This window comes from Phytobacter sp. V91, from assembly GCF_965644225.1.
Lineage (GTDB): Bacteria > Pseudomonadota > Gammaproteobacteria > Enterobacterales > Enterobacteriaceae > CBFFRJ01.
The window spans coordinates 1-56,902 of sequence record NZ_CBFFRJ010000005.1; the positions used below are offsets into that span (position 1 = coordinate 1).

Annotated in this window: 56 protein-coding genes and 1 tRNA gene; 42 read left to right on the forward strand and 15 right to left on the reverse strand. The window is 53.6% G+C overall.

The annotated features are described in order from the left end of the window. Positions 1-132: 132 nt before the first annotated feature. Positions 133-1,461, forward strand: coding sequence for an aminotransferase family protein (locus ACSZO4_RS01700; RefSeq protein ID WP_437887104.1), 1,329 nt, complete (start codon positions 133-135; stop codon positions 1,459-1,461). Positions 1,462-1,760: 299 nt separating this feature from the next. Here ACSZO4_RS01700 and ACSZO4_RS01705 read toward each other — a convergent pair. Next, positions 1,761-1,835, reverse strand: a tRNA-Arg gene (locus ACSZO4_RS01705). Between the two features lie 68 nt (positions 1,836-1,903). Continuing rightward, the gene (locus tag ACSZO4_RS01710; protein WP_437887105.1) at positions 1,904-2,851 is read right to left on the reverse strand and encodes a formate/nitrite transporter family protein; all 948 of its coding nucleotides are present in this window, start codon (positions 2,849-2,851) and stop codon (positions 1,904-1,906) included. Positions 2,852-3,144: 293 nt separating this feature from the next. Here ACSZO4_RS01710 and mlaA point away from each other — a divergent pair, with 293 nt between their 5' ends. Beyond that, positions 3,145-3,897, forward strand: a complete 753-nt coding sequence (gene mlaA, locus ACSZO4_RS01715) for a phospholipid-binding lipoprotein MlaA (RefSeq protein WP_437887106.1) — start codon at positions 3,145-3,147, stop codon at positions 3,895-3,897. A 64-nt stretch (positions 3,898-3,961) separates the two neighbouring features. Here the strand turns inward: mlaA and fadL are convergent, their stop codons facing one another. Beyond that, positions 3,962-5,323 (reverse strand): long-chain fatty acid transporter FadL, encoded by a 1,362-nt coding sequence (gene fadL, locus ACSZO4_RS01720; protein ID WP_437887107.1) that lies wholly within the window; start codon positions 5,321-5,323, stop codon positions 3,962-3,964. A gap of 368 nt (positions 5,324-5,691) precedes the next feature. On the opposite strand from fadL, the gene ACSZO4_RS01725 reads away from it, so the two are divergent. The 4 genes from ACSZO4_RS01725 to sixA all read left to right on the forward strand — a co-directional run bounded on the left by ACSZO4_RS01725 (position 5,692) and on the right by sixA (position 10,291). Then, positions 5,692-5,976, forward strand: a complete 285-nt coding sequence (locus ACSZO4_RS01725; protein ID WP_437887108.1) for a YfcZ/YiiS family protein — start codon at positions 5,692-5,694, stop codon at positions 5,974-5,976. Positions 5,977-6,138: 162 nt separating this feature from the next. Continuing rightward, positions 6,139-7,449, forward strand: coding sequence for an acetyl-CoA C-acyltransferase FadI (gene fadI / locus ACSZO4_RS01730; RefSeq protein ID WP_437887109.1), 1,311 nt, complete (start codon positions 6,139-6,141; stop codon positions 7,447-7,449). Further along, complete coding sequence (gene fadJ / locus ACSZO4_RS01735; RefSeq protein ID WP_437887110.1) at positions 7,449-9,596, forward strand: fatty acid oxidation complex subunit alpha FadJ; 2,148 nt, start codon at positions 7,449-7,451, stop codon at positions 9,594-9,596. The genes fadI and fadJ overlap by 1 nt, the downstream gene beginning before the upstream one ends. A 209-nt stretch (positions 9,597-9,805) precedes the next feature. Next, positions 9,806-10,291: a phosphohistidine phosphatase SixA gene (sixA, locus tag ACSZO4_RS01740; protein ID WP_437887111.1), complete on the forward strand. Its 486-nt coding sequence runs from the start codon at positions 9,806-9,808 to the stop codon at positions 10,289-10,291. A 68-nt stretch (positions 10,292-10,359) separates the two neighbouring features. On the opposite strand, the gene smrB is transcribed toward sixA, so the two are convergent. Then, positions 10,360-10,911 carry an endonuclease SmrB gene (smrB, locus tag ACSZO4_RS01745; protein ID WP_437887112.1) on the reverse strand — a complete coding sequence of 184 codons (552 nt, stop codon included), beginning with the start codon at positions 10,909-10,911 and terminating at the stop codon, positions 10,360-10,362. Positions 10,912-11,083: 172 nt separating this feature from the next. On the opposite strand from smrB, the gene prmB reads away from it, so the two are divergent. From prmB to ACSZO4_RS01775, 6 genes are read left to right on the forward strand one after another with little or no spacing between them, the layout of a single operon-like run. Further along, positions 11,084-12,016: a 50S ribosomal protein L3 N(5)-glutamine methyltransferase gene (gene prmB / locus ACSZO4_RS01750; RefSeq protein WP_437887113.1), complete on the forward strand. Its 933-nt coding sequence runs from the start codon at positions 11,084-11,086 to the stop codon at positions 12,014-12,016. A 39-nt stretch (positions 12,017-12,055) separates the two neighbouring features. Beyond that, positions 12,056-13,141 carry a chorismate synthase gene (aroC, locus tag ACSZO4_RS01755; RefSeq protein WP_437887114.1) on the forward strand — a complete coding sequence of 362 codons (1,086 nt, stop codon included), beginning with the start codon at positions 12,056-12,058 and terminating at the stop codon, positions 13,139-13,141. A 3-nt stretch (positions 13,142-13,144) separates the two neighbouring features. Further along, positions 13,145-13,966 (forward strand): penicillin-insensitive murein endopeptidase, encoded by an 822-nt coding sequence (mepA, locus tag ACSZO4_RS01760; RefSeq protein WP_437887115.1) that lies wholly within the window; start codon positions 13,145-13,147, stop codon positions 13,964-13,966. Continuing rightward, a complete protein-coding gene (locus ACSZO4_RS01765) occupies positions 13,966-14,778 on the forward strand; it encodes a sulfite exporter TauE/SafE family protein (protein WP_437887116.1) in 813 nt (270 codons plus the stop codon). The genes mepA and ACSZO4_RS01765 overlap by 1 nt, the downstream gene beginning before the upstream one ends. Continuing rightward, the gene (locus ACSZO4_RS01770) at positions 14,775-15,323 is read left to right on the forward strand and encodes an elongation factor P hydroxylase (protein WP_437887117.1); all 549 of its coding nucleotides are present in this window, start codon (positions 14,775-14,777) and stop codon (positions 15,321-15,323) included. The genes ACSZO4_RS01765 and ACSZO4_RS01770 overlap by 4 nt, the downstream gene beginning before the upstream one ends. A 9-nt stretch (positions 15,324-15,332) precedes the next feature. After that, positions 15,333-15,611 carry a YfcL family protein gene (locus ACSZO4_RS01775; protein WP_437887118.1) on the forward strand — a complete coding sequence of 93 codons (279 nt, stop codon included), beginning with the start codon at positions 15,333-15,335 and terminating at the stop codon, positions 15,609-15,611. A gap of 97 nt (positions 15,612-15,708) precedes the next feature. Here ACSZO4_RS01775 and mnmC read toward each other — a convergent pair whose 3' ends face one another. Beyond that, positions 15,709-17,709, reverse strand: a complete 2,001-nt coding sequence (gene mnmC / locus ACSZO4_RS01780; protein WP_437887119.1) for a bifunctional tRNA (5-methylaminomethyl-2-thiouridine)(34)-methyltransferase MnmD/FAD-dependent 5-carboxymethylaminomethyl-2-thiouridine(34) oxidoreductase MnmC — start codon at positions 17,707-17,709, stop codon at positions 15,709-15,711. A 158-nt stretch (positions 17,710-17,867) separates the two neighbouring features. On the opposite strand from mnmC, the gene fabB reads away from it, so the two are divergent. From fabB to ACSZO4_RS01795, 3 genes are all read left to right on the forward strand, one after another. Then, positions 17,868-19,082: a beta-ketoacyl-ACP synthase I gene (fabB, locus tag ACSZO4_RS01785; RefSeq protein ID WP_437887121.1), complete on the forward strand. Its 1,215-nt coding sequence runs from the start codon at positions 17,868-17,870 to the stop codon at positions 19,080-19,082. Between the two features lie 216 nt (positions 19,083-19,298). Next, a complete protein-coding gene (locus tag ACSZO4_RS01790) occupies positions 19,299-20,471 on the forward strand; it encodes an MFS transporter (protein WP_437887123.1) in 1,173 nt (390 codons plus the stop codon). A gap of 250 nt (positions 20,472-20,721) precedes the next feature. Further along, positions 20,722-22,152 (forward strand): 6-phospho-beta-glucosidase, encoded by a 1,431-nt coding sequence (locus ACSZO4_RS01795; protein WP_437887124.1) that lies wholly within the window; start codon positions 20,722-20,724, stop codon positions 22,150-22,152. Between the two features lie 32 nt (positions 22,153-22,184). Here ACSZO4_RS01795 and flk read toward each other — a convergent pair whose 3' ends face one another. After that, positions 22,185-23,192: a flagella biosynthesis regulator Flk gene (gene flk, locus ACSZO4_RS01800; protein WP_437887178.1), complete on the reverse strand. Its 1,008-nt coding sequence runs from the start codon at positions 23,190-23,192 to the stop codon at positions 22,185-22,187. 93 nt (positions 23,193-23,285) lie between these two features. On the opposite strand from flk, the gene pdxB reads away from it, so the two are divergent. From pdxB to hisP, 15 genes are all read left to right on the forward strand, one after another. Beyond that, the gene (pdxB, locus tag ACSZO4_RS01805) at positions 23,286-24,422 is read left to right on the forward strand and encodes a 4-phosphoerythronate dehydrogenase PdxB (RefSeq protein WP_437887125.1); all 1,137 of its coding nucleotides are present in this window, start codon (positions 23,286-23,288) and stop codon (positions 24,420-24,422) included. 65 nt (positions 24,423-24,487) lie between these two features. After that, complete coding sequence (locus tag ACSZO4_RS01810) at positions 24,488-25,501, forward strand: aspartate-semialdehyde dehydrogenase (protein ID WP_437887126.1); 1,014 nt, start codon at positions 24,488-24,490, stop codon at positions 25,499-25,501. Next, the gene (gene truA, locus ACSZO4_RS01815; RefSeq protein ID WP_437887127.1) at positions 25,501-26,313 is read left to right on the forward strand and encodes a tRNA pseudouridine(38-40) synthase TruA; all 813 of its coding nucleotides are present in this window, start codon (positions 25,501-25,503) and stop codon (positions 26,311-26,313) included. The genes ACSZO4_RS01810 and truA overlap by 1 nt, the downstream gene beginning before the upstream one ends. A gap of 26 nt (positions 26,314-26,339) precedes the next feature. After that, positions 26,340-26,999, forward strand: a complete 660-nt coding sequence (locus ACSZO4_RS01820; protein ID WP_437887128.1) for a DedA family protein — start codon at positions 26,340-26,342, stop codon at positions 26,997-26,999. A 103-nt stretch (positions 27,000-27,102) separates the two neighbouring features. Beyond that, positions 27,103-28,017 carry an acetyl-CoA carboxylase, carboxyltransferase subunit beta gene (accD, locus tag ACSZO4_RS01825; protein WP_437887129.1) on the forward strand — a complete coding sequence of 305 codons (915 nt, stop codon included), beginning with the start codon at positions 27,103-27,105 and terminating at the stop codon, positions 28,015-28,017. 70 nt (positions 28,018-28,087) lie between these two features. Next, a complete protein-coding gene (gene folC / locus ACSZO4_RS01830) occupies positions 28,088-29,356 on the forward strand; it encodes a bifunctional tetrahydrofolate synthase/dihydrofolate synthase (RefSeq protein WP_437887130.1) in 1,269 nt (422 codons plus the stop codon). Beyond that, positions 29,346-30,026: a cell division protein DedD gene (gene dedD, locus ACSZO4_RS01835; RefSeq protein WP_437887131.1), complete on the forward strand. Its 681-nt coding sequence runs from the start codon at positions 29,346-29,348 to the stop codon at positions 30,024-30,026. Before folC ends, dedD begins: the two co-directional genes overlap by 11 nt. Positions 30,027-30,250: 224 nt before the next feature. Further along, on the forward strand, positions 30,251-30,739 hold the full coding sequence (gene cvpA, locus ACSZO4_RS01840) for a colicin V production protein (protein ID WP_437887132.1): 489 nt from the start codon (positions 30,251-30,253) through the stop codon (positions 30,737-30,739). 33 nt (positions 30,740-30,772) lie between these two features. Next, a complete protein-coding gene (gene purF / locus ACSZO4_RS01845; protein WP_437887133.1) occupies positions 30,773-32,290 on the forward strand; it encodes an amidophosphoribosyltransferase in 1,518 nt (505 codons plus the stop codon). A 102-nt stretch (positions 32,291-32,392) separates the two neighbouring features. After that, positions 32,393-32,974 (forward strand): UbiX family flavin prenyltransferase, encoded by a 582-nt coding sequence (locus tag ACSZO4_RS01850; RefSeq protein WP_437887134.1) that lies wholly within the window; start codon positions 32,393-32,395, stop codon positions 32,972-32,974. A gap of 271 nt (positions 32,975-33,245) precedes the next feature. Further along, on the forward strand, positions 33,246-34,028 hold the full coding sequence (gene argT / locus ACSZO4_RS01855; RefSeq protein ID WP_437887135.1) for a lysine/arginine/ornithine ABC transporter substrate-binding protein ArgT: 783 nt from the start codon (positions 33,246-33,248) through the stop codon (positions 34,026-34,028). 251 nt (positions 34,029-34,279) lie between these two features. Further along, positions 34,280-35,062: a histidine ABC transporter substrate-binding protein HisJ gene (gene hisJ / locus ACSZO4_RS01860; RefSeq protein WP_437887136.1), complete on the forward strand. Its 783-nt coding sequence runs from the start codon at positions 34,280-34,282 to the stop codon at positions 35,060-35,062. An 84-nt stretch (positions 35,063-35,146) separates the two neighbouring features. Continuing rightward, positions 35,147-35,833: a histidine ABC transporter permease HisQ gene (locus ACSZO4_RS01865; RefSeq protein ID WP_437887137.1), complete on the forward strand. Its 687-nt coding sequence runs from the start codon at positions 35,147-35,149 to the stop codon at positions 35,831-35,833. After that, positions 35,830-36,546 carry an ABC transporter permease gene (locus tag ACSZO4_RS01870; RefSeq protein WP_437887138.1) on the forward strand — a complete coding sequence of 239 codons (717 nt, stop codon included), beginning with the start codon at positions 35,830-35,832 and terminating at the stop codon, positions 36,544-36,546. Before ACSZO4_RS01865 ends, ACSZO4_RS01870 begins: the two co-directional genes overlap by 4 nt. A gap of 7 nt (positions 36,547-36,553) precedes the next feature. Next, positions 36,554-37,327, forward strand: coding sequence for a histidine ABC transporter ATP-binding protein HisP (hisP, locus tag ACSZO4_RS01875; protein WP_437887139.1), 774 nt, complete (start codon positions 36,554-36,556; stop codon positions 37,325-37,327). A gap of 78 nt (positions 37,328-37,405) precedes the next feature. Here hisP and ACSZO4_RS01880 read toward each other — a convergent pair whose 3' ends face one another. From ACSZO4_RS01880 to folX, 4 genes are all read right to left on the reverse strand, one after another. Beyond that, entirely contained in the window at positions 37,406-37,990 is a 585-nt protein-coding gene (locus tag ACSZO4_RS01880; RefSeq protein WP_437887140.1) for a hypothetical protein, read from the reverse strand. 3 nt (positions 37,991-37,993) lie between these two features. Further along, complete coding sequence (locus ACSZO4_RS01885; RefSeq protein WP_437887141.1) at positions 37,994-38,494, reverse strand: GNAT family N-acetyltransferase; 501 nt, start codon at positions 38,492-38,494, stop codon at positions 37,994-37,996. A 79-nt stretch (positions 38,495-38,573) separates the two neighbouring features. After that, complete coding sequence (locus ACSZO4_RS01890; RefSeq protein ID WP_437887142.1) at positions 38,574-39,467, reverse strand: TIGR01777 family oxidoreductase; 894 nt, start codon at positions 39,465-39,467, stop codon at positions 38,574-38,576. 18 nt (positions 39,468-39,485) lie between these two features. After that, positions 39,486-39,848, reverse strand: a complete 363-nt coding sequence (gene folX / locus ACSZO4_RS01895) for a dihydroneopterin triphosphate 2'-epimerase (protein ID WP_437887144.1) — start codon at positions 39,846-39,848, stop codon at positions 39,486-39,488. 186 nt (positions 39,849-40,034) lie between these two features. Here folX and yfcF point away from each other — a divergent pair, with 186 nt between their 5' ends. Genes yfcF through yfcD form a run of 3 tightly spaced genes read left to right on the forward strand, consistent with a single transcriptional unit; the run spans position 40,035 to position 41,850 of the window. Beyond that, complete coding sequence (yfcF, locus tag ACSZO4_RS01900) at positions 40,035-40,679, forward strand: glutathione transferase (RefSeq protein WP_437887145.1); 645 nt, start codon at positions 40,035-40,037, stop codon at positions 40,677-40,679. 11 nt (positions 40,680-40,690) lie between these two features. Beyond that, positions 40,691-41,242 (forward strand): phosphodiesterase, encoded by a 552-nt coding sequence (gene yfcE, locus ACSZO4_RS01905; protein ID WP_437887146.1) that lies wholly within the window; start codon positions 40,691-40,693, stop codon positions 41,240-41,242. A 53-nt stretch (positions 41,243-41,295) separates the two neighbouring features. Beyond that, the gene (yfcD, locus tag ACSZO4_RS01910) at positions 41,296-41,850 is read left to right on the forward strand and encodes an NUDIX hydrolase YfcD (RefSeq protein WP_437887147.1); all 555 of its coding nucleotides are present in this window, start codon (positions 41,296-41,298) and stop codon (positions 41,848-41,850) included. Between the two features lie 2 nt (positions 41,851-41,852). Here the strand turns inward: yfcD and ACSZO4_RS01915 are convergent, their stop codons facing one another. Continuing rightward, a complete protein-coding gene (locus ACSZO4_RS01915) occupies positions 41,853-42,872 on the reverse strand; it encodes a LacI family DNA-binding transcriptional regulator (protein ID WP_437887148.1) in 1,020 nt (339 codons plus the stop codon). Between the two features lie 245 nt (positions 42,873-43,117). Between ACSZO4_RS01915 and ACSZO4_RS01920 the strand changes: the two genes are divergently transcribed. From ACSZO4_RS01920 to ACSZO4_RS01940, 5 genes are all read left to right on the forward strand, one after another. Further along, positions 43,118-43,561 carry a PTS sugar transporter subunit IIA gene (locus ACSZO4_RS01920; protein ID WP_437887149.1) on the forward strand — a complete coding sequence of 148 codons (444 nt, stop codon included), beginning with the start codon at positions 43,118-43,120 and terminating at the stop codon, positions 43,559-43,561. Positions 43,562-43,640: 79 nt separating this feature from the next. Next, a complete protein-coding gene (locus ACSZO4_RS01925; RefSeq protein ID WP_437887150.1) occupies positions 43,641-43,913 on the forward strand; it encodes a PTS sugar transporter subunit IIB in 273 nt (90 codons plus the stop codon). Between the two features lie 22 nt (positions 43,914-43,935). Beyond that, positions 43,936-45,324 (forward strand): PTS ascorbate transporter subunit IIC, encoded by a 1,389-nt coding sequence (locus tag ACSZO4_RS01930; protein WP_437887151.1) that lies wholly within the window; start codon positions 43,936-43,938, stop codon positions 45,322-45,324. Continuing rightward, complete coding sequence (locus tag ACSZO4_RS01935; protein ID WP_437887152.1) at positions 45,324-46,157, forward strand: transketolase; 834 nt, start codon at positions 45,324-45,326, stop codon at positions 46,155-46,157. Before ACSZO4_RS01930 ends, ACSZO4_RS01935 begins: the two co-directional genes overlap by 1 nt. Further along, positions 46,150-47,103, forward strand: coding sequence for a transketolase family protein (locus ACSZO4_RS01940; protein WP_437887153.1), 954 nt, complete (start codon positions 46,150-46,152; stop codon positions 47,101-47,103). Before ACSZO4_RS01935 ends, ACSZO4_RS01940 begins: the two co-directional genes overlap by 8 nt. Positions 47,104-47,160: 57 nt before the next feature. On the opposite strand, the gene pta is transcribed toward ACSZO4_RS01940, so the two are convergent. Together pta and ackA are read right to left on the reverse strand one after the other, a co-directional pair. Further along, on the reverse strand, positions 47,161-49,302 hold the full coding sequence (gene pta / locus ACSZO4_RS01945) for a phosphate acetyltransferase (RefSeq protein ID WP_437887154.1): 2,142 nt from the start codon (positions 49,300-49,302) through the stop codon (positions 47,161-47,163). 75 nt (positions 49,303-49,377) lie between these two features. Further along, the gene (ackA, locus tag ACSZO4_RS01950) at positions 49,378-50,580 is read right to left on the reverse strand and encodes an acetate kinase (protein ID WP_437887155.1); all 1,203 of its coding nucleotides are present in this window, start codon (positions 50,578-50,580) and stop codon (positions 49,378-49,380) included. Positions 50,581-50,916: 336 nt separating this feature from the next. On the opposite strand from ackA, the gene yfbV reads away from it, so the two are divergent. The 4 genes from yfbV to ACSZO4_RS01970 all read left to right on the forward strand — a co-directional run bounded on the left by yfbV (position 50,917) and on the right by ACSZO4_RS01970 (position 54,537). Beyond that, positions 50,917-51,372, forward strand: a complete 456-nt coding sequence (yfbV, locus tag ACSZO4_RS01955) for a terminus macrodomain insulation protein YfbV (protein ID WP_437887156.1) — start codon at positions 50,917-50,919, stop codon at positions 51,370-51,372. Positions 51,373-51,464: 92 nt separating this feature from the next. Further along, complete coding sequence (locus ACSZO4_RS01960; RefSeq protein ID WP_437887157.1) at positions 51,465-51,959, forward strand: YfbU family protein; 495 nt, start codon at positions 51,465-51,467, stop codon at positions 51,957-51,959. Next, the gene (locus ACSZO4_RS01965) at positions 51,952-52,629 is read left to right on the forward strand and encodes a sugar phosphatase (RefSeq protein ID WP_437887158.1); all 678 of its coding nucleotides are present in this window, start codon (positions 51,952-51,954) and stop codon (positions 52,627-52,629) included. The genes ACSZO4_RS01960 and ACSZO4_RS01965 overlap by 8 nt, the downstream gene beginning before the upstream one ends. Positions 52,630-52,704: 75 nt before the next feature. Beyond that, positions 52,705-54,537: an SLC13 family permease gene (locus ACSZO4_RS01970; RefSeq protein ID WP_437887159.1), complete on the forward strand. Its 1,833-nt coding sequence runs from the start codon at positions 52,705-52,707 to the stop codon at positions 54,535-54,537. Between the two features lie 44 nt (positions 54,538-54,581). Here ACSZO4_RS01970 and yfbR read toward each other — a convergent pair whose 3' ends face one another. Further along, entirely contained in the window at positions 54,582-55,181 is a 600-nt protein-coding gene (yfbR, locus tag ACSZO4_RS01975; RefSeq protein ID WP_437887160.1) for a 5'-deoxynucleotidase, read from the reverse strand. A 79-nt stretch (positions 55,182-55,260) separates the two neighbouring features. Further along, positions 55,261-56,475 (reverse strand): alanine transaminase AlaA, encoded by a 1,215-nt coding sequence (alaA, locus tag ACSZO4_RS01980; RefSeq protein ID WP_437887161.1) that lies wholly within the window; start codon positions 56,473-56,475, stop codon positions 55,261-55,263. Positions 56,476-56,902 lie beyond the last annotated feature (427 nt).

Consider the following 56,902-nt stretch of genomic DNA (forward strand, 5'->3'; position numbering starts at 1 on the left):
TGGGCGGCTCATGGTTTGTCGGCGCCTTTGAGGCGCTCACCCTAAAGCCTCCGGCTCTGCCGGAGGATACTTACTGCCAGCATCCCGCGATTAAATTTTAACGGCATTGAATAAATATAAGGCTGGCAGAAAATGGCACCAAATAATAATTGGCTGGTACGTGATAGCCACGTTTTGCAACATCCAAGTCAGTACCGTAGCGGTGAAAAAATACTGCTGGTTAAAGGTTTGGGCGCACATCTTTGGGATGATACCGGAAAGCAATATATCGATGTCCACGCCGGAGCCTGGCTTGCACAAATAGGGCATGGCAGACAAGAGGTGGCGGATATTGCAGCCCGGCAGATGAGTACTCTGGCGCATTTTACGATTGCCTGGGATTTTTCTAACTTACCCACCATTGAGCTGGCCGAACGTCTGATAGCAAGAGCGCCTGACAATATCGGGAAAGTCAGGCTGATGAGTTCAGGATCCGAAGCTGACGATGAAGCATTACAGTTGGCACGTCTTTATCATTACCGTCGCGGTGAGCCTGGGCGACGTAAGATCCTGGTGCATAAAGGCGCCTTTCATGGCCGAACCTACGCGGGGGCGGAGCTTGCCGGAGGGCGGCAGGGTATTGGCGGTGGCGAGCCGGAAATAATCCAGCTTACTCCCGTTCGCCCTTATCATCCGGAGTTATACCATGGCCAGGCGCTGACGGATTTTTGCGTGCAGGAGCTGGAAGAGGCTATTCGTGAACACGGGGCAGAAAATATCGCCGCGATGTTTGCGGAATTAATTGTCGGGCCTGGGGGCGTTATTTCACCGCCCGATGATTACTGGCCGCGCATGAACACGGTGCTCAGGCGACACGGGATACTGCTGGTCGCCGACGAAGTGGTTACGGCTTTTGGTCGCGCGGGCGCGTGGTTCTCATCGCATGATTATAACCTCAGGCCGGATATCATTGTGCTGGGGAAAGGGATCGCCAGTGGATACATGCCACTTGCGGCTTTACTGTTAGACAAGGATCTTGCTGAGGTGGTGGCCGGAACGGACAGCGGCGGTTCATTTGCCGGGCATCTGGTTGCCGCTGCCGTGGCGTCCGCCAGTATTGATATTTTGACCCGTGAAGACCTCATTCCTCAGGGGCGCGCGCGCGGCCAGCAGTTTTATAACGAGCTGATTCCGCTGTTGGATATTCCTGTTATTGGCGAAATCCGCAGTCGCGGGGCTCTGGTGGCGCTGGAGTTAGTTACTGACAAAACAAGCCGCGCTTCGCTCTGCGCCCGTAATCCGGAATTACCGGCCATTATTCGCCGCTATGCCAGACAACAAGGGGTGATTCTTGGCGTGCATGGCGGGGCTATCACCCTGGCACCGCCTCTGGTGATTGAGGAAGAGGATGTCAGTAAAGTCAGCAAAGTCCTTGTTGATGTGGTTACGCATGTTAATGACATGAAGGGGCTTGTCAGATAAATAGCCTGTCAGTACGCAGGCTTCAGCCAGAGTTTAAGCCATTAAAAACATACTGGGCGCCAGACAACAGGGTTCTGTCGCCCGGTAAATTATTCCACTTTTTATTTATATCCCCTTTTCCTCCGCCGTCAGCGGCATTATGGGTGCCATTTATCCTTGAACAGGAAATGCCCCCAAACGTTTATTGATTTACGTTGAAATGGGTAGATGCCGGTTGACATCGCGTAGCCGGAATGGAGGGTTTATCGCTGATTATAAGGGGATTTATTGAATTCGGTAGACGTCAGGAGAGGTGTGTATGGTGTCCCCTGCAGGAATCGAACCTGCAACTAGCCCTTAGGAGGGGCTCGTTATATCCATTTAACTAAGGGGACGAAGCGGCAGGAGTATAACGTTATTTCGACGGCGCGTTAAGCATACCTGCGGCCAAGTGGTTAAAGAGTCACCGTTTTGTCCCTTTTTGTGCAAATTCTTCCGGGGGCCTTCTCTCTTTTGCCGCCGCTTTCGCCGCGGCCTTGCGGGCGTTAATCATGTCATTGCGGATCTGTGCATGGCTTAACAAGGCAAAAATAAAGGTTCCGCCGCATATATTTCCGGCAAGCGTGGGCAGGGCAAAGGGCCAGAAGAATTCACTCCAGTGAATGGTGCCGTTAAAAATCAGATAAAAGATTTCTACCGCGCCCACCACAATATGGGTGGTATCGGCAAGGGCAATAAGCCAGGTCATTAAAATAATGACCACGATTTTGGCCGCGCCGGCGGAGGGAAACATCCAGACCATAGTGGCAATGATCCAGCCGGAGATAATGGCGTTGGCAAACATTTCTGCCGGGCTGTTCTTCATCACATCCATGCCGATTTTGACGAAAGCATCACGGGTGGCCTGATCGAAAATGGGCAGATATTCAAACGCCCAGGCGGCAATGCCCGTGCCGATTAAATTGCCCAGCAGGACCACGCTCCACAAGCGCATCATCAGGCCGAAATTCATCCATGAAGGTGTTTGCATCACCGGCAGCACTGCCGTCACCGTATTTTCGGTAAACAGCTGCTGGCGGGCCATAATGACAATAATAAAGCCAAAGGTATAACCCAGGTTCTCAATAACAAATGCGCCCGGAATGCCATCGAGTTGAACATGGAAGATCCCTTTTGCCAGTAGCGAGGCGCTCATGGATAACCCGGCGGCAATGGCTGACCACAGTAGCGCCATAGCATCGCGTTCCAGCTCTTTTTCGCCATCCTGACGAATGTGTTCATGGATCGCCATGGCGCGCGAGGGGAGCCGGTCTTCATCCACTTCAATTTTCTCGCCGCGCTGCTTCTCGTCGCTCTGCACCTCAAGTTCGTCGGTGTGTTTATCGATTTTCTCTTCTGCAATATTGTTCATGATGTCTCCACTTAGCGCGGTCATATGGCTTAAGCGTAGTGACTCATGGCCGTGGCGTCCGAAAATCGGAGTAATGGCAGTTATGGTGATACGCAGCGCACAAACTTTAGGTAACATTATTGAAAACGAGGGCCAAACTGCGGCTATGCTGAATGTAAGTCTGCCTGTTTCGTAGACATCACAAGGTGTACTGATACAATGCGTTACATGTTTACGACGCAACTTGCTACGACCTGCATTTGCGTTCAGATGGATGGCGCTTCGCGAAAGCCATTTTCTTCAGGGAGACATTTATGAAATTTCGCCTGTCAGCGCTTGCGCTGGCGACAACCGTGCTGGCTGGCTGTGCCAGTTCCGGGGAGCAACAAGGGCGTTCTGACCCGCTGGAAGGGTTTAACCGCACCATGTACAGCTTCAACTTCAACGTACTGGATCCCTATGTTGTGCGGCCTGTTGCTGTTGCCTGGCGCGATTATGTGCCGCAACCGGCGAGAAATGGCCTCAGCAATTTCACCAGTAACCTTGAAGAGCCAGCCATCATGGCCAACTACTTCCTGCAAGGTAACCCTTATCAGGGGATGGTGCACTTTACCCGTTTCTTCCTGAACACCCTGCTGGGGATGGGCGGTTTTATCGATGTCGCCGGGCTGTCGAATCCGAAACTGCAACGGGTTGAGCCGCATCGTTTCGGCAGCACACTCGGTCACTATGGCGTGGGTTATGGCCCCTATATGCAACTGCCTTTCTACGGCAGCTTCACGCTGCGTGAGGATGGTGGGGATATGGCGGATACGCTCTATCCGGTGCTCTCCTGGCTGACCTGGCCGTTATCTATCGGTAAGTGGACGGTGGAAGGGGTCGAATCCCGTGCGCAACTGCTGGATTCCGATGGCCTGCTGCGCCAGTCTTCCGATCCGTACATTCTGGTGCGCGAAGCCTACTTCCAGCGCCACGACTTTATCGCCAACGGTGGTAAGCTCAAGCCAGATGAAAACCCGAATGCGAAAGCGATTGAAGGTGATTTGAAGGATATTGACTCGGAGTAAGTCCGGTCAGAGCAATAAAAAAGGTGAGCGCAAATGGCTCACCTTTTTTTACGCCTGCCAGTAATCAGAAGGCGTAGTTAAAGTTCACACCGTACAACCAGGCACGACCTTCAGATTTGAAGGTGTAAGGACCTTCGGTAAATTCCACTTTTTGACCGTGCATGTAGGAAACACCGACGTCAACTGACGCATCTTTGTTGAAGGCGTAGGTTGTACCTGCGCTCAGCCAGAAACGGTCCTGATCCGGAATGGAAATGGAACGTTTGTTAGCCGGAACCGGGCTGTCATCAAAGGCGATACCGGAACGGAAGGTCCAGTTGTCATCCATGTAATAGGTGGTGCCCAGCGCGATGCGGTAAGAATCTTTAAAGCCTTCTTCTTTCTGGAACAGGGTTTGACCGTTGCTGTTGGTCGCTTTCAGCTCCTGGAACTGACTCCAGCTGGTGTAGGCCAGACTGTAGTGGATAGCCCACTGCGGCGCCACGCGGTTATAACCTGAAATCTCCCACATTTCTGGCAGATTCAGGGTCAACGCGCCGCCAGTGGTTGCGCCGCCGGTACCGTAAGGTAAGCCCAGGCCCAGAGCTGCGTTGATTGGGTTCAGGCTGGCTGGCAGGCTGCTCTTATAATCGCCATCGAAGTCGACTTTAATTTCAGAGCGGTAGGTCAAACCGTAACGGTTGTCTTTGTCGATTTCATACAGGATACCGGCGTTCCAGCCGAAGCCCCACTCGTCACCTTTCAGGTAAGCAATCTGGGTATCACGGCTGATGCCGCCAGCCTGAGCGCCGATAGCGGCAGCCTGAGCTGGGGTGAGCCGCCCAGCCTGCACCAGCGCCGGAATATTGGCGCCAATGATTTGCGGTAAATCACCGGCATAACGTTCCAGTTTCGCGCGGGCATAGACCGCATCGAAGCCCAGGCCGAAGCTCCAGTGATTATTCAGGCGGTATGCGCCGCTCAGGTTAAGGTTCAGGGTTTCCAGGTCGGTTTTACCGCCCATCGAACCTGCCGCAAAATCATTATTAAACTCGGTAGCCAGACCATAGTTGGAGGTGACAGACGCCCCCCAGCCGAACTGGTCATTAATCGGGGCCACAAAGTGCAGGTTAGGTACCCAGGCCGTCGGCGCAATATTGTCCTGGCTGGCATCGTTACCAATGGCAGAACGGCCCGAAACATTGACATCGGGGTTCACGAAGATCGCACCGCCCGAAAAGGTTGGGCGATCGAACATCATAATCAGCGCAGGGTTGCGGCTCGCATTCGCGGCATCATCCGCAATCGCCCCTTCGCCGGAATAGGCGCGGCCAAGACCAGAAGACGAAAATTCGTTGAGTTGAAAGCCTGCGGACCAGGCTTGGGTAGAGACGATTGCCACTGCAATAGCGAGAGCTGACTTGGTAAACAGGGTTTTCTGGCTCATGACCAAAACCTCATCAATTATATTTATTTAAACTCAGTTACATGGTGTAACAGGGTGCGCAAGTGTAGGGTCTGCGGTACATCTTAGAAATCAGACCAGTGGCGAGAGTATAGGTCTGACCAGCGCAAATGTTGCAAGGTTGTATATAAAAATTAGCAAGTATGATCTTAGAAACGGGATCCGCGTGGCAAAATTGCGGCCAGAGTCGCTAAGCATATTGGTTGATTTTTGTTTTAGATCATTTTTAAGTGTGATTTCGCTCACTTGTCGCCGATCCTCAAATTATCAACTGGAGGGGCAACCCGCTGGGGGGTAAAATATGCGCAACCTTATCTGGCACCTTGGGTGCGAATTCAGAGGAAATCACAATGAGTAAATGCAGTGCTGATGAAACCCCGGTTTGCTGCTGTATGGATGTTGGCACCATTATGGACAACTCCGACTGCACCGCTTCGTATAGCCGGGTTTTTGCTAACCGCGCTGAAGCGGAAGAAACCCTGGCAGCCCTGACGGCGAAAGCCCGTGGTGTGGAGTCTGAACCTTGCCAAATCACTTCGACCTTCACTACAGAAGCACAGGGCGTGCGCCTGGATATCGATTTTGTCTTCCCCTGTGAAGCCGAAACCCTGATTTTCCAGCTGGGTCTGCGTTAATTCCCCTCTACGCTCCTGCACTCTGCGGGAGCGTTATTCTCAATAATCTCTGTGGCTTAGCTCCCAATTTTTCTCCCCTCTGATTGGCTAAATGTAAAAAAATAGTTAAGACTGTTATCAGGTCAGACCACTTTAGGGTCGCGCTGTTAACAGGGGAGTGTTATGAGTCAGGCATTACCGCTTGTCACCCGTACGGGGGACCGCATCGCCATCGTCAGTGGATTGCGCACGCCATTTGCCCGCCAGGCCACGGCATTTCATGGTGTTCCGGCCATTGAACTGGGAAAAATGGTGGTGAGTGAACTGCTGGCCCGCAGTGAAATTGTGCCGGACGTTATTGAGCAACTGGTGTTTGGGCAGGTGGTTCAGATGCCTGAGGCCCCGAACATTGCGCGTGAAATTGTGCTCGGTAGCGGAATGAGCGTTCACACCGATGCTTACAGCGTCAGCCGTGCCTGCGCCACCAGCTTTCAGGCGGTGGCCAACGTTGCTGAAAGCCTGATGGCTGGCACTATCCGGGCGGGCATTGCCGGTGGTGCGGACTCGTCATCGGTGCTGCCCATCGGGGTCAGTAAAAAGCTGGCCCGCACCCTGCTGGATGCCAGCAAGGCGCGCACGATGGGGCAAAAGCTCAAACTCTTCTCCCGTTTACGGATCCCTGATTTGTTTCCCGTTCCCCCTGCGGTTGCGGAATACTCCACCGGCTTGCGGATGGGGGATACCGCCGAGCAGATGGCGAAAAGTTACGCGATAAGCCGTGAAGAGCAGGATGCGCTGGCTCATCGCTCACACCAGTATGCCGCTAAGGCCTGGGCCGAGGGCAAACTGGATGCCGAAGTCATGACCGCTTACTCGCCGCCTTACCGCGAACCCTTTAACCAGGATAACAACGTTCGCCAGAACTCCAGCCTTGCCGATTACGCGAAACTGCGTCCGGCATTTGATCGCAAACATGGCACGGTGACGGCGGCGAACAGCACCCCGCTTACCGACGGGGCGGCGGCGGTGATCCTGATGACCGAATCCAGGGCCCGCGAACTGGGCCTGCAACCCTTGGGTTACCTGCGAAGCTATGCCTTTACGGCGACGGGCGTTCAGCAGGATATGCTGCTGGGGCCAGCCTGGGCCACGCCTCTGGCTCTCGACAGAGCAGGGCTGTCGCTTGCGGACTTAACCCTTTTCGATATGCACGAGGCATTTGCCGCTCAGACCCTGAGTAACCTGAAACTGATGGCAAGCGAGCGCTTTGCCCGCGATGTGCTGGGCCGTTCGCAGGCTACCGGCGAGGTGGATGACAGCAAATTTAACGTACTGGGCGGCTCCATTGCATACGGCCATCCATTTGCGGCGACCGGAGCGCGCATGGTAACTCAAACTCTGCACGAACTTCGCCGTCGCGGCGGCGGATTCGGCCTGGTGACCGCCTGTGCGGCGGGCGGACTGGGTGCGGCAATGGTACTGGAGGCTGAATAATGGAAATGACATCGGCATTTAGCCTGACCGTTCGCCCTGACTTCGTTGCGGTTGTCACCGTTGATGTACCCGGCGAGAAAATGAATACCCTGAAGGCCGAGTTCGCCACCCAGGTACGCGCCATCCTCAGGCAAATTCGCGAGAACAAAGCTATTCGGGGCGTGGTGTTTATCTCCGCAAAGCCCGACAACTTTATTGCCGGGGCAGACATCAATATGATTGATGCCTGCCAGAGTGCGCAGGAAGCCGAAGATCTTGCCCGTCAGGGGCAACAGCTGATGGCGGAGATCCATGCGCTTTCGGTGCCGGTTATTGCCGCGATCCACTGCCCCTGCCTGGGGGGCGGGCTCGAGCTGGCGCTGGCCTGCCATCGTCGTATCTGTACTGATGATGCGAAAACGGTGCTGGGGCTGCCGGAAGTGCAGTTGGGGTTGTTGCCGGGTTCCGGTGGCACCCAGCGACTGCCGCGGCTGGTAGGGATCAGCACCGCGCTGGAGATGATCCTCACCGGTAAAGCTTTGCGTCCCCGCCAGGCGCTGAAGGTGGGTCTGGTGGATGACGTTGTCCCGGTTTCGATTCTGCTTGAAGCCGCTGTCGCTCTCGCGGCGCAGGAGCGTCCTGCCAGCCGTCATTTACCGGCGAAAGAACGCCTGCTGGCAAGCCCATTGGGCCGCACTTTACTGTTTCGGATGGTAGGCAAAAAGACCGAACAAAAAACACAAGGTAACTATCCGGCGACGGCGAAAATTCTGCATGTGATCGAAATGGGTCTTGCTCAGGGGCGCAGCAGCGGCTATGAGGCGGAAGCGCGCGCCTTTGGTCAACTGGCGATGACGCCGCAATCGCAGGCGCTGCGGCATATTTTCTTTGCCAGCACTGAGCTGAAAAAAGATCCCGCCAGTCCGGTGCAGGCAGGAGCCCTGCGCTCGGTGGGCATTCTTGGCGGCGGCTTAATGGGCGGAGGGATAGCCTACGTTACGGCGGGGAAGGGTAATCTGCCCGTTCGCATCAAAGATATTAATCCCAAAGGGATCAACCACGCCCTGCAATACAGCTGGCAGGAGCTTGATAAAAAAGTTCGTCGCCGCCATCTCAAACCCGCCGAACGCGATGCGCAGATGGCACGTATTTCAGGCACTACCGACTACAGTGGATTTTCCCGGCGGGACGTGGTGATTGAAGCGGTCTTTGAAGATTTGGCCCTGAAGCAGCAAATGGTTGCAGAGGTTGAAGCGCATTGCGCCCCTGAGACCATTTTTGCCTCTAATACCTCATCGCTGCCGATAGGTTCTATTGCCGCGAAGGCGACAAGGCCAGAGCAGGTTATCGGATTACATTTTTTTAGCCCTGTCGAGAAAATGCCGCTGGTGGAAGTGATCCCCCATGCGGGAACCTCTGAACAGGCCATTGCTACGGTCGTAAAGCTGGCGAAGGCGCAGGGAAAAACCCCGATAGTGGTCGCCGACAAAGCCGGCTTCTATGTCAACCGCATCCTCGCCCCTTATATAAATGAAGCCATACGCCTGCTCAGCGAAGGCGAACGCATTGAAACTATTGATAACGCGCTGGTGAAGTATGGCTTCCCGGTTGGCCCCATCCAACTTTTGGATGAAGTGGGAATTGATACGGGAACTAAAATTATCCCGGTGCTTGAAGCGGCCTATGGCGATCGTTTTAGCGCACCTGCAAATGTCGTTTCAGCGATTTTGAATGACGATCGCAAAGGCAGAAAAAATGGTCGTGGTTTCTATCTTTACGCCACGAAAGGGCGTAAAAGCAACAAGCAAGCTGACTCAACGATTTACCCGCTTATTGGCGCTTCAGGCGCGGGGAAATTGTCCGCTGAAAGTATCGCGGAACGCTGCGTCATGATGATGCTTAACGAAGCCGCGCGCTGCTCTGCAGAGCAGGTTGTGCGTAGCCCACGGGATGGCGATATTGGCGCTGTTTTTGGTATTGGTTTCCCACCTTTCCTGGGTGGCCCGTTCCACTATATGGATTCCCTTGGCGCGGGTGAAGTTGTCGCTACCCTTCAACGTCTGACGGCGCTTTATGGGCCGCGTTTCACTCCTTGTCAGACTTTGTTACAGATGGCTGAACAGGGCGAAACTTTTTGGCGCAAAAAGGAAACTGATTTTGTAAGTTAAGGTCAAAAAAGGGTAAATCCTGCACGAAATGAAATTGTCGTGGTTAATTTGTAAACAGTGATTGACTATACTTGCGGCATTAGGGTAAAAGACAACGTTTCATTCAGTGAATGGATAAGGCACAATGCCCGGCCATTAATCATTTCCGGCGTAATGGAACTGTTTCACGCGGAAATATTAATGCTTCTGGTTAACAAAAGCGGTGCAATATGCAAGTTTTTATCATGCGTCATGGCGATGCTGCCCTCGATGCAGCCAGCGACGCTGTTCGTCCCTTAACCCCTTGCGGGTGTGATGAATCGCGCCAAATGGCAACCTGGTTGAAAGGCCAAAAAGTGGATATCGACCGTGTTCTGGTCAGCCCGTTTCTGCGTGCTGAGCAAACACTGAAAGAGGTGGGTGGTTGTATGAACCTGCCTGACAGCGTGGATGTCCTGCCGGAACTGACTCCGTGTGGTGATATTGGTCAGGTAAGCGCTTATTTACAGGTTCTTGCCGGTGAAGGTGTCGCTACGGTACTGGTGATTTCTCACCTGCCGCTGGTCGGCTACCTGGTGTCCGAGCTTTGTCCCGGAGAAGCGCCGCCAATGTTCACGACTTCCGCCATTGCCAGCGTGACGCTGGATGAAGGCGGTAGCGGTGTCTTTAACTGGCAAATGAGTCCCTGCAACCTGAAGATGGCAAAAGCTATCTGATTCGTCGGACCGTGAAAAAAAGCCGCGCTTTATACAGTGCGGCTTTTTACTTTCTAAAACCCAACTACTCAGGGAAGCTCAGGCGGCTGCCACTCTTCCACTTCAATCAGGACCAACACCGCTGCATCGCCGCCATACTCTTTCGGCGCCTGATGAAACGCCATCACATGCGGATGCTGCGCCAGCCACAATGGCGTCTGTTGTTTAAGAATATGTTTGCCGTGTCCGTGCATCACGCAGGCGCAAAATACGTGTTCACGACGACAGGCGGCAATCAGCGCGCCCAGTTCCTGCTTGGCCTGCATCTGGGTCAGGCCGTGTAGATCAAGAAACAGCTCCGGGGCGTAATCACCACGGCGGATCTTTTTCAGTTCAAAATGGCTGACGTCATCACGAACGTATTTTACCGGCCCTTCGGTATTGAGCAGCGGCTGGAATTCATCAGAAAAGTAGTGACTGTTATCGGCCTGTTCCTGTAACAGCCTTTTCACCGGGACCTCGCTGACCTTTTTTCTCGTCGGAGGATGCACAACGGTATCCTGCTTGAGCTTGCGCGTGCCGGTCATCAACTGACGGAAGAGGGTCTGTTCCTCCTCGCTGAGCGATGGTTTCTTTTTCATCAATTAATCTCATCTATTATTTCTTTTATTTCTGTCAGTGTACCCGAGTCATCAGCTGAAGGTCAGCAAAATGCTTTTTTACGCCCACAGCCTGAGCGTCAATGCTGATTTATCGTCGCCGTCGTGGCAAACTAGCCGCCGAATTTAAAGACAGCATGTCCTGGGGGATAAAGTGGATAAAATTTTCGTCGATGAAGCAGTCAGTGAGCTGCATACCATTCAGGACATGTTGCGTTGGTCGGTCAGCCGATTCAGCGCGGCAAATATCTGGTACGGTCACGGTACCGATAACCCATGGGATGAGGCCGTCCAACTGGTGTTGCCTACTTTATATCTGCCGCTGGATATCCCGGAAGATATGCGCAACGCCCGTCTGACCTCCAGCGAGCGCCATCGGATTGTGGAGCGCGTCATCCGCCGGGTGAATGAACGTATTCCGGTGGCCTATCTCACCAATAAAGCCTGGTTCTGCGGGCACGAATTCTATGTTGATGAACGCGTGCTGGTGCCGCGCTCGCCGATTGGCGAACTGATTAACAACCACTTTGCAGGTCTGATTGAAGGGCAACCGCAGCACATCCTCGATATGTGTACCGGCAGCGGCTGTATCGCGATTGCCTGCGCTTATGCCTTCCCGGAAGCGGAAGTGGACGCGGTGGATATCTCCCCGGACGCCCTGGCGGTAACCGAGCAGAATATTGACGATCATGGTCTGATTCACCATGTCACGCCGATCCGTTCCGATCTGTTCCGTGACCTGCCAAAAGTGCAGTACGACCTGATTGTGACCAACCCGCCTTACGTTGATGAAGAAGATATGGGCGATTTGCCGTCTGAATATCGTCATGAGCCGGAGCTTGGCCTGGCGTCAGGCAGCGATGGCCTGACGCTGACCCGCCGTATTCTCGCCTGCGCGCCTGATTACCTCAGCGATAACGGCGTCCTGATTTGTGAAGTCGGCAACAGCATGGTACATCTGATGGAACAATATCCTGACGTTCCCTTCACCTGGCTGGAGTTTGACAACGGCGGTGACGGTGTCTTTATGCTGACGAAAGCGCAGCTTCTTGCCGCCGGGGAACATTTCAGCATTTATAAAGATTAAGCAAACGCTCAACAACAACAGCAAAATAACGGAGCCGTGATGGCAGGAAATACAATAGGGCAACTTTTTCGCGTCACCACCTTCGGCGAATCCCATGGTATCGCGCTGGGATGTATCGTTGATGGTGTGCCGCCGGGCATTCCGCTGACCGAAGCTGACCTTCAGCACGATCTGGACCGGCGTCGCCCTGGTACCTCTCGCTACACCACGCAGCGTCGCGAGCCAGACCAGGTGAAAATTCTGTCAGGTGTTTTTGAAGGCGTCACCACCGGCACCAGTATTGGTCTGTTGATTGAAAACACCGATCAGCGTTCCCAGGATTACAGCGCCATTAAAGACGTTTTCCGTCCGGGTCACGCTGATTACACCTACGAGCAAAAATACGGTCTGCGCGACTACCGTGGCGGCGGTCGCTCATCTGCGCGTGAAACGGCCATGCGCGTCGCGGCAGGCGCGATTGCCAAGAAGTTCCTCGCCCACAAATTCGGTATCGTTATTCGCGGCTGTCTGACCCAGATGGGCGACATTCCGCTGGCGATTAAAGACTGGGATCAGGTTGAACAGAACCCGTTCTTCTGCCCGGATCCGGACAGGATCGACGCCCTGGATGAACTGATGCGCGGTCTGAAAAAAGAGGGTGACTCTATCGGTGCGAAAGTGACCGTGGTCGCTGATGGCGTATCCGCCGGGTTAGGTGAGCCGGTATTTGACCGTCTGGATGCTGATATCGCCCATGCCATGATGAGCATCAATGCGGTAAAAGGCGTGGAGATTGGCGACGGCTTTGGCGTGGTGAATCTGCGCGGCAGTCAGAACCGGGACGAAATCACCAAAGAGGGCTTCCAGAGTAATCACGCGGGCGGCATTCTCGGCGGTATCAGCAGCGGGCAGCAAATCATTGCCAATATCGCCCTGAAACCGACCTCCAGCATTACCGTTCCGGGGCGCACCATTAATCGCTTCGGTGAAGAAGTGGATATGATTACCAAAGGTCGCCACGATCCTTGCGTGGGTATTCGCGCTGTACCGATCGCCGAAGCCATGCTGGCTATCGTCCTGATGGATCATTTTATGCGTCAGCGTGCGCAAAATGCCGATGTGACGACCACCATTCCTCGCTGGTAAACGATGAACAAAACTGTCCTTGCTCTGCTGGCGCTTGTCGCCAGCCAGATCTGTCAGGCGGCAACGCCCTGGCAGAAAATTACCCATCCTGTCAGCGGGACGCCGCAGTCCATTGGCGCGTTTTCTAATGGCTGTATCGTGGGGGCGCATGCGCTGCCATTGCAGTCCGAAAACTACCAGGTGATGCGCACCGATCAACGGCGCTATTTCGGCCACCCGGATCTGGTGCAGTTTATTCAGCGTCTGGGCAATCAGGTGAACAACCAGGCAATGGGAACCTTGTTGATTGGCGACATGGGGATGCCAGCGGGCGGGCGGTTCAACGGCGGCCATGCCAGCCATCAGTCGGGGCTGGACGTCGACATCTTTTTGCAACTGCCAAAAAATCGCTGGACGTCGGCGCAGTTGCTAAAACCTCAGGCGCTGGATTTGGTTTCCCGCAGTGGTAAAAGCGTGGTGCCTGGACTGTGGCAGCCGGAAATCAGCAACCTGATTAAACTTGCCGCCGAAGATAATGAGGTCACGCGGATTTTCGTCAACCCGGCCATTAAGCAGCAGCTTTGTCTGGATGCGGGCGCCGATCGCGACTGGCTACGTAAAGTTCGCCCGTGGTTCCAGCACCGTGCCCATATGCATGTGCGACTGCGCTGCCCGGCTGACAGCCTGGAGTGTGAAGATCAGGCCGCGCCGCCGCCGGGGGATGGCTGTGGCGCGGAGCTGCAAAGCTGGTTTGAACCGGCAAAACCTTCTACGACGCCGGAAAAAACCACTCCGCCGCCGTTGCCTCCTTCCTGTCAGGCCCTACTGGACGAACACGTATTGTAATGGACACTTTCCTGCAAATTTTTATGGTGTCGCCAATGATGCTGGCGGTACTTTTTTTGGTGGCCTTACTGGCCGGATTTATTGATGCCCTTGCGGGCGGCGGCGGTCTGTTAACCGTACCCGCCTTGCTGGCGGCAGGCATGACACCTGCTCAGGCGCTGGCGACGAACAAGCTTCAGGCCTGCGGTGGATCCTTCTCGTCAATGATCTACTTCGTACGGCGTAAAGTCGTCAATCTGGCGGACCAAAAGCTCAATATCCTGATGACCTTTATTGGCTCAACCAGCGGGGCGTTACTGGTTCAGTTTGTGAAATCAGATGTGCTGCGCCAGATCCTCCCACTGCTGGTCATCTGTATCGGTCTCTATTTCCTGCTGATGCCAAAGCTTGGGGAAGAGGACCGACAGCGTCGCCTGCACGGTCTGCCGTTTGCGCTGGTGGCCGGTGGCTGCGTTGGTTTTTATGATGGTTTCTTTGGGCCGGGCGCCGGTTCCTTTTACGCGCTGGCGTTTGTGACCCTGGCCGGGTTCAACCTCGCGAAATCCACCGCTCACGCCAAAGTGTTAAACGCCACCTCTAATCTGGGTGGGTTACTGCTGTTTATTATTGGCGGCAAGGTTATCTGGGCAACCGGGTTCGTGATGCTTATCGGGCAGTTTCTCGGCGCGCGTATGGGATCCCGGCTGGTGCTCAGCAAAGGGCAAAAACTTATTCGCCCGATGATTGTCATTGTCTCGGCGGTAATGAGCGCAAAATTACTTTTTGATAGCCATGGGCAGGAGATCCTCCAGTTTCTGGGGATGGGTGCATGAACACAACACATAACTACGAACAACTGATTACCCTTTTTGACGGCTGTTTTGCCGAGGATTTTAATACCCGCCTGATTAAGGGCGATGACGAACCCATTTATCTGCCAGCAGATGCGGAGGTTCCGTACCACCGCATTGTATTTGCCCACGGGTTCTACGCCAGCGCGCTGCATGAAATTTCCCACTGGTGTATCGCTGGCAAGGCCCGTCGTGAGCTGGTGGATTTTGGCTACTGGTATTGCCCGGACGGGCGGGATGAGAAAACCCAGTGCCAGTTTGAAGATGTTGAGGTAAAACCCCAGGCCTTTGACTGGTTGTTCTGTATGGCGGCGGGCTACCCGTTTAATGTCAGCAGTGACAACCTGGAAGGGGATTTCGAGCCTGACCGTATTATTTTCCAGCGCCGCGTCCATGCGCAGGTGATGGAGTATCTTGAAAAGGGCATCCCTGAACGCCCGGCACGCTTTATTAAGGCGCTGCAAAATTATTACCACACGCCTGAATTAACGGCGGAATGCTTCCCGTGGCCGGAAGATCTTAACTGAGGAAAGAAGATGATCGCAGAATTTGAAACACGCATCCTGGCGTTAATTGACGGTATGGTAGAGCACGCCAGTGACGACGAACTGTTTGCCGGCGGTTATCTGCGTGGTCACCTGACTCTGGCCGTGGCGGATCTGGAAGGTAGCGACGATCATTCCACCCAGGCGCTGCATGACCGGGTGACCGCGAGCCTGGAAAAAGCCATTCAGGCGGGGGAACTCTCCCCGCCGGATCAGGTACTGGTGCTGGGGATGTGGGACACCCTGTTCCAGAAAGCCCAGGCAAACTGATGGTTTTCTTCCTCTCCCTTCGGGTTGAGTGATCACCAGAAAAAATACCCGCACGGATAGTCCCCTCTCCATTGAGGGAGAGGGCTGCCCGTTGCGCTTACTTCACCGGCCTTCCTTTCAGCAACTTCCTCACCCACAGTCGGTTCGGGTTGATGGCCGCCAGGGTTTCGCTGTCCAGCGGCAATGGCTCTTCGCTCATCTGCGACGCCAGCAACTCAGCGGCTAATGGCGCACTACATAAGCCACGGGATCCCAGCGCGCCGATTAAAAACAGCCCGCGATAAACCGGCGCACCTGGCGCATTTTCCGTGTTGTCGGCAAGATTCGCATACTCGCTTAGCGTCGCTTCATAATTTGCCACATTGCCCACCAGCGGCAGATGGTCACGGGTTGCACAGCGCACTCCGCAGCGCGCCTCGCCGCCGCTCACATCCACCTGTGTGGCCCATTGCGCCTGCGGGAAACAGTTCAGCAGACGCTGGCGATTATGCTGTTGATCCTCTTCGCTATAGGCCGCGTCGCGCTGGCCGCGATGGTAGCTTGCGCCAATGCAGTGGTGCTGATTGTTGGGGTTGTGCGGAGTCAGATAACCGTCATAGCACAACACCTGGCGCAACTGACTGAGTGCCGCCGTAGTGGGAATATGGCTGACCTGGCCTGCGACCGGATAGACCGGTAGCTTTTCCGTTTGCACAAAATCACCGAGCTGGTGACCGTTTGCCAGAACCACATTCGTATGCTGCTTCGAATCCCCATGTTGAAAATGCAGCAGCCAGCCAGCATCCTGCTGCTCCATACTCGCCATCTGCTGGCCATAATGAATCTGTAAGCCCTGTTGTTCCCCAAGGTCCAGCGCCGCCGCCGTCAGCTGTGCCGGGCACAGCCAGCCGCCGAGCGGATAGTGAATGCCGCCGCAGCCGGTCTCGACGCCTGCCATCTCTAAAACCTGCTGCGCGTCTACGCCAGTGGCAATCGCCTGAGGCAAGTCCAGAGACAACATCTGGGCGATTTTTTGCTGACTCTTGTCGTCATAGCCCAGTTGGGTCACGCCGCACCAGTCATGGTCAAAAGCGACGGGAAGAGCGTCATACAGACGACGGGCGAAGGTAAAGGCCGCCGGGAAGAACTGGCTTAATGCCGGATCGTGGGCATTTAACAGTGGGTAAAGCGCCCCCTGACGGTTACCCGAGGCCCCCTGCGCCGGGGCGGCATCCGCGCAGTAAAGGGTGACCTGCCAGCCACGACGCAGGAGCGCCAGCGAAAGCAATGCACTGGCAACCCCGCCACCAATAATGGCGGTTTCCCGTGAACCGGTACCTGTACGGGCAAACCACGGCGTGCGGGCAGCAACCGGAGAGGGATTTTCCATTACCCCGGTGAGCATTTCGCGTTTACGGCCAAAACCTTTGCTTTTGCGCATGGTAAAGCCCGCATCCTGTAACCCCCGACGCACAAATCCGGCGGAGGTAAAGGTCGCCAGCGTACCGCCAGGCCGGGCAAGACGGGCCATGGCGGCAAACAGATTCGGCGTCCACATATCGGGATTTTTTGCTGGCGCAAAACCGTCAAGGAACCAGGCATCCACCTGCCGGTTGAGGGAATCATCCAGTTTGTCGGTCAGTTCATTGATGTCGCCAAACCACAGATCGAGGGTGACGCGTCCCTCATCAAGCAATAAACGATGGCAGCCGGCAAAGGGCAGGGGCCACTGCGCCTGCAACTGGCTTGCCCATGGCGCCAGTTCCGGCCAGTGCTGGTGCGCAAGCGTCAGGTCCGATTGGGTTAAGGGGAATTTTTCAAAACTGATGAAATGTAATCTTTGCAGGGTAGCCTTCGGGGAGGCGGCCCGGAAACTGTCAAATGCCTGCCAGAGGGTCAGAAAATTAAGACCGGTGCCAAAACCGCTTTCGGCAACCACAAACAGTGAGCGTGGATGTTCAGGAAAGCGGGTGGCTAATGCATTGCCGCCGAGAAAGACGTAGCGGGTTTCTTCCAGCCCGTTATCGTTAGAAAAATAGACGTCATCAAAATCTCGGGAAACAGGTGTACCCTCAGCATTGAACTCAAGGTTGGCAGATTGTATAGCAGTTTGTTTCACGTAAGTTACTCGTCGGACAGGCAGTGGCATGATCTTAACGATGCAGGCCGTCAGGCGCAAATTTACTCATTAATTGGCTGATCGGACTTGTTCGGCGTACAACTGTACGCTATCTTGCGACTCGAAACTTAAATTCGTGCGACTTACAGGGGTATTGAATGAAACGTGCAGTGATTACTGGCTTGGGCATCGTTTCCAGCATCGGTAATAACCAGCAGGAAGTCCTGGCATCTCTGCGTGAAGGACGCTCAGGGATCACTTTCTCTCAGGAGTTTCTCGACTCCGGCATGCGTAGCCACGTATGGGGTAATGTAAAACTGGACACCACGGGTCTTATCGATCGCAAAGTGGTCCGTTTCATGAACGATGCCTCCATCTATGCCTACCTTTCCATGCAGCAAGCCATTGCTGATGCTGGCCTGAGCGCAGAGGTTTACCAGAATAACCCGCGCGTGGGTCTGATTGCAGGCTCCGGCGGTTCTTCTAAAGCGCAGGTATTCGGCGCTGACGCGATGCGTAGCCCGCGTGGTCTGAAAGCGGTTGGTCCTTATGTTGTGACCAAAGCGATGGGTTCAGCTGTTTCCGCTTGCCTGGCGACCCCGTTCAAAATCCACGGCGTAAACTACTCTATCAGCTCCGCCTGTGCGACTTCCGCACACTGCATCGGTAACGCGGTAGAGCAGATTCAGCTGGGCAAACAGGACATCGTGTTTGCGGGCGGCGGCGAAGAGCTGGGCTGGGAAATGGCCTGTGAATTCGACGCAATGGGCGCACTGTCCACCAAATATAACGAGACGCCGGAAAAAGCGTCCCGTACCTATGATGCGAGCCGTGACGGCTTCATTATCGCTGGCGGCGGCGGCATGGTTGTGGTTGAAGAGCTGGAACATGCTCTGGCTCGCGGCGCGCACATTTACGCTGAAATCGTCGGCTACGGCGCAACCTCTGATGGCGCTGACATGGTTGCTCCGTCAGGTGAAGGCGCAGTGCGTTGCATGAAGATGGCGATGGACGGTGTGAACACGCCGATCGACTACCTCAACTCCCACGGGACTTCCACCCCGGTTGGCGATGTGAAAGAGCTGGGTGCTATTCGCGAAGTGTTCGGTGACAACAGCCCGGCAATTTCTGCGACCAAAGCGATGACCGGTCACTCTCTGGGCGCGGCTGGCGTGCAGGAAGCTATCTACTCTCTGCTGATGCTGGAGCATGGCTTCATTGCGCCGAGCATTAACGTTGAGCAGCTGGACGAGCAGGCCGCTGGCCTGAATATCGTGACTAAACCGACTGACGCGACGCTGACTACCGTGATGTCTAACAGCTTCGGTTTCGGCGGCACCAACGCCACACTGGTAATGCGCAAGCTTCAGTAACTATTTGATTAAAGAAGAAGGGAGCCTCAGTGCTCCCTTTTTTATGCCCCTTTTTTGCCATTGACAAGCTGCGGTACTCGCAGGCAAACTTCCTGCGCAACATTATCAGGCCGATAATGCGTAAGCGTTTCACGTTAACCAACGCACCTTAATCCTGAACCTCAGGTAGAGGGGGCGTGGCTGTTCCTCGCCTTACTCTGCGTTATGGAGTAATGCATGTCTGTTGACACTCATTCTGTTTCATCTTCACCCAACGTTTCGTTGTTTCGCCTCACCTGCGCGGTATTTTTAACCTATATGACCGTCGGGCTGCCTCTGCCGGTGATCCCGCTTTTTGTCCACCATGAGCTGGGCTATGGCAATACCATGGTCGGGATTGCGGTGGGTATTCAGTTTCTTGCTACCGTGCTGACCCGTGGCTATGCCGGACGACTGGCCGATCAGTACGGGGCTAAACGGTCGGTATTACAGGGCATGTTTGCCTGCGCGCTGGCCGGGGGCGCTTTGCTGCTGGCGGCCTGGTTGCCCGCAGGCGCGGAGGTAAAATTTGCCTTATTGCTTGTCGGTCGCCTGATCCTCGGCTTCGGTGAAAGTCAGCTACTGACCGGCACCCTGATCTGGGGCATGGGGATTGTCGGGCCTGCCCGTTCAGGCAAGGTGATGTCCTGGAACGGGATGGCGATTTATGGCGCGCTGGCGGCAGGCGCGCCGCTGGGGCTGTTTATTCACAGCCAGTTCGGTTTTGCCGCCCTGGCAATCATCACTATGCTGCTCCCGGTTCTGGCATTTACCCTTAACGGAGGGGTGAGTAAAACCCCACCGCATCCGGGCGTACGTCCGTCGCTGTGGAGCGTGGTGGGGATTATCTGGCAACCGGGGCTGGGGCTGGCATTACAGGGCGTGGGTTTCGCGGTCATTGGCACCTTTGTTTCGCTCTATTTCGCCAGCGAAGGCTGGTCAATGGCGGGCTTTACCCTGACCGCCTTTGGCGGCGCTTTTGTGCTGATGCGCCTCTTATTTGGCTGGATGCCCGATCGTTTCGGGGGCGTGCGCGTCGCCGTGGCGTCGATGTTTATTGAAATGGTCGGGCTTATCCTGCTCTGGCAGGCCCCCATGGCAACGGTGGCGCCGCTGGGCGCGGCGCTTACCGGGTGCGGCTGCTCACTGATTTATCCGGCGCTGGGGGTGGAAGTTGTCAAACGTGTTCCCCCTCAGGTTCGCGGCACCGCGCTTGGCGGTTATTCGGCATTCCAGGATATTGCCTACGGGGTGAGTGGACCTCTGACCGGCCTGCTGGCGACTTCGCTGGGTTATCCCTCGGTATTTCTCGCCGCTGCGCTTGCCGCTTTTGGCGGGATTGTATTGACGCTGATTGCCTTTCGTAAATAACCTGACAAATAGCCCCTTAGTTTCTCCCGGGGCTATTATTTTATTCATGACTATGAGATGTAATGTTTTATATTTTTTATAAAAACATGTGCCAGGGCACAGAAAAAACATCTCGTTTTATTGATGTAACATATTCCACCAATATAACTTTTTGCATCGTTCCCATTCAATTTACGGGCTGTTATAGTCAGGCCATTACTATATTTACATATCTTATTCTGATACCACTATTGAGAGAAAGGAGAGAGGCATGGCTGGATTTAAAGCGGACTTTCTGTGGGGCGGCGCAGTAGCTGCACATCAACTTGAAGGTGGCTGGAAAGAGGGCGGCAAGGGCATCAGCGTGGCCGATGTCATGACCGCCGGCGCACACGGTGTGCCACGTGAAATTACCGATGGGGTATTACCGGGGAAAAATTACCCCAACCATGATGCGATTGATTTTTACCATCGCTACCCCGAGGATATTAAACTTTTCGCCGAAATGGGTTTTAAATGTTTCCGCACCTCGATTGCCTGGACACGTATTTTCCCGAAAGGCGATGAGCTGGAGCCTAATGAAGCCGGACTGAAATTCTATGATGATCTCTTCGATGAATGTCTGAAATATAATATTGAACCGGTGATTACGCTTTCCCATTTCGAGATGCCTTATCACCTCGTCACCGAATACGGTGGCTGGCGTAATCGTAAATTAATCGAATTCTTTGTCCGTTTCGCCAGCGTCGTCTTTACCCGTTATAAAAACAAGGTGAAGTACTGGATGACGTTTAACGAAATCAATAACCAGGCAAACTACCATGAAGACTTTGCCCCCTTCACCAACTCGGGGCTGAAATACGCGCAGGGTGAAGATCGTGAGCCGGTAATGTATCAGGCGGCCCACTATGAGCTGGTGGCAAGCGCCCTGGCGGTGGAAGCTGGGCATGCCATTAACCCTGATTTGCAGATCGGCTGCATGATCGCCATGTGCCCGATCTACCCCCTGACCTGCGCGCCGGATGACATGATGATGTCCGTCGCCGCCATGCATCGCCGTTACTGGTTTACCGATGTCCACGTGCGCGGTTATTACCCACGCCATATCCTGAATTACTTTGAGCGCAAAGGCTTCGACCTCGACATTACGCAAGAAGATTTGCAGATCCTGAAACGGGGTTGCGTGGATTATATTGGTTTTAGTTATTACATGTCTTTTGCCACCAAAGCCACGGCAGAAAACCCGCAGCTGGATTACGACGAGACCAAAAGTCTGGTGAAAAACCCGTACGTGAAAGCATCAGACTGGGGATGGCAAATTGACCCTGTCGGCCTGCGCTATTCGCTTAACTATTTCTACGATCTGTACCAGCTGCCGTTGTTTATTGTTGAGAACGGCTTCGGCGCTATCGATCAGAAAGAGAGCGACGGCTCGGTTAACGATCAGTACCGTATTGAATATATGCAGAACCATCTGCGCGAAATGAAAAAAGCCGTGGTCGAAGACGGTGTTGATTTAATGGGCTATACCCCGTGGGGTTGTATCGATCTGGTGTCTGCCGGCACCGGCGAGATGAAAAAACGCTACGGTTTTATTTATGTCGATAAAGACAACGAAGGTAACGGCACGCTTGAACGCAGCCGCAAAAAATCTTTCGCCTGGTATAAAGAAACCATCAGGAATAACGGCAGCGACCTGTAAGTTCAGATCCCCTCCATCCGGAGGGGATTTTTCTAGATAACAATCCACAGAACCGCAAAGGCGACCAGCAGGGCGATAAACAGCAGCCCAGGTCTGGCGGAGAGGTTCTTCACGCTCTCGATAACGGGCGCAAACAGCGGGTTATAAATCGGCTGAATATTGCGGGCTTCAGGTATGCTTTGCGACCGTTCCGCGCGGCGCAGGAAGACCTGGTTCAGGATGTCCTGCACCTGAGCTGTGGTCAGCACCGTTTGCGGCGTTGCCTGCCAGTTCTGGCGGGCATAATCATTCATCGTCTGCCATTCAGCGTCATCCAGCGGCTGCTTGAGCGCTACCTGCACCGTCTGTAAGGTCGGCGCGGTTTGCAGGCTTAAGGTCTGACGCGCCTGCAACCAGGTCATCAGCGGCGCAAAATGTTTCGCCGGGATCAACTCGCCACTTTTCACTCCCGACAGTTCCATCATGGATTGCCAGATAAGCTTCCCGGACTCGCCCGTTGCCGCGGCCAGTTTGGTGACCGCCTGATTAAGCGAGTTATGTTCCGCAGGCAATAAGGGGCGGTCGGTCGCCGGGCGCTGCTGAGGCTGAGGAACAGAGATCTGATTATTCTGCAGCAGCGTCAGCACCGTTTTAAGCTGCTGCGGCGTAAGCTGGCTTAAGGCTGTCTGGCCAAATTCATGGCGAATAAAATCACTGACCGCCTGGCGATTATTCCCCTGGCTGAGGAGTTCGGTGAGCTGGGAAACCACCTGACGGGTCGTGTGATTCTGCGTGGCAGTTTCCAGGCGCAGATTAAGATGCTGTTCTGCCGCCGGGAAATGACGCGACTGCAATGGCGCGTCGTTTTTAAGGCCTAAATCGTGTTTGATGCCCGCCCAGACCTCTGCACTTTGCTGTTGCGTCAGCGCCACCAGGCGCGTAATTAAACGCTCCAGCACCGTGCGTTGAATAGTGGAGAGTGGTTGCTCGCCGGCAACGCTGGTCGTGGGTGCCGGGTCTTGCCCGGGAGGGCGCGCGGGCGCGCCCTGGATGGGTTGCATCATGGAAATCCTCTGGGTATTGCGGGTATGCCTGGCGGCAAGATTATGGCACACTTGCGGGCTGAATTCCCGTACTCAAACAGGCCCTGTAACGTGAAAATCCTTGTTGATGAAAATATGCCTTATGCCAGCGATTTATTCCGTCGTCTGGGGGACGTGAAGGCGGTGCCGGGGCGTCCGATCCCGGTAGCTGAACTGCGTGATGCGGATGCGCTGATGGTGCGTTCGGTGACCAAAGTCAACGAAGCGCTGCTCACGGATACGGCGATTAAATTTGTCGGGACGGCAACCGCCGGCACCGATCATGTTGATGAGTCCTGGCTTACCCAGGCGGGGATTGCGTTTTCAGCCGCCCCTGGCTGTAACGCCATTGCGGTGGTGGAATATGTCTTCTCTTCGCTGCTGATGCTGGCCGAGCGGGATGGCTTTGCTCTGCGTGACCGCACTGTTGGTATTGTCGGCGTGGGCAATGTCGGCAGCCGACTTCAGGCGCGACTGGAAGCATGGGGCGTGCGCACGCTGCTGTGCGACCCACCGCGTGCGCAGCGGGGCGATGAGGGGGATTTCCGTACCCTGGATGAGCTGGTGCGCGAGGCGGATGTGCTCACGTTCCATACTCCGCTTTTCAAAGACGGCCCGTATAAAAGTTTGCACCTCGCCGATGAGGCGCTTATCCGGCGTCTCAAACCCGGCGCTATCCTTATCAATGCCTGCCGTGGCCCGGTGGTGGATAACGCCGCCCTGCTGCGCTGCCTGGATGCGGGACAGGCACTGAGTGTGGTACTGGACGTATGGGAGCCGGAGCCGGATCTCGATGTGGCCTTACTTGCAAAAGCCGATATTGGCACCGCGCATATCGCCGGTTACACCCTGGAAGGGAAAGCCCGTGGCACCACCCAGGTGTTTGAGGCATTCAGCGAGTTTATTGGCCAGCGTCAGCAGGTCGCCCTGTCGACGCTGCTGCCTGCGCCGGAATTTGGCCGCATTACGCTGCACGGCCCACTCGATCAGTCGGCCCTGAAAAGACTGGTTCATTTGGTGTATGATGTGCGCCGCGACGATGCGCTGCTACGAAAAGTAGCGGGCGTGCCGGGTGAGTTCGATAAGCTGCGTAAAAACTATCTTGAGCGTCGGGAGTGGTCATCGCTGTTTGTGCAGTGTGATGATGCCAGTGCTGCCGAACTTCTGCAAAAACTGGGTTTCAACGCCGTTCATCAAGCAACCCGTTAATGTCTTCTTAATGCTGCCTGGCGGATAATCTGCCAGGCATGCTTTTCTTTCTGGAGTAAATCACCATGTCTGAAGGCTGGAATATTGCCGTCCTGGGCGCCACGGGTGCCGTTGGCGAAGCCTTGCTTGAAACGCTTTCTGCCCGCGAGTTTCCGGTTGGCGAACTGTATGCGCTGGCACGCAACGAAAGCGCGGGTGAATCCCTGCGTTATAACGGAAAAACCGTCCGTGTCGAAGATGCGGCCCAGTTTGACTGGACCCAGGTACAGCTGGCGTTTTTTGTCGCCGGCGCACAGGCTTCTGCGGACTACATTGAAGAGGCGACCAATGCCGGGTGTCTGGTCATCGATACCAGCGGTCTGTTTGCGCTGGAGCCTGATGTCCCTCTGGTTGTGCCGGATGTAAACCCGTTCGTCCTTAGCGATTATCGCAACCGCAATATTATTGCCGTGCCTGATGCCCTGACCAGCCAGTTGCTGACGGCGTTGAAGCCCCTGATCGATGACGGTGGTTTGGCGCGCATTACGGTCACTAACCTGCTGTCGGTGTCGGCGCAGGGTAAACAGGCGGTGGATGCGCTGGCCGGACAGAGCGCCAAACTGCTCAACGGTATCCCGATCGATGAAGACGATTTCTTTGGCCGTCAACTGGCGTTCAACATGCTGCCGATACTGCCGGACAGCGAAGGTGTGGTTCCGGTAGAGCGTCGTCTGGTTGATCAGGTGCGTAAAGTTTTACAGGACGACGGGTTGATTATCTCCGCGAACAGCGTCCGCGCGCCGGTGTTTTATGGCCACGCACAGATGGTGAACTTCGAAGCGATGCGTCCGCTGGCGGCAGAAGAAGCCCGTGATGCCTTTGCCCGTGGCGAGGACATTGTGCTCTCGGAAGAGCAGGAGTTCCCGACTCAGGTTGCGGATGCTTCCGGCAGCGCGCATTTGTCCATCGGCTGCGTGCGCAACGATTACGGTATGCCGGAGCAGGTGCAGTTCTGGTCCGTTGCCGATAATGTCCGTTTCGGCGGCGCGTTGATGTCGGTAAAAATCGCGGAAAAACTGGTGCAGGAGTACCTGTACTGATGTCCGATGTTGTTGAAAAGCCGCTGATTAAAATCGCGCTGGGCATTGAATACGACGGGAGCAAGTACTACGGCTGGCAGCGTCAGCATGAGGTGCGTAGCGTCCAGGAAAAACTGGAGAAAGCGCTCTCTCAGGTGGCGGATGAGCCCATTAACGTCCATTGCGCCGGGCGTACCGATGCCGGGGTGCATGCGACAGGGCAGGTGGTCCATTTTGAAACCACCGCCGTGCGTAAAGATGCAGCCTGGACATTAGGTGTAAATGCGAATTTACCTGGAGACATTGCGGTTCGTTGGGTGAAACATGTCCCGGATGATTTCCATGCACGTTTCAGCGCCACGGCACGCCGTTACCGCTACGTCATCTACAATCATCGTCTGCGCCCGGCCGTGCTCGGTCAGGGGGTGACGCACCACTATCTGCCGCTGGATGCTGACCGCATGCAGCGTGCGGCGCAGTGTTTGCTCGGTGAAAATGATTTCACCTCGTTTCGTGCAGTGCAGTGCCAGTCGCGCACGCCCTGGCGCTTTATGATGCACATTCAGGTGCAACGATATGGCGCTTACGTCGTGGTCGACATTAAAGCAAATGCCTTTGTACACCATATGGTCAGGAATATTGTCGGCAGCCTGCTGGAAGTAGGCGCCGGGAACCAGCCGGAGAGTTGGATAGCAGAGCTACTGGCAGCTAAGGACAGAACGCTGGCGGCCGCAACGGCAAAAGCAGAAGGGTTGTATCTCGTCGCCGTGGATTACCCACCGCGTTTCGACCTGCCTGCATTGCCAATGGGTCCGTTGTTCCTCGCGGACTAGTCGCAATCAAACAAGGCTAAGGCAATATGGACGTCATATACTTTCTTATTGATTTCATCCTGCATATTGATGTGCACCTGGCGGAGCTGGTGGCGCAGTACGGCATTTGGGTTTACGCGATCCTGTTTCTGATCCTGTTTTGCGAAACAGGGCTGGTGGTCACGCCGTTTTTACCCGGTGATTCTCTGCTGTTTGTTGCCGGGGCGCTGGCATCGCTGGAGACCAATGACCTTAATGTCCACACGATGGTGTTACTGATGCTGGTCGCGGCGATAGCCGGCGATGCGGTCAACTACACGATTGGACGGGTGTTTGGCGACAAACTTTTCAGTAATCCCAATTCGAAAATTTTCCGCCGCGCTTATCTCGATAAAACGCATCAGTTTTATGAGAAACACGGTGGAAAAACGATTATCCTGGCGCGTTTTGTGCCGATCGTGCGTACTTTTGCGCCTTTCGTCGCCGGAATGGGGCATATGTCCTACCGTCATTTCGCCATGTTCAACGTGGTGGGGGCGTTCCTGTGGGTGCTGCTGTTTACTTATGCCGGTTACTTCTTCGGTACGCTGCCGGTGGTGCAGGAAAATCTTAAGTTGCTGATTGTGGCGATCATCCTGGTGTCTATACTTCCTGGTGTGATTGAAGTTATTCGACATCGTCGGGCGGCAGCGCGACAGGCAAAATAAGAACTCATCGGCGGTTCGACCACTTTTTTATCCCAAGTTTCGAACTGTTATGTTTTAATGTGCCCCATTTATGGGCTACCAGGTTCATGTATAAAGGTTATCAATGAGCTGGATTGAACGAATCAAAAGCAATATTACCCCCACCCGCAAGGCAAGCATCCCTGAAGGTGTGTGGACGAAATGCGACAGCTGCGGTCAGGTGCTTTACCGCGCTGAGCTGGAGCGTAACCTTGAGGTCTGCCCTAAGTGTGACCACCACATGCGAATGACAGCGCGTAATCGCCTGCATAGCCTGATGGACGAAGGTTCAATGGTGGAACTGGGTAGCGAACTTGAGCCGAAAGATGTGCTCAAATTCCGTGACTCCAAAAAATACAAAGACCGACTGGCGAGCGCGCAAAAAGAGACCGGCGAGAAAGATGCGCTGGTGGTCATGAAAGGCACTCTGCATGGAATGCCGGTGGTTGCGGCGGCGTTTGAATTCGCCTTTATGGGCGGATCCATGGGCTCTGTCGTCGGTGCGCGTTTTGTCCGTGCCGTTGAACAGGCGCTGGAAGATAATTGCCCGCTGATCTGCTTCTCTGCTTCCGGCGGCGCGCGTATGCAGGAAGCCCTGATGTCGCTGATGCAGATGGCAAAAACCTCTGCTGCGCTGGCGAAAATGCAGGAGCGCGGTTTGCCGTACATCTCCGTGCTCACTGACCCGACTATGGGCGGCGTTTCGGCCAGTTTCGCCATGCTGGGCGACCTGAACATCGCGGAACCTAAGGCACTGATTGGTTTTGCCGGTCCGCGCGTTATCGAGCAGACCGTGCGTGAAAAACTGCCGCCGGGATTCCAGCGCAGTGAGTTCCTGATTGAGAAGGGCGCGATTGACATGATCGTGCGCCGTGCAGAAATGCGCTTTAAGCTGGCAAGCGTGCTGGCGAAGCTGACCAATCAGCCTGCGCCGAATCCGGATGCGCCGCGGGAAACCCTGGTGGTGCCGCCGGCGCCGGATCAGAACGCCGAAGCCTGATAATACCGAAGGGCAGGGCCATCGCGGCGCTGCCCTTTTGTTTTTACAACGTCAAAAACCTACGGGCATCATGGAAATTAAACGCAATTTGCAAGCCACGTCGCCCCTCGCTGCGTGGCTTTCTTATCTGGAAAACCTGCACAGTAAAACCATCGACCTGGGCCTTGAACGCGTAAGCCAGGTGGCGGCGCGTCTTGACGTGCTCCATCCTGCGCCCTTTGTTTTTACCGTTGCCGGAACCAACGGCAAAGGTACGACCTGCCGTACTCTCGAATCCATTCTGCTGGCCGCCGGTTTCAGGGTCGGCGTGTACAGTTCGCCTCATCTGGTGCGCTACACTGAGCGCGTGCGTATCCAGAATGCTGAGCTTGCCGAAAGCGAGCACACCCGTTCGTTTGCGCAAATCGAGGCGCTGCGCGGTGAAACTTCGCTGACCTATTTTGAGTACGGCACCCTCTCCGCACTGTGGCTGTTTAAACAGGCGCAAGTCGATGTGGTTATCCTGGAAGTCGGTTTAGGCGGGCGTCTGGATGCCACCAACCTGGTCGATGCGGACGTGGCCGTTGTCACCAGCATTGCCCTTGATCACACTGACTGGCTGGGGCCGGATCGCGAAAGCATCGGTCGTGAAAAAGCGGGCGTGTTCCGGGCTGGCGTACCTGCGGTTGTGGGTGAAAGTGATATGCCGCAGAGCATTGCCGATGTGGCCAATGAGAAGGGCGCACAGCTTTTGCGCCGTGGCGTTGACTGGCAGTACGAGGTTACGGGCGACAGCTGGCGCTTTACGGATGCTAACGGCACGCTTACCGGGCTGCCGCTGCCTCAGGTCCCGCAGCCTAACGCGGCGACCGCCCTGGCAGCACTGCGCGCCAGCGGTTTAAACGTCAGCGAGCAGGCTATTCGGGAAGGTATTGCCACGGCGATTTTGCCAGGGCGCTTCCAGATTGTGCGCGAAAATCCGCGCGTGATTCTGGATGTGGCGCATAATCCTCATGCGGCGGCTTATCTGGCTTGCCGCCTCGGCGCAGAAGATAAAAAAGGGCGCGTGTTAGGGGTTATCGGCATGCTGCATGATAAAGACATCGCCGGAACGCTTGCCTGTCTGGAGCCGGTGGTTGATAGCTGGTATTGTGCCCCTCTGGAAGGACCGCGCGGCGCGACGGCGGAACAATTGATGGCGCACCTGCCTGCGGGTATGGCGTATCAGGATGTGGCCTCAGCCTGGCATGCCGCGATGGCGCAAGCGAAGACTGAAGATACGGTGCTGGTGTGTGGTTCATTCCACACGGTGGCGCATGTCATGGAAGCGATGGACGCGGGGAGAGCCGGTGGCGAGTAAGTTTCAGAACCGATTAATGGGTACCATTGTACTGGTCGCGCTCGGGGTGATTATTCTCCCGGGACTGCTCGACGGGCAAAAAAAACATTATCAGGATGAGTTTGCCGCAATCCCGCTGGTCCCAAAACCTGGCGATCGCGATGAGCCGGATATGATGCCTGCTGCAACCCAGGCTCTGCCGGCTCAGCCGCCGGAAGGGGCGGCAGAAGAAGTTCAGGCCGGGGATGCGGCAGCGCCATCGCTGGATGCATCGCGCCAGGCCGCCAGCGGGGCGACAAATCCTGAGATAACCACACCCGCACGTACCGAACAGCCTAAGGCCGTTGAAAAACCGCAGCCGAAGCCGCAGCCAGCCAAACCCGTTGAACAAGTGGCGACAACGCCGCCTGCCGTTGAGCAACCTGTGGCTGAAAAACCCGCGCCGACAGGAAAAGCCTACGTTGTGCAACTGGGGGCGCTTAAGAACGCCGATAAGGTGACAGAGATTGTTGGCAAACTGCGTGGCGCCGGGTATCGCGTTTATACGTCGCCGACCACTCCGGTGCCGGGTAAAATCACCCGTATTCTGGTTGGGCCGGATGCGTCGAGAGATAAGCTCAAAGGTTCGCTGGAAGAGTTGAAGCAGATTTCTGGTCTTAACGGCGTGGTGATGAATTACAGCGCTAACTAGTGTGCGGTTTGCGCCCCTCTCCCCTTTGGGGAGAGGGCCGGGGTGAGGGTGTAAAATAAGAATGCAAAAACACGCCCGAAGAGGCTAAAAAAGCGATGGCGTTGAATGTTTTTTCAGCGCCATTTTTATTTACGCGCGGGAAGGAAATCCCTACGCAAACGTTTTCTTTTTCTGTTAGAATTCGCCCCGAACTGGACGGCAGGGCGTTTAATCGTGGGACACATATGGTCTGGATTGATTACGCCATCATCGCGGTGATTGGTTTTTCCTGTTTGGTAAGCCTTATCCGTGGCTTTGTTCGTGAAGCGTTATCGCTGGTGACATGGGGCTGTGCCTTCTTTGTCGCCAGTCATTACTACACTTACCTGTCAGTCTGGTTCACGGGCTTTGAAGATGAACTGGTTCGCAACGGAATCGCCATTGCGGTGCTGTTCATTGCGACACTGATTGTTGGCGCTATTGTCAATTACGTAATAGGCCAGCTTGTGGAAAAAACCGGCCTGTCGGGTACAGACAGGGTGTTGGGGATCTGTTTTGGCGCGCTGCGCGGTGTGCTGATCGTCGCCGCCATTCTGTTCTTCCTTGATACCTTTACGGGCCTGTCGAAAAGTGATGACTGGCAGAAATCGCAGTTTATCCCGCAATTCAGTTTCATCATCAGATGGTTCTTTGACTATCTGCAAAGTTCGTCGAGTTTCTTGCCCAGGGTATAAGCTCTGAGATGTGGCTTAACGAGGAAAAGACGTATGTGCGGTATTGTCGGTATCGCCGGTTTTACACCGGTCAACCAGTCGATTTATGACGCGTTATCGGTGCTTCAGCACCGTGGCCAGGATGCTGCTGGCATCATTACTATTGATGCGAATAATTGTTTCCGTCTGCGTAAAGCAAATGGCATGGTCAACGATGTTTTCGAAGCCCGCCATATGCAGCGTCTGCAAGGGAACATGGGTATCGGTCATGTGCGTTATCCGACCGCAGGGAGTTCCAGCGCGTCTGAGGCACAGCCTTTTTACGTCAACTCCCCTTATGGCATCACGCTTGCCCACAATGGCAACCTGACGAATGCCCATGAGCTGCGCGCGAAATTGTTTGAAGAAAAGCGCCGTCACATCAACACCACCTCCGATTCAGAAATCCTGCTCAATATTTTCGCCAGCGAGCTGGATAACTTCCGTCACTATCCGCTGGAAGCAGACAATGTTTTCGCAGCGGTTGCGGCAACGAACCGTCAGATCCGTGGGGCCTACGCCTGTGTGGCGATGATTATCGGCCACGGTATGGTTGCCTTCCGCGATCCGAACGGTATTCGCCCCCTGGTGCTGGGTAAACGCGATCTCGGTGATGGTCGTACCGAATACATGATGGCGTCAGAAAGCGTTGCCCTTGATACGCTGGGCTTCGAATTCCTGCGTGATATCGCACCGGGTGAAGCGGTATACGTGACGGAGAAAGGTCAGCTGTTTACCCGCCAGTGCGCGGATAACCCGGTCAGCAACCCGTGCCTGTTCGAGTACGTCTATTTTGCCCGTCCGGACTCCTTTATCGACAAAATTTCCGTCTACAGTGCGCGTGTCAATATGGGTACTAAACTTGGCGAGAAAATTGCGCGTGAATGGGAAGATCTGGAAATCGACGTGGTTATCCCGATCCCGGAAACCTCCTGTGATATCGCCCTGGAAATGGCGCGTATCCTCGGCAAACCTTATCGTCAGGGGTTTGTGAAAAACCGTTACGTCGGTCGTACCTTTATCATGCCGGGTCAGCAGTTACGGCGTAAATCGGTGCGTCGTAAACTGAACGCCAACCGTGCTGAGTTCCGTGGTAAGAATGTCCTGCTGGTGGATGACTCTATCGTTCGCGGCACCACGTCGGAGCAGATTATTGAGATGGCGCGTGAAGCCGGGGCGAAGAAAGTGTATCTGGCCTCTGCAGCGCCGGAGATCCGCTTCCCTAACGTGTACGGCATTGATATGCCGACCGCGAATGAGCTGATTGCCCACGGTCGGGAAGTTGACGAAATCCGCCAGATTATCGGTGCCGATGCGCTCATCTTCCAGGATCTTAACGATCTGATTGACGCCGTCCGTGCAGAAAACCCGGATATCCAGCAGTTCGAATGCTCGGTCTTCAACGGGATTTATGTCACCAAAGACGTGAACCAGCAATACCTCGATTATCTCGATTCCCTGCGTAATGACGATGCCAAAGCCGTCCAGCTTCAGAACGAAGTGGAAAGCTTAGAAATGCATAACGAAGGTTAATCTGCCTTTAAGCGCCCTCTGCTGGTTGGGAGGGCGCTCATCAGTTGCAACTCCCTCCAGATTCCGGCAAAGTCTGCCTCAGTGTGAACAAAGGCGACAGTTATGAAACGACTCATTGTGGGGATCTCAGGCGCCAGCGGCGCGATTTATGGCGTGCGCTTGTTGCAGGTATTGCGCGACGTGGCAGAGGTTGAAACCCATCTGGTGATGAGCCCGGCCGCCCGTCAGACGCTCTCTCTTGAAACCAGCCTGACCCTGCGTGATGTGCAGTCGCTGGCTGATGTGGTTCACGATGTTCGCGATATTGCGGCCAGCATCTCGTCAGGCTCGTTTAAAACCGCTGGCATGGTTATCCTGCCCTGCTCAATCAAAACCCTCTCCGGCATTGTGCACAGCTATACCGACAGCCTGCTCACCCGCGCAGCGGATGTGGTGCTAAAAGAGCGCCGTCCGCTGGTGCTGTGCGTGCGTGAAACGCCACTGCACCTTGGTCATTTGCGCTTAATGACCCAGGCGGCCGAGCTGGGCGCGGTGATCATGCCGCCTGTCCCGGCTTTCTATCACAACCCGCAATCCCTTGATGATGTTATTAATCAGACCGTAAACCGCGTTACCGATCAGTTCGATATTGATCTGCCAACGGATCTATTCACCCGCTGGCAGGGGGCTAACGCCACAAAATAGTGCGCTGTGGCGGCGGATGCCCTTTTACAGGGCATTTTTGGAAGCCTGATCATATCCTCAACATTTAATTCCTTTTTTACCTTGTTAACACTCTGGTTCGTTCGGCCGACCTGCTATCTTTCACCACTAAGGTGAACTTGCAACCTTTCATTAACATATTTAACGCTTATGTTTTTTCGCGCGACGAAACTGGCATAAGACGTGCAAGGAAACAGTCAGCAACACACAACACAACGCACGATAATAAAATCAGAACACTTGAGGGTATTGTATGAAGAAGACGGTTATTGCTCTGTCTTTACTGCTGGGGCTGTCTGCGGCATCCAGCGTTTACGCAGCGCTTCCCCAAACTGTGCGCATCGGTACTGATGCGACATACGCACCGTTCTCCTCTAAAGATGCGAAAGGGGATTTTGTCGGTTTTGATATCGATCTCGGTAATGAGATGTGTTCCCGCATTAAGGTCAAATGCAGCTGGGTGGGTAGCGATTTTGACGCGCTGATCCCATCCCTGAAAGCGAAGAAAATCGACGCCATCATCTCTTCTCTCTCTATTACTGAGAAGCGCCAGCAGGAGATTGCCTTCTCTGAGCCGCTCTATGCCGCTAACTCCCGCCTGATCGCCACTAAAGGTTCGCCAATTGTACCGACTATCGAGTCGCTGAAAGGCAAACATGTCGGCGTACTGCAAGGCTCCACTCAGGAGGCTTATGGCAACGATATCTGGCGTAGCAAGGGTATCGATGTGGTGGCTTACCAGAACCAGGATCTGATCTACTCTGACCTGGCTGCAGGTCGTCTGGATGCGGCTTTCCAGGATGAAGTCGCGGCAAGCGAAGGCTTCCTCAAGCAACCTGCTGGTAAAGACTTTGCCTTTGCAGGCCCGTCCGTTAAAGACAAAAAATACTTTGGCGACGGTACCGGTATTGGTCTGCGTAAAGACGATACAGAGCTGACGGCGGCGTTCAATAAAGCCTTTGATGAAATGCGCAAAGATGGCACTTACGACAAACTGGCGAAGAAATACTTCGACTTTAACGTCTACGGTGACTAAGTCCCTTAGCAGGTCTTAATGCGATGCGCCATTTTGGCTCGCCAGAGTGGTGCATCATTAGTGGTGATGTCTCTTTTTGGTGCGTCGCCTGCACTAAAATGAAGCGCTACTGCATAACTAAGCAATAACGATGCAAAAAAAGCCGTCAGGCGGGCAGAATGCTTTGCCTTGCAGTGCCATATGATGGCACGATAGCGACACCGTATTCTTCTAATAAATCCCTTAGGAAAGACAGTCTGTTGAGGATATTTATGAAAAAATTGGTGTTATCACTTTCTCTGGTGCTCGCTATCTCCAGCGCTTCCGGCGCATTCGCAGCAATCCCACAAAAAATTCGTATCGGTACCGATCCTACTTATGCCCCCTTCGAATCGAAGAATGCGCAGGGAGAATTGGTGGGTTTTGATATCGATTTGGCGAAAGAGCTGTGCCAACGCATTAAAACCCAGTGTGTGTTCATTGAGAACCCACTGGATGCGCTGATCCCTTCGTTAAAAGCGAAGAAAATTGATGCCATCATGTCATCTCTCTCAATTACTGAAAAACGCCAGCAGGAAATTTCGTTCACCGACAAGCTGTATGCGGCGGATTCGCGTCTGGTTGTGGCCGCAAATTCGGATATTCAGCCTGAACTCGATAAGCTGAAAGGCAAGCGTGTTGGGGTTCTGCAAGGTACCACGCAGGAAACCTACGGTAACGTCCACTGGGCGCCAAAAGGCATCGAAATTGTCTCCTATCAGGGCCAGGACAATATCTATGCTGACCTGACCGCAGGGCGCATTGATGCGGCCTTCCAGGATGAAGTGGCTGCCAGCGAAGGCTTCCTGAAAACCCCGGTAGGTAAAGACTACAAATTTGGCGGCCCGTCAGTTAAAGACGAGAAGCTGTTTGGCGTCGGTACCGGAATGGGCGTACGTAAGGATGACAACGAGCTGCGTGAAGCGCTGAACAAGGCGTTTGCCGAAATGCGTGCCGATGGCACCTATGAAAAACTGGCGAAAAAGTATTTTGATTTTGATGTTTATGGTGGTTAATTCCACGCGTGTTTAACGTGCGGCCCCTCCTGATTCGGGAGGGGAAGAGACACGGCAAACATGACACACGACAGGACAGGCTGCATGCTGTACGGGTTTTCTCAAGTTATATTCAATGGCGCCATTGTGACGCTGGAGCTGGCTATCAGCTCAGTGGTACTGGCCGTCATCATTGGCCTGGCGGGCGCGGGAGCCAAGCTCTCGAAAAGTCGTCCGATGGCGCTTTTCTTCGAAGGCTACACGACACTGATTCGCGGCGTACCAGACCTGGTGCTGATGCTGCTGATTTTTTACGGACTGCAAATTGCCCTTAATGCGCTGACTGACGCGATGGGTATGGATCAGCTGGATATCGACCCGATGGTGGCCGGGATAATCACCCTCGGTTTTATTTATGGCGCTTACTTCACCGAGACGTTTCGTGGCGCCTTTATGGCGGTGCCGAAAGGGCATATTGAGGCGGCGACCGCCTTTGGTTTTACCCACACCCAAACCTTCCGCCGTATTCTGTTTCCGGCCATGATGCGCTATGCGCTGCCGGGAATTGGCAACAACTGGCAGGTTATCCTCAAAGCGACCGCGCTGGTCTCATTACTGGGGCTGGAAGATGTGGTCAAAGCGACACAGCTGGCCGGGAAAAGTACCTGGGAGCCGTTCTACTTCGCTATCGTCTGCGGCTTGATTTATCTGCTGTTTACCACTGTTTCCAATGGCGTACTGCTTCTTCTCGAACGTCGCTACTCCGTAGGTGTGAAGAGGGCTGACCTGTGATCGAGATTATTCAGGAGTACTGGAAGGCGCTGGTGTGGACAGATGGCTACCGCTTTACCGGGGTCGCAATTACGCTGTGGCTGCTGATTTCATCGGTGGTGATGGGCGGCGTTATGGCGGTGTTTCTGGCTATCGGACGCGTTTCCAGCAACAAATATATTCAGTTCCCTATCTGGCTGTTTACCTATATTTTTCGCGGTACGCCGCTGTATGTGCAGCTGCTGGTGTTCTACTCCGGTATGTACACCCTGGAAATCGTCAAAGGCACCGAGCTGCTGAATGCGTTTTTCCGCAGTGGCTTAAACTGTACGGTGCTGGCGCTGACGCTGAATACCTGTGCTTATACCACCGAGATTTTTGCCGGGGCGATTCGTTCCGTACCGGCCGGTGAAATCGAAGCGGCTCGCGCCTATGGCTTCTCGTCGGTGAAGATGTATCGCTCGATTATTTTGCCGTCGGCGCTGCGCATCGCGCTGCCAGCCTACAGCAATGAAGTGATACTGATGCTGCACTCCACGGCGCTGGCCTTTACCGCAACGGTGCCGGATTTGCTGAAAATCGCCCGCGATATCAACTCTGCCACCTACCAGCCGTTTACCGCGTTTGGGCTTGCAGCGGTGCTGTATTTGATTATCTCTTATGTGCTGATTAGCTTGTTCCGCAAGGCGGAAAAGCGCTGGTTGCAGCATATCAAACCTTCTTCGACGCACTGAGAACATCATGGCTGACAATAAATTAAACGTTATCGATCTGCACAAGCGCTATGGCGAACATGAAGTGCTGAAAGGGGTGTCACTGCGCGCAAACGCCGGGGATGTGATCAGCATTATCGGCTCGTCCGGATCCGGAAAAAGTACCTTCCTGCGCTGCATTAACTTTCTCGAAAAACCGAGTGAAGGCTCTCTCGTCGTCAGCGGCGAGAACATTAACCTGGTGCGCGACAAAGACGGCCAGCTGAAGGTGGCAGACAAGCAGCAGCTGCGTTCGCTGCGCACCCGTCTGACGATGGTGTTCCAGCACTTCAACCTGTGGAGCCATATGACCGTGCTTGAGAACGTCATGGAAGCGCCGATTCAGGTTCTGGGACTGAGCAAGCAGGAAGCCCGCGATCGCGCCATCAAATACCTGGCGAAAGTGGGTATTGATGAGATGCAGCAGGCGAAATACCCGGTGCACCTTTCCGGTGGTCAGCAGCAGCGTGTTTCCATTGCCAGAGCGCTGGCGATGGAGCCGGAAGTTCTGTTGTTTGATGAACCCACTTCAGCGCTTGATCCTGAGCTGGTCGGCGAAGTGCTGCGCATTATGCAGCAGCTGGCTGAAGAGGGGAAAACGATGGTGGTGGTCACGCATGAAATGGGCTTTGCCCGCACTGTTTCTACCCACGTCATCTTCCTGCATCAGGGCAAGATTGAAGAAGAGGGTGCACCGGATGAACTGTTCGGCAACCCGAAAAGCGCCCGTCTGCAGCAGTTCCTCAAAGGTTCACTGAAGTAACGCTTCGGCTACCGGCGTTCGTCGGTAGCCTTGACTCATCCAGCAGTTTTGAGACAGGGAAGAGCCTGTAATCCAGGCTTACAGGTTTCGCCATGCTGCGAACGAATTGTCCGCACGGATGTAGCGATAACGCAGGTAGCGGCCGCCATGGTCATTCATTAGCTTTTCCACCTGGACCCTGTGCGATCCGGGTGGAACATTGCTGTCCTGCTCGCAGAAAAACATCGTTCGACGTAGCTCATCATCATAAAAGCGCATACCTGTCTTACAGTTGCTGAAGCGGGAGGTGGATGGCCCTGGGTGGTGTATCGTAAAGGAGACGTTCCGGGTGACGCTCTCACTGGCCGTCAGCCGCACCCAGGCTTCTGGCGTCTGCCACAAGGTAATGCTGACCAGCAGCGTCGTGTAGAAAAAGGTTTTAAACAGCGTAAAAGATTCGCTTGCCAGCAGGCTGCCGCGCATCAGTTGTCGCCATGCGACAAACAGGCCAATTGCACAGGCTGCGGTGATGATTATCAGCGTATCTGGGGCATGGTCTTTCAGGTAAACCCAATGGCTGAACAATGCGGTAGCCATCATCCACCCTAACCACAGGCCCAGTAGCGTCAGAGCAATGATGCTGAGTCTCTTTTGTGAGTCGAAATAGTACGTCCCTGTTGCCACCTGTTATGCCTCTTTTTCCAGCCGGTAAACCCAGTCGTCGTAATCCACGCTATTGATTGTGAATGCCTTTTCCAGCATCTGCACACGCACAAAACCGAGTTTTTCCACTACCCGCACCGAGCCATGGTTATCTGCCAGCACCCAGGCATTCAGCGCGGTGATGGAGGTATGCCCAAAAGCGTAATCCTGGATGGCCGCCAGCGCTTCACTGGCAAAACCCTTCCCCTGTGCAAAAGGCGCGATGGAATAGCCGACATCGGCTTCCTGCGGGTGCTCAGTGCTGATATGCAGACCGATGTCGCCCAATGCTTCACCCGCGCGATCGCGGATGACAAAAGAATGCTGGTCGTGAAGATGCATGTTAAACAGGGTGCGAATATCTTGCTCAGTGGCAATCTCACCCATATAACGCATGACATCCGGGCTTTGGCGCATGGCGAGGAAAAAAGGCCAGTCAGCCTCGCTAAACGGCGAGAGCGTCAGGCGCGGGGTACTTAAGATCATTCAGGATGCAGTCCTTCCGGTGAAAAGTGCGTTAGCTTAGCACCGGAAGGGGGAGGGTAAAGACCTTAAATAAAGTGGGTTACCTCACCACATTTTGCAGTGCTTCTTCCAGATCAAACCAGCGAAAGCCAAAACCGGAAGCCTCCAGCCGTTTGGGCAGCGCCCGTTGACCGCCAAGCACCAGCACGGCAGATTCGCCCATCAGCAGACGCACGGCCGTTGCCGGAGCGCGGACAATCGCCGGGCGATTAAGCACCTGACCAAGCGCATGGGCGAACTGCTCATTGCGCACCGGCCAGGGGGAAACCATATTGAAGGGGCCACTCAGGTCGTTATTCAGCAACCAGATGATGCCGTTTGCCATATCATCGATATGGATCCATGCCATGTACTGACGGCCATTGCCAACCGGGCCGCCCAGCCCGGTGCGAAACAGAGGCAGCATTTTGCCGAGGATCCCGCCTTTGGGGGCAAACACCACCCCGGTCCGCAGCAAACAAACTCGCGTCTGCGTGCTTTGCGCCTCGCTGGCGATCTGCTCCCAGCGTGCGCAGAGTTGATGGGTAAATTCGTTATGCGCAGGCTCGTCCTCCGTCACCACCACCTCACCTGAATCGCCGTAGTAACCGACGGCGGAACCGGAAATCAGCACGGCAGGTGGGGTGCTGCTGGCGCGGATAAGATCAACCAGCTTTTGGGTTATCAACCAGCGGCTTTCGCACAGCCGCTGTTTTTGTTGCTCGCTCCAGCGTTTGTCGGCGATGGGTTCGCCCGCCAGATTAATGACTGCATCAATGTCGTTAAGGTCTTTAAGGTCATCCAGCTTATGCAGGAGAGTGACGCTGCTGCCCAGAATGCGTTGCGCGTTGGCGGGGTTACGCGTCACCACCGTGACTTCATGCCCCAGCCCCTGCAAACGAGGAATAAGAAAACGGCCAATCAGACCTGTACCGCCAGTGATCAGAATCTTCATGCAACCTCCCGGTTGCGCTTAACGTCGCCAGCTCAGGGTCATCGACACCGAATCGGCATAACGCAGCGCGTGAAGTTTATCGATTTCCACTTCAGCATATGTGACCCAATGATGTTCGCGTGCGATATTCAGCACATCCTGAGTTAATTTTTCCAGTAACGAGAAACGGTTACTTTCAACGTGCGCAATGATGTTCTTGGTCAGCGTGCGGTAGTTCAGGGCATCGTTGATATCTTCACTGGCACGGGCTTTGTCGGCAGGATAATGAATGGCGATATTGATAACGATATCCTGACGGTTGGCGATCTCTTCTTCTTTGATGCCGATAAAGGTACGCAGGCGCAAATTTTTGATCCGAATAATGGCGTCTGATTGTGACATTGCAATTTTCCTTCAGGTGACCAGGCAGCCTCATAATACACGAGGAAAACGACCGCGTTTGTCAGTTTCGCAGGCTATTCTGTACCTCTGAGTTGCGGCGAAGCGTGAATGTGTGAGTTTTCATCAAGTGACAGTTTTTACAAGACGTTATATTTTGTTGGGAAACCTAATCGTTGAGAGGATGTCATGAGCGAACCGGCAATAACCTTATGGTCAGATTCGGATTTTTTCTCCCCTTATGTCATGGCGGTTTACATTGCTCTGCATGAAAAGGGGCTCCCTTTTTCCCTTAAAACTGTCGATCTCGACAAAGGGGAAAATAATCAAAATAACTGGCGAGGTTATAACCTGACACGCCGTGTGCCGGTGCTGGAAATCGACGGTTTCGAACTGAGTGAATCTTCAGCGATAACCGAATATCTGGAAGAGCGTTTTGCCCCACCTGAATATGAGCGTATTTATCCTCATGACCTGCAAAAGCGCGCCCGCGCCCGCCAAATCCAGGCCTGGATCCGCAGCGATTTAATGCCCATTCGCGAAGAGCGGGGAACGGATGTGATTTTTGCGGGGGCTAAAAAAGCGCCATTGACGGCCGCAGGAAGCGACGCTGCCGCCAAACTCTTTGCCCTCGCAGGTGGGCTGCTTGCGCATGGCAAACCGAATCTGTTTGGCGAATGGTGTATTGCCGATGCCGATCTCGCGCTAATGCTTAATCGTCTGGTGATGCACGGGGATGAGGTGCCGGAACTGCTGGCGAATTATGCCGCCTTCCAGTGGCAGCGCTCATCGGTGCAGCGCTATGTCGCGCTCAGTGCCAAACGCGCAAATTAAGAGGTATGACAATGAAATTGATGTTCGCATCGGACATCCATGGCTCACTCCCCGCCACCGAGCGCGTGCTGGAGTTGTTTGCCGGGAGCGGTGCCCAGTGGCTGGTGATCCTTGGCGACGTGCTTTATCACGGCCCGCGTAATGCGTTGCCGGAAGGGTATGCTCCCGCGCAGGTTGCTGAGCGTCTGAATGAGCAGGCGTCGCGTATTATTGCGGTACGCGGCAACTGCGACAGTGAAGTGGATCAGATGCTGTTGCACTTCCCCATCACTGCTCCCTGGCAACAGGTTTTACTGCCTTCACAGCGACTCTTTTTGACTCACGGTCATCTGTTTGGCCCTGATAATCTCCCCGCACTGGCGACGGGTGATGTGCTGGTCTATGGTCATACTCATTTGCCGGTCGCCGAAAAACGGGGTGATATTTTCCACTTCAACCCAGGCTCAGTAAGCATTCCTAAAGGTGGTAATGACGCCAGCTACGGCCTGCTGGATGCGGGAATACTGAGCATAAAGGCACTCAATGATAATCGGGTTATTGCACAGGTGGCGATTAATCCGTAACTTACCGTTCAACTAAAAACGCGCCAACAGAGCGCCATGAAGAGACATTCCTGATGGTGGAACAGAATCATTTAGCAGACACCGAGTGGGTGGATATTGTTAGCGAGGATAATGAAGTCATTGCCCAGGCTACCCGCCAGCAAATGCGTGCGCAGTGCCTGCGTCATCGTGCGACCTACATCGTGGTGCACGATGGCATGGGTAAGATCCTGGTTCAACGTCGCACTGAAACCAAAGATTTTATGCCGGGCATGCTGGACTGCACCGCAGGCGGTGTGGTTCAGGCCGATGAAATTTTGCTCGACTCCGCACGCCGTGAAGCTGAAGAAGAGCTCGGCATTGCCGGCGTTCCTTTTGCTGAACATGGCGTCTTCTATTACGAAGATGAACATTGCCGGGTCTGGGGGGGATTATTCAGCTGCGTTTCCCATGGACCTTTCGCGCTTCAGGAAGAAGAGGTAAGCGAAGTCTGGTGGATGACGCCGGAAGAGATTACTGCGCGCTGCGATGAGTTTACGTCTGACTCTTTAAAAGCGCTGGCGCTGTGGATGAGCCGTAACGCCAGTAATGATGCCTCCAGACAAGAGAAGCCGGAAGACGCCGAGTAACGTTAACAGCTGTTGCGCAGGCAGAGCGTTGCCGTGACCGGCGTCTTATTCTGCCAGTTCTCATCATTAAGACGCGCCAGCAGCGCGCGTCCTGCCTCGACCCCAATTTTGCGATGCGGTACAGCAATGGTGGTCAGCGGCGGCTGGCATACCCGACTGACGTCGCTATCGCCAAAGCCAACGATCGCCAGGTCTTCGGGCACTTTAATCCGTCGACGCTGGCATTCATACAATGCGCCACAGGCGAGTTCGTCCGAGACACAGACCAGAGCATCCAGTTCCGGCCACGCCAGCAGAAATTCCGGCAACTGCGCAGTACCGGTGGAAAATACGGGCGGCGCTGCTGCGTTAATCACGCGATTGGGCGACATATGATGGCGCAGCATAGCCTTGTACCAGCCCTGTAAATGCTGCTGAAAAATCCACTGTTCCTGGTTGGCACACAATAAACCGATATTCTGATAGCCCCGCAGGATCAGCGTTTGCGTCAGTTCAAACATAGCGGCAACGTTGTCGATGCCAATATTCATATCAATAGGATCGGCCCGCACCGCCCCAATTTCCATGACCGGGATGGCTGCGTTTCTGAGCCAGTGTCTGACGTTGTCGCTGTGTTCCACGCTCAGCAGAATGGCGGCAGCAAGGTTAGAGGTCAGCAGCGTTTCGATCAGATTTTCTTCCTGTTCTAACCGATGCTGAGACTCCGCCAGCATTATCTGGTAACCCGCAGGTTGCAGGACAGATTGCAGTCCGGCAAACATTTCTGAACAGCCCGATTCCGCAAGGCCCGGCACAACCATGGCGATGGTATGTGAAGAGGCTGATGCCAGTGAGCTTGCCGCCATGTTGGGCATATAGCCAAGTTCGCGAACCGCTGCTTCAATTTTCTCGCGTAACTTGTCAGAGACTTGTTCCGGTGTTCTTAACGCCCGGGAAACGGTCATTGTGCCAACGCCAGCAAGCTGGGCGACATCCACCAGAGTCACTTTTCCTGTACTGCGCCGTTTTCGGGTAATAGACATTCTGATTCCTGCGAAGCCAATGATCTCAGAGGATTTTTAGTGATTATCATGATGTTTAGTTAAGCAGTATACGCCGGATAACAGCATTGTTGAGGAGAATTCGCCTGCTCTGTTAGATCTGATAGCGCTATCACATTTTATGATCCTTCACGTTGATAGCGCTATCTTTGTGGATTTAATCACAGTTAACCCTGGTTACCTTGCTTAAAGTCTGCTCATCTTATCCCTGACAAACGGAGAATGAGATGCTCACTCAGTGGCTTCATGATGAAACGCTACAGATACAAGACAGCCTGGAAGACTGGAGACGTGCGCTGGAAATTTGCGCCAGACCATTGCTGGATAGTGGAGTGATCACCCCCGAATATGTGTCGGCAATCATTTCGCAGCAGCAAAGACTGGGGCCTTACTATGTGATTGCGCCAGGACTGGCAATGCCACATGCACGCCCGGAGGATGGGGCCAAAGGCCTGGGACTTTCATTGCTGAAATTACGTCGAGGAGTCATTTTCAATACGGAGGAATTCGACCCGGTCGATCTTATTATTATGCTTGCGGCACCTGATAAACATAGCCATCTGGAGATGATTGCTGCCCTTTCTGAGTTATTTTCCAGTGATGACGATTTGCATAAGTTACATTGCTCAGACAGCGTGGAGGAGATTAAAAATATAATTATGAAGTTCTGATTTCATCATTTCTTTCATCTGTCGACATTATGCTTCAGGGCATCGTGCGATACGTACTTTACATAAAAAGGGAACAATAATGAAAATTATGGCAATTTGCGGGTCCGGTTTGGGCAGCAGTTTTATGGTGGAAATGAACATCAGAAAAGTTCTGAAGAAATTAAATATTGATGCTGAAGTGGAGCATTCAGATCTTTCAAACGCGACCCCTGGTGCGGCAGATGTTTTTGTGATGGCGAAAGATATTGCCGCCAGTGCCAGCGTTCCGGAAAGTCAGTTAGTTGTTCTTAGTAATATTATCGATATCAATGAACTGGAAGCGAAAATAAGCGCTTTCTTTGCCAACCGTTAACTTCATATCAGGCGAGGTGGATATGTTTATCCTTGAAACGCTGAACTTTGTCGTTGATATACTTAAAGTTCCTTCGGTGCTGGTGGGCCTGATTGCCTTAATTGGCCTGGTGGCTCAAAGGAAACCCTTTTCGGATGTAGTCAAAGGAACAGTTAAAACAATACTTGGATTTATTGTGCTTGGTGGTGGGGCAACGGTACTGGTTGGGTCGTTGAATCCTTTAGGGGGTATGTTTGAACACGCATTTAATATTCAAGGAATTATTCCAAATAATGAAGCTGTCGTCTCTATTGCGCTGGAAAAGTATGGTGCCTCTACTGCATTGATAATGGCATTTGGGATGGTGGCGAACATTATTGTTGCCCGCTTTACTCGCCTGAAATATATCTTCCTGACCGGGCATCACACCTTTTATATGGCGTGCATGATTGGCGTGATTTTAACAGTTTCGGGATTTGATGGTATTAGTCTTGTTTTTACCGGTTCATTGATTCTTGGTCTCGTAATGGCATTTTTTCCTGCTATTGCCCAGCGCTATATGCAACGTATTACCGGTAATGATGATATCGCATTTGGTCATTTTGGTACCCTGGGATATGTTCTGTCCGGGTGGATCGGTAGTCACTGCGGAAAAGGTTCACGATCGACGGAAGAGATGAATTTGCCGAAAAATCTGAGCTTCCTGCGGGACAGTTCTATCTCAATTTCACTGACCATGATGATTATTTATTTGATTATGGCAGTGTGCGCCGGTCGAGAATATGTGCAAGACCAGTTCAGCGGCGGGCAGAATTATTTGGTGTACGCCATCATAATGGCAATCACCTTTGCTGCCGGTGTATTTATTATTCTGCAAGGCGTGCGACTTATTCTGGCGGAAATTGTCCCTGCCTTTACCGGTTTCTCTGAAAAACTGGTGCCAAATGCCCGTCCAGCGCTGGATTGTCCGGTTGTCTATCCCTACGCGCCCAATGCGGTACTTATCGGCTTTTTATTCAGTTTTCTCGGCGGCCTGGTTGGCTTGTTTATGCTCGGCCAGATGAGTCTGGTGTTGATCCTGCCAGGTGTCGTACCTCACTTCTTTACAGGGGCCACGGCTGGTGTATTTGGTAACGCTACCGGAGGCCGTCGCGGGGCTATTCTCGGCGCATTTGCCAATGGAGTGCTGATTACATTTTTACCTGTCCTGCTCCTGCCTGTTCTCGGGGCTCTCGGCTTCGCCAATACCACATTCTCGGATGCGGATTTTGGTTTTGTCGGCATTGTTCTTGGCAACCTGGCGCGGTATCTGTCGCCAATGGCGATTACGGGTGTGGTGGTGGCAATCTTTGCATTGCTGGTGGTGTGGAACCTGATAGCGCAGGGTAAATCAGCCGCTAAAGGTACAGAGGAAGGCTCGGGGGCAAAGTAATGAAACATGTTGATGAATTACGGCAGTTTGCACGAGAGATCCGCGTTGCAACGCTTAAGTCACTGACGCATCTGGGGTTCGGGCATTATGGTGGCAGTATGTCCGTTGTCGAAACCCTGGCTGTATTGTATGGCGAAGTGATGCGTCTGGATCCCGCCAGTCCCGACTGGCCGGAGCGAGATTATTTCGTCCTGTCGAAAGGCCATGCCGGGCCTGCTCTTTACAGTACGCTGGCGCTGAAGGGCTATTTTCCCTTAGAAGAGTTGCTAACCCTCAATGAAAATGGCACGCGGTTGCCCAGTCATCCGGACAGGCTAAAGACGCCGGGAGTGGATGCGACGACCGGTTCGCTGGGGCAAGGGATCTCCATTGCTGCGGGCATGGCGCTGAGCCATAAGCTGGATGAGCGAGCAAACCGTGTGTTTTGTATCGTCGGCGATGGTGAGTTGAACGAAGGTCAATGTTGGGAAGCCCTTCAGTTTATTGCACACCACCGACTTAACAATCTGACGGTGTTTATTGACTGGAATAAGCAGCAACTGGACGGCAAGCTTGACGATATTATTTGCGCCTTCAATCTGGAGGAAAAATTCCGCGCCTTTGGCTTCGATGTAACTACCGTGAAAGGGGATGATATTGCGGCATTGCTTGATGCCGTGCAGCCGGCACCACCAGCGGATGCGAGGCCACGGGTTGTGATTCTTGACAGCATTAAAGGGCAGGGTGTGCCCTGGCTTGAAGGCCTGGATAATACACACCACCTGCGGCTGACAGGTGACATGCAACAGGCAATGGAGAAAGCGATTAAGCAACTGGAGGCCGGGCATGATTAACATTGCTCCTGAAGGTGGGAAAGACAGTGTTGAAATGCGTAAAGTTTACGCAGGTTTTGTCACACAACAGATTGAGGCGGGTAGGGAGATTATTGCCCTCGAAGCCGATCTGATGAGTTCAATGGCGATGGATGTCGTGCAGCAAAAATATCCTCAGCAGGTAATAAATTGCGGAATTATGGAGGCCAATGTTATCGGTACTGCGGCGGGGCTGGCACTGACGGGACGCACGCCATTTGTGCATACCTTCAGCGCATTTGCCAGTCGGCGCTGTTTTGATCAACTGTTTATGTCTGTCGATTATCAGCGTAACAACGTGAAGATTATTGCTTCTGATGCTGGCGTCACCGCGTGCCACAACGGTGGAACCCATATGTCGTTTGAAGATATGGGCATCGTGCGTGGACTGGCGAATTCGGTGGTTATGGAAGTGACTGATGCGGTGATGTTTGAGGATATTTTACATCAGCTTGCTCATCTGAAGGGTTTTTACTGGGTACGAACTATCCGCAAACAGGCCCTGACGGTTTATGGGGCCGGTTCGCGATTCACTATCGGTAAAGGGAATGTCGTGCGTGAAGGAACGGACATTACACTTATTGCTAACGGCATTATGGTTGCAGAGGCGTTGGCGGCAGCGCGGATCCTTGAAGACGAAGGGATAAGTGCGGCAGTGATCGATATGTTCACGCTGAAACCTATCGATCGTATGTTGATCAAAAATTATGCCGAAAAAACCGGCAGGATAGTGACCTGCGAAAATCACAGTATCCATAACGGTCTGGGGTCGGCTGTTGCGGAAGTTGTAGTTGAAAACTGCCCCGTCCCGATGCGGCGTGTTGGGGTGAAAGAGCGCTATGGGCAGGTGGGGACTCAGGACTTTTTACAGCAAGAGTATGGACTGACCGCGCAGGACATTGTGGCGGCTGCACGAGAGCTGTTTTAGGATGGGGGAGTAATAAAAAAGGCGACCACGAGGTCGCCTTTTTGTCGCAGCGTAAGATTACTGCTGCTGGGAAGACTGAATCGCCGTCAGAGCAATGGTGTAGACGATATCGTCAACCAGTGCGCCACGGGACAAGTCGTTAACCGGTTTACGCATGCCTTGCAGCATCGGCCCGATGGAGATCAGGTCGGCAGAACGCTGTACCGCTTTGTAAGTGGTGTTACCGGTGTTCAGATCCGGGAAGATGAACACGGTAGCGCGACCTGCAACCGGTGAGTTCGGCGCTTTAGATTTCGCTACGTCAGCCATTACCGCCGCATCATACTGCAACGGACCGTCGATCATCAGGTCAGGACGTTTTTCCTGTGCCAGACGAGTCGCTTCACGCACTTTCTCTACGTCGCTACCTGCACCAGAGTTACCGGTAGAGTAGGAAAGCATTGCCACGCGCGGCTCAATACCGAAGGCAATTGCGGAATCAGCAGACTGAATCGCGATTTCAGCCAGTTGTTCAGCGGTCGGATCCGGGTTGATCGCGCAGTCACCGTAAACATAAACCTGTTCCGGCAGCAGCATGAAGAACACGGAGGAAACAAGGGAGCTGCCCGGTGCGGTTTTGATCAATTGCAGCGGCGGACGAATGGTGTTCGCGGTGGTGTGAACTGCACCGGAGACCAGACCGTCAACTTCGTCTTGTTCCAGCATCAGGGTGCCGAGAACCACGTTGTCTTCCAGTTGCTCACGGGCAACCGCTTCGGTCATACCCTTGCTCTTACGCAGTTCGACCAGACGGGCAACGTAGCTTTCACGTACCACTTCCGGGTCAACGATTTCGATGCCAGTACCCAGTTCAACGCCCTGTGCTGCGGCAACGCGGTTGATCTCTTCCGGGTTACCTAACAGTACGCAAGTGGCGATGCCGCGTTCAGCACAGATAGCTGCTGCTTTAACGGTACGCGGTTCGTCGCCTTCCGGCAGAACAACGCGTTTGCCGGCTTTACGCGCCAGCTCAGTCAGCTGATAACGGAAGGCTGGAGGAGACAGACGACGGCTACGCTCAGAGGTTGCAGTCAGAGAATCAATCCAGTCAGCATTGATGTAGCTTGCCACGTATTCCTGAACTTTCTCGATACGCGCATGGTCATCAACCGGCACTTCCAGGTTGAAGCTTTGCAGGCTCAGAGAGGTCTGCCAGGTGTTGGTGTCTACCATAAATACCGGCAGACCGGTAGCGAACGCACGCTCACACAGTTTGGCGACACGCGGGTCCATTTCGTAGGCGCCGGTCAGCAGAACTGCGCCGATTTCTACGCCGTTCATTGCGGCCAGGCAGGCAGCAACCAGAACGTCAGGACGGTCTGCTGAGGTAACCAGCAGAGAACCTGCGCGGAAGTGTTCCAGCATGTGCGGAATGCTGCGTGCACAGAAGGTCACGGACTTCACGCGGCGGGTATTGATTTCGCCTTCGTTAACGATGGTCGCGTTCAGGTGACGCGCCATGTCGATTGCACGGGTAGCAATCAGGTCGAAGCTCCAGGGAACAACGCCCAGGATCGGCAGCGGGCTGGAGGCAACCAGTTTTTCTGCATCCACTTTGATGATTTTCGCTTTGGAAGAGTCATCAAAGATTTCGGACAGGTCAGGGCGAGTACGACCCTGATCGTCAACAGGTGCGTTCAGTTTGTTAACGATAACGCCGGTGATGTTGGTGTTTTTCGCGCCGCCGAAGCTGCTACGCGTCAGTTCGATACGCTCTTTCAACTGCTCCTGAGTATCGGTGCCCTGAGACATTACAAACACGATTTCCGCGTTCAGGGTTTTGGCGATCTCAAAGTTCAGCGACTGAGCAAACTGATGTTTACGCGTCGGGACCAGACCTTCAACCAGTACCACTTCAGCGTCTTTGCTGTTCTCATGGTAGCGTGCGACGATTTCTTCCATCAGCACGTCTTTCTGGTTGCTGGACAGCAGAGACTCAACGTAGCTCATCTTCAACGGCTCTGCCGCAGGCAGGCCGGAGTTGGTGCGTACGATGGTGGTGGTCTGGTCTGGCGCATCGCCGCCAGCACGTGGCTGGGCGATAGGTTTAAAGACGCTCAGACGAACGCCTTTGCGTTCCATAGCACGGATAACGCCCAGGCTGACGCTGGTCAGGCCGACGCTGGTTCCGGTAGGGATCAGCATGATAATACGGGACACGGTTAATCCTCTTCGTTTGCCGTCATTTTTGACGGGTTACAAAACAGCACCGCCAGCTAAGCTGGCGGTGTGTAATCAGGCAGTCAGACGGCTCGCGTCTTGCGCGATGACCAGCTCTTCGTTAGTCGGGATAACGACAGCAGGGCGGGTGCCTTCTTTGTTGATGAAACCGGAGTTGCCGAAACGGGCAGCCAGGTTACGTTCGTGATCAACTTCGAAGCCCAGCACGCCCAGACGGCCCAGGGAGAGTTCACGGACCATTGCAGCGTTTTCACCGATACCACCGGTAAAGACAACGGCGTCCAGACGACCATCCATCAGTGCAGTGTAAGAACCGATGTATTTCGCCAGACGGTGGCAGTAAACGTCCATTGCACGTTTAGCGTCTTCTTTATCTTTGTAGTTATCTTCAACATAACGGCAGTCGCTGGTGACTTCGGTCAGACCCAGCAGACCGGACTCTTTGGTCAGCATTTTGTTGATAGCATCAATGCTCATGCCCAGAGTGTCATGCAGATGGAAAATGATTGCCGGGTCGATGTCACCGGAACGGGTGCCCATTACCAGACCTTCCAGCGGGGTCAGACCCATGGAGGTATCAACACATTGGCCGTTACGGATTGCAGAAACGGAACCACCGTTGCCCAGGTGGCAGGTGATGATGTTCAGTTCTTCAACCGGTTTGTTCAGAACCTTAGCGGCTTCCTGAGTCACATAGAAGTGGCTGGTGCCGTGCGCGCCATAACGGCGGACGCCATGCTCTTTGTACAGTTTGTACGGCAGAGCATACAGGTAAGATTCTTCCGGCATGGTGGTGTGGAAAGCGGTATCGAACACAGCAACGTTTTTATCTTTCAGGTTAGGGAAAGATTTCAGCGCTTCAGCGATGCCGATCAGGTGTGCCGGGTTATGCAGCGGTGCGAAAGATGCTGCATCCTTAATGCCCTGGATAACAGAGTCATCAATAACCACAGAACTGGTGTATTTTTCGCCGCCGTGAACGATACGGTGACCGATCGCGGTGAGTTGTGCGGACAGTTCTGGTTTTTGTGCCAGAATAATGTTAACGATAAAGTTCAGCGCTTCGCTGTGAGCGGCACCTGCACCTAAAGCCGCTTCTTGTTTACCACCGTCAATTTTCCATTTGATACGCGCTTCAGGAAGATTGAAACATTCGGCTAAACCAGAAAGGAACTCTTCACCGTTGGCTGCATCGATGATGGCGAATTTCAGTGAGGAGCTACCGCAGTTCAGAACCAGTACTAACTTACTCGACATGGAAGTACCTATTTATGATACGTGGCTAAAAAAACGTCAGTGAGTCTCTCAGCGTAGCGCATGATGACGCTGACATTTATGATTAACATCATGCCGGAAACATTTTCTGGCATGATGAAAGAATACTTAAGATCTTATGCCATTTTGCTCAATTTACAGACAGTGGCATAATGGGCATCCAGTTTGACGATCGACCGGATCTTGTCTACGGCCCAATAAGGCTGGCACAGGATACCTGATACGATGTCCAATTGACAAAAAATTTTAACGTTGTCATAGATAGTTGTTGTTTTGCACAATTTTTTTAAATTTTATATGTGAAGTTGAGGTAAAGCCATGTCCACTTCAGAAAATCGGCCCGTAAGTTTTTTTGGATTGTTTAGCCGGGGTCAGCATTATGCGAAGACCTGGCCTATGGATAAACGCCTCGCGCCAATGTTTGTTGAAAGCCGCGTTATTCGTGCAACCCGCTATGCCAACCGTTTTATGCCACCGGTCGCCGTGTTCACCCTGTGCTGGCAAATCGCCCTTGGCGGTCAACTGGGGCCGGCCATTGCCACGGCACTCTTCGCCCTCAGCCTGCCGATGCAGGGATTGTGGTGGTTAGGTAAGCGTTCGGTCACCCCTTTACCGCCATCGATACTCTCATGGTTTTATGACGTGAGAGAGAAATTACAGGAAGCAGGGCAGGCGCTCTCTCCGCTCGAAGGTAAGCCGGATTATCAGGCGTTAGCTGACACGCTTAAGCGCGCCTTTAAACAACTGGATAAAACTTTCCTTGATGATTTGTGATTGATCATCGAAACAGTGAATAAAACAAGGCACAGTAACGTTCAGTTACCGTGTCTTTTTTTTAACCTGCAAAGCGCTACAGGAGTTGTAAGATGGAAATGACCAATGCCCAACGACTGATTTTATCTAATCAGTACAAAATGATGACAATGATGGATCCCGCCAATGCGGAACGTTATCGTCGCTTGCAGACAATTATTGAGCGTGGCTATGGTCTGCAAATGCGAGAGCTGGACAGAGAGTTCGGTGAGCTGAAAGAAGAAACCTGTCGCACGGTTATCGACATCATGGAAATGTACCACGCGTTGCATGTCTCCTGGGCGAATCTGAAAGATGCACAAACGGTTGATGAGCGTCGCGTGACCTTCTTAGGCTTTGATGCCGCTACCGAAGCGCGCTATCTGGGCTACGTTCGCTTTATGGTCAACATTGAAGGACGCTACGCCCACTTTGATGCCGGGACGCACGGCTTCAATGCTCAGACCCCAATGTGGGAAAAATATCAGCGCATGCTGAATGTCTGGCACTCCTGTCCGCGCCAGTATCATCTGAGCACCAACGAGATTAATCAGATTATTAATGCGTAAGGAGCGTCGAGTGCAGTGCAAAGGATTTCTATTTGACCTTGATGGCACCTTAGTCAACTCCCTGCCGGTTGTTGAACGCGCCTGGTGCGCATGGGCCGATCGTTTTGGTATTGCCCATCAGGAGGTACTTGATTTTATTCATGGCAAACAGGCGATAACCTCGCTACGCCATTTTATGGCCGGTAAACCTGAAGCGGAGATCATGGCGGAGTTCAGCCGTCTGGAAGAGATTGAAGCCAGGGATACCGACGGCGTGGCGGCGTTACCGGGGGCGGTGGCGTTGCTCAACCATCTCAACGCGTTGCAGATCCCGTGGGCCATTGTCACCTCAGGCTCCATACCCGTCGCCCATGCTCGTCACCGGGCGGGTGGGTTGCCGATGCCGGAAGTGTTTGTCACCGCCGAACAGGTGAAGCGCGGAAAGCCGGAACCCGATCCTTATCTGCTTGGCGCAAAACTGCTTGGCCTCGCGCCGCAGGATTGTGTGGTGGTGGAAGATGCCGCTGCGGGTGTGCTTTCTGGTCTTGCGGCGCATTGCCACGTCATTGCTGTTAATGTCCCTGCCGATTCACCTCGTCTTGCTGAGGTGGATTTGCTACTCAACAGGCTGGACGAGGTCACCGTGGTCAAGCGAGACGATGGTCTGGTCGTTGTGACCCAAAAAGACTGACACATGATTTAGCCCTGCATTGACGGGGCTTTTTTATGGCATGATCCATTACCACATAAAATATAAGGAAATGGTGTGAACGGTGAGCTTATCTGGGTTCTGTGTCTGTTGATGGTAGCCGTTGTGCTTTTTGCGACGGGTAAAGTACGCATGGACGCAGTGGCGTTGCTGGTGATCGTCGCATTTATTCTCAGCGGAACTCTGACGATGACGGAAGCCTTGTCAGGTTTTAGCGATCCTAACGTCATCCTGATTGGCGCACTGTTTATTATTGGCGAGGGCCTGGTACGTACGGGGGTGGCGACCAGTCTGGGGGCCTGGCTGGTGAAAATGGCGGGCAGCAGCGAAGTCAAAATGTTAGTCCTGCTGATGTTAACCGTCGCGGGTCTGGGGGCCTTTATGAGCTCTACCGGGGTGGTCGCTATCTTTATTCCGGTCGTGCTTAGCGTCTCGATGCGGATGCAGATCTCTCCGTCACGTCTGATGATGCCGCTCAGTTTTGCCGGGCTTATCAGCGGCATGATGACTCTGGTGGCAACGCCGCCGAATATGGTGATTAACAGCGAACTGCTGCGCGAAGGCCTGAGCGGGTTTAGCTTTTTTAGTGTGACGCCGCTGGGGCTGGTTATCCTGCTGATGGGCATCATCTATATGCTACTCATGCGTTTTATGCTGAAAGGCGAGAAGCAGGAACACCAGCGTGATAGCTGGAAGCGTCGTACTTTTCGCGATTTGATCAAAGAGTATCACCTTACCGGGCGGGCGCGTCGGCTGGCGATCCGCCCTGGCTCGCCATTGATCGGCCAACGACTGGACGATCTGCAACTGCGTGAGCGCTACGGTGCTAACGTGATTGGTCTTGAGCGCTGGCGACGATTTCGCCGGGTTATTGTCAACGTCAATGGGGTGTCGGAATTTCGCGCCCGGGATGTGCTGTTAATTGATATGTCGGCGGCGGATGTCGATCTTCGCCAGTTCTGCGCCGAACAACTTCTCGAGCCGATGGTTCTGCGCGGTGAGTATTTTTCCGATCAGGCGCTGGATGTGGGGATGGCTGAAGTGTCGCCGATGCCGGAATCGGAAATGCTCGGCAAAACGGTACGTGAAATTGGTTTTCGTAGCCGCTACGGCGTCAATGTGGTGGGCTTTAAACGTGATGGGGTGGCGATGTCCGGGGTGGTGGTGGATGAGCCACTGCAACTGGGCGATATTATTCTGGTGGTGGGTAACTGGAAACTGATCGGTCAGTTAAGTCAGTCCGGGCGTGATTTTCTGGTACTGAACATGCCCGTGGAGGAGAGTGCGGTCTCTCCGGCGCACTCTCAGGCGCCGCATGCGGTTTTTTGTCTGGTGTTGATGGTGGCGCTGATGCTGACCGATGAGATCCCCAATCCTGTCGCTGCCATTGTCGCCTGTTTGTTGATGGGCAAGTTTCGTTGTATTGACGCTGAGAGCGCCTACAAGGCAATTCACTGGCCGAGCATTATTTTGATTGTCGGAATGATGCCCTTTGCGCTGGCGTTACAGAAAACCGGTGGCGTTGATCTGGTGGTGAAAGGATTACTCGAATTTGGTGGGCAATATGGGCCGTATATGATGTTGATCTGTCTGTTTGCGATGTGTTCAACCATCGGCCTGTTTATTTCGAACACCGCCACTGCGGTATTAATGGCTCCCATTGCGCTGGCAACGGCTAAATCCATGGCGGTGTCGCCTTATCCTTTCGCTATGGTCGTGGCGATGGCTGCTTCAGCGGCATTTATGACGCCCGTGTCATCTCCGGTCAACACGCTGGTGCTGGGGCCCGGAAACTATCAGTTCAGCGACTTTGTGAAAATCGGCGTGCCTTTCACCTTACTGGTGATGGTGGTCTGCGTGTTGCTGATCCCGGTGCTGTTCCCATTCTAAAAACATCCCCGGTAAGTAACCCTTTACCGGGGGAATGAAAATATCTACAGGGGAGAATCCTGGCTTATTTCATCGAGCGACAAATGGAAGCTCGGTACAAACACCTGCATAAAATAGTCCATTTCCGGGCTGCGTCGGGCTTCGAGTGTCTTTTCCAGACGCGACTTCGCCAGACGAAATTCATTATTTCCGGCGGATAATTCTTCCAGGCACTTTAGATAAGCGCAAAGGGCATCCGCCTGTTTAACGATCAATTTTTCATCAGCAGTGTAATTATGTTCATCGATAAGCGGAGAGAATATATCGCGTAATTCCTCCGGCACCATTTCCACCAGTTTCTGCTGAGCAATTTTTTCTATCGCTTTGTATTCCTGGGCAATCTGGGTATTGAAATATTTGACCGGCGTGGGTAAATCCCCGGTAAGCACTTCTGAGGCATCATGGTACATCGCCAGCAGGGCAATACGCTCTGCATTAAGTTTACCGTCGAATTTACGATTTTTAATGGCGGCCAGGGCGTGAGCGACCATGGCGACCTGAAGACTATGCTCTGAGACGTTTTCGGTACGGACGTTACGCATCAGGGGCCAGCGATTGATAAGTTTGAGACGGGATAAATGCGCGAAGAAATGGCTCTGACTCATAAATGACCTTGTCTGTGACTGCGACGGTAGGTCATTGTGCGCAGAGTCGGGGGAAGATGCAAATCTTCCCCCGACACTATTACTGGTGGTAACCGGACAGGAATCGACCAAATCGAGTGATGGCCATTTCCAGATCGTCAACACGCGGCAGGGTCACAATACGTACGTGATCCGGCCATGGCCAGTTGAAGGCCGTTCCCTGAACCAGCAGGACTTTTTCCTGGAGCAGAAAATCGAGAACCATCTTCTGGTCATCAAAAATATTAAAACGTTTGGCATCAATTTTCGGGAACATATACAGCGCGCCCTGAGGTTTCACACAGGAAACGCCGGGGATTTCGTTAAGCAATTCCCATGCGCGGTTACGCTGCTCATAAAGGCGTCCGCCCGGCACAATAAATTCACTGATGCTCTGATAGCCGCCGATCGCCGTCTGGATCGCGTGCTGAGCCGGTACGTTGGCGCACAGACGCATGGAGGCCAGCATCTCCAGACCTTCGATATAACCTTTTGCATGCTTTTTCGGTCCGTTCAGAACCATCCAGCCCTGACGGAAGCCTGCCACACGGTAGGTTTTAGACAGCCCGTTAAAGGTGATGGTGAACAGATCCGGCGCCAGAGCGGCAATGGAGTGGTGTTCCGACGCATCGTAAAGGATTTTGTCATAAATTTCGTCGGCGAAAATGATGAGATTATGCTGGCGGGCAATCTCAACAATCTCCATCAACAACTCTTTCGAGTAAACCGCACCGGTGGGGTTGTTCGGGTTGATGATGACGATTCCACGGGTGCGCGGCGTTATTTTGGCGCGAATGTCGTCGAGATCCGGGAACCAGCCTGCGGATTCGTCACACAGGTAGTGCACGGCTTTGCCGCTCGACAGCGATACGGCAGCTGTCCACAGTGGATAATCAGGCGCCGGAACTAACATTTCGTCGCCGCTGTTTAACAAAGCCTGCATTGATTGCACGATCAGCTCAGACACGCCGTTGCCGATGTAGATATCCTCAACGGTAACGTCCCGCATGCCACGCGCCTGATAATGCTGCATGATGGCTTTGCGCGCGGAATACAATCCTTTTGAGTCACAGTAGCCCTGCGATGTCGGCAAGTTGCGGATCACATCGACCAGAATCTCATCCGGCGCGTCAAAGCCGAAAGGCGCCGGGTTACCGATGTTTAGTTTAAGAACTTTGTTGCCTTCTTCTTCAAGGCGTTTCGCCTCTTTAAGAACCGGCCCACGGATGTCATAACAGACATTATCTAACTTGCTGGATTTTTCGATGGAGGACATGAACTTTGGACCTTTTAGCTGTGAATGCCACTCCCTGCCATGGAAGTCAGCACCGAATAATGTACTCCCACGACGGCGGGTTTTGAAGGGTGGACAGGAGAAGATTTTGCCTTAACCACATTGTATTTAGCGTCTTTTCAACTGATTTTATTGCTTAAATCTCTATGTTTTCAGGTTAAAACACTATAAGTTAGTGATTAGATTCGCCATCTTAATTTTGTTGCGAATTTTATGCTAAAAAAAGATGGCTGTTTAGTGCGGACAGGCGCCTGGCGAAAAGGCAGCAGGTGGCTGGAGAGGTAAAGCTGAATGAGAGTGGATTGCAAAATCAAAGCAATCATCAATGGTAAACGACTAATCTGTAAAACCATTGTTAAGTATTATTAATCGATAGCGCTATTCAACTTTTATGTATATTTAATATTGC

Coding starts and splice junctions, on each gene's coding strand:
- truA (WP_437887127.1), top strand. CDS start 25,501: ATGTCCGATGTTGTTGAAAAGCCGCTGATTAAAATCGCGCTGGGCATT.
- folX (WP_437887144.1), bottom strand. CDS start 39,848: ATGTCACAATCAGACGCCATTATTCGGATCAAAAATTTGCGCCTGCGT.
- purF (WP_437887133.1), top strand. CDS start 30,773: ATGTGCGGTATTGTCGGTATCGCCGGTTTTACACCGGTCAACCAGTCG.
- ACSZO4_RS01725 (WP_437887108.1), top strand. CDS start 5,692: ATGAGTAAATGCAGTGCTGATGAAACCCCGGTTTGCTGCTGTATGGAT.
- aroC (WP_437887114.1), top strand. CDS start 12,056: ATGGCAGGAAATACAATAGGGCAACTTTTTCGCGTCACCACCTTCGGC.
- sixA (WP_437887111.1), top strand. CDS start 9,806: ATGCAAGTTTTTATCATGCGTCATGGCGATGCTGCCCTCGATGCAGCC.
- hisP (WP_437887139.1), top strand. CDS start 36,554: ATGGCTGACAATAAATTAAACGTTATCGATCTGCACAAGCGCTATGGC.
- fadI (WP_437887109.1), top strand. CDS start 6,139: ATGAGTCAGGCATTACCGCTTGTCACCCGTACGGGGGACCGCATCGCC.
- alaA (WP_437887161.1), bottom strand. CDS start 56,475: ATGTCCTCCATCGAAAAATCCAGCAAGTTAGATAATGTCTGTTATGAC.
- ACSZO4_RS01700 (WP_437887104.1), top strand. CDS start 133: ATGGCACCAAATAATAATTGGCTGGTACGTGATAGCCACGTTTTGCAA.
- mepA (WP_437887115.1), top strand. CDS start 13,145: ATGAACAAAACTGTCCTTGCTCTGCTGGCGCTTGTCGCCAGCCAGATC.
- ACSZO4_RS01795 (WP_437887124.1), top strand. CDS start 20,722: ATGGCTGGATTTAAAGCGGACTTTCTGTGGGGCGGCGCAGTAGCTGCA.
- yfbV (WP_437887156.1), top strand. CDS start 50,917: ATGTCCACTTCAGAAAATCGGCCCGTAAGTTTTTTTGGATTGTTTAGC.
- ACSZO4_RS01885 (WP_437887141.1), bottom strand. CDS start 38,494: ATGATCTTAAGTACCCCGCGCCTGACGCTCTCGCCGTTTAGCGAGGCT.
- ACSZO4_RS01710 (WP_437887105.1), bottom strand. CDS start 2,851: ATGAACAATATTGCAGAAGAGAAAATCGATAAACACACCGACGAACTT.
- yfcF (WP_437887145.1), top strand. CDS start 40,035: ATGAGCGAACCGGCAATAACCTTATGGTCAGATTCGGATTTTTTCTCC.
- ackA (WP_437887155.1), bottom strand. CDS start 50,580: ATGTCGAGTAAGTTAGTACTGGTTCTGAACTGCGGTAGCTCCTCACTG.
- folC (WP_437887130.1), top strand. CDS start 28,088: ATGGAAATTAAACGCAATTTGCAAGCCACGTCGCCCCTCGCTGCGTGG.
- yfbR (WP_437887160.1), bottom strand. CDS start 55,181: ATGAGTCAGAGCCATTTCTTCGCGCATTTATCCCGTCTCAAACTTATC.
- ACSZO4_RS01820 (WP_437887128.1), top strand. CDS start 26,340: ATGGACGTCATATACTTTCTTATTGATTTCATCCTGCATATTGATGTG.
- flk (WP_437887178.1), bottom strand. CDS start 23,192: ATGCAACCCATCCAGGGCGCGCCCGCGCGCCCTCCCGGGCAAGACCCG.
- cvpA (WP_437887132.1), top strand. CDS start 30,251: ATGGTCTGGATTGATTACGCCATCATCGCGGTGATTGGTTTTTCCTGT.
- yfcE (WP_437887146.1), top strand. CDS start 40,691: ATGAAATTGATGTTCGCATCGGACATCCATGGCTCACTCCCCGCCACC.
- ACSZO4_RS01925 (WP_437887150.1), top strand. CDS start 43,641: ATGAAAATTATGGCAATTTGCGGGTCCGGTTTGGGCAGCAGTTTTATG.
- ACSZO4_RS01775 (WP_437887118.1), top strand. CDS start 15,333: ATGATCGCAGAATTTGAAACACGCATCCTGGCGTTAATTGACGGTATG.
- mlaA (WP_437887106.1), top strand. CDS start 3,145: ATGAAATTTCGCCTGTCAGCGCTTGCGCTGGCGACAACCGTGCTGGCT.
- ACSZO4_RS01810 (WP_437887126.1), top strand. CDS start 24,488: ATGTCTGAAGGCTGGAATATTGCCGTCCTGGGCGCCACGGGTGCCGTT.
- hisJ (WP_437887136.1), top strand. CDS start 34,280: ATGAAAAAATTGGTGTTATCACTTTCTCTGGTGCTCGCTATCTCCAGC.
- ACSZO4_RS01935 (WP_437887152.1), top strand. CDS start 45,324: ATGAAACATGTTGATGAATTACGGCAGTTTGCACGAGAGATCCGCGTT.
- ACSZO4_RS01960 (WP_437887157.1), top strand. CDS start 51,465: ATGGAAATGACCAATGCCCAACGACTGATTTTATCTAATCAGTACAAA.
- ACSZO4_RS01765 (WP_437887116.1), top strand. CDS start 13,966: ATGGACACTTTCCTGCAAATTTTTATGGTGTCGCCAATGATGCTGGCG.
- ACSZO4_RS01940 (WP_437887153.1), top strand. CDS start 46,150: ATGATTAACATTGCTCCTGAAGGTGGGAAAGACAGTGTTGAAATGCGT.
- ACSZO4_RS01915 (WP_437887148.1), bottom strand. CDS start 42,872: ATGTCTATTACCCGAAAACGGCGCAGTACAGGAAAAGTGACTCTGGTG.
- ACSZO4_RS01850 (WP_437887134.1), top strand. CDS start 32,393: ATGAAACGACTCATTGTGGGGATCTCAGGCGCCAGCGGCGCGATTTAT.
- yfcD (WP_437887147.1), top strand. CDS start 41,296: ATGGTGGAACAGAATCATTTAGCAGACACCGAGTGGGTGGATATTGTT.
- ACSZO4_RS01890 (WP_437887142.1), bottom strand. CDS start 39,467: ATGAAGATTCTGATCACTGGCGGTACAGGTCTGATTGGCCGTTTTCTT.
- smrB (WP_437887112.1), bottom strand. CDS start 10,911: ATGAAAAAGAAACCATCGCTCAGCGAGGAGGAACAGACCCTCTTCCGT.
- ACSZO4_RS01920 (WP_437887149.1), top strand. CDS start 43,118: ATGCTCACTCAGTGGCTTCATGATGAAACGCTACAGATACAAGACAGC.
- ACSZO4_RS01965 (WP_437887158.1), top strand. CDS start 51,952: ATGCGTAAGGAGCGTCGAGTGCAGTGCAAAGGATTTCTATTTGACCTT.
- ACSZO4_RS01865 (WP_437887137.1), top strand. CDS start 35,147: ATGCTGTACGGGTTTTCTCAAGTTATATTCAATGGCGCCATTGTGACG.
- accD (WP_437887129.1), top strand. CDS start 27,103: ATGAGCTGGATTGAACGAATCAAAAGCAATATTACCCCCACCCGCAAG.
- ACSZO4_RS01930 (WP_437887151.1), top strand. CDS start 43,936: ATGTTTATCCTTGAAACGCTGAACTTTGTCGTTGATATACTTAAAGTT.
- argT (WP_437887135.1), top strand. CDS start 33,246: ATGAAGAAGACGGTTATTGCTCTGTCTTTACTGCTGGGGCTGTCTGCG.
- fabB (WP_437887121.1), top strand. CDS start 17,868: ATGAAACGTGCAGTGATTACTGGCTTGGGCATCGTTTCCAGCATCGGT.
- fadJ (WP_437887110.1), top strand. CDS start 7,449: ATGGAAATGACATCGGCATTTAGCCTGACCGTTCGCCCTGACTTCGTT.
- ACSZO4_RS01770 (WP_437887117.1), top strand. CDS start 14,775: ATGAACACAACACATAACTACGAACAACTGATTACCCTTTTTGACGGC.
- fadL (WP_437887107.1), bottom strand. CDS start 5,323: ATGAGCCAGAAAACCCTGTTTACCAAGTCAGCTCTCGCTATTGCAGTG.
- ACSZO4_RS01790 (WP_437887123.1), top strand. CDS start 19,299: ATGTCTGTTGACACTCATTCTGTTTCATCTTCACCCAACGTTTCGTTG.